The 57,671-nt window shown below is 32.0% G+C and carries 54 protein-coding genes (2 of these 54 only partly in view); 16 read left to right on the plus strand and 38 right to left on the minus strand.

What is annotated here, in order from left to right; all coding sequences use genetic code 11:
• From L3X39_RS06640 to L3X39_RS06740, 21 genes are all read right to left on the minus strand, one after another.
• On the minus strand, nucleotides 1-14 hold the 5' end (the start) of the coding sequence (locus tag L3X39_RS06640) for a polysaccharide pyruvyl transferase family protein (RefSeq protein ID WP_237230992.1). 814 nt of this gene lie to the left of the window's left edge; only the first 14 of its 828 coding nucleotides appear in the window; it begins with the start codon at nucleotides 12-14; its stop codon lies beyond the left edge, outside the window.
• Nucleotides 15-16: 2 nt separating this feature from the next.
• The gene (locus tag L3X39_RS06645; protein WP_237230993.1) at nucleotides 17-892 is read right to left on the minus strand and encodes an N-acetylneuraminate synthase family protein; all 876 of its coding nucleotides are present in this window, start codon (nucleotides 890-892) and stop codon (nucleotides 17-19) included.
• Nucleotides 893-907: 15 nt separating this feature from the next.
• Nucleotides 908-2,062, minus strand: a complete 1,155-nt coding sequence (locus L3X39_RS06650; RefSeq protein WP_237230994.1) for an acylneuraminate cytidylyltransferase — start codon at nucleotides 2,060-2,062, stop codon at nucleotides 908-910.
• A gap of 88 nt (nucleotides 2,063-2,150) precedes the next feature.
• Nucleotides 2,151-3,491 carry a hypothetical protein gene (locus L3X39_RS06655; RefSeq protein WP_237230995.1) on the minus strand — a complete coding sequence of 447 codons (1,341 nt, stop codon included), beginning with the start codon at nucleotides 3,489-3,491 and terminating at the stop codon, nucleotides 2,151-2,153.
• Nucleotides 3,492-3,636: 145 nt separating this feature from the next.
• Nucleotides 3,637-4,785: a glycosyltransferase family 4 protein gene (locus tag L3X39_RS06660; RefSeq protein ID WP_237230996.1), complete on the minus strand. Its 1,149-nt coding sequence runs from the start codon at nucleotides 4,783-4,785 to the stop codon at nucleotides 3,637-3,639.
• Nucleotides 4,785-5,855, minus strand: coding sequence for a glycosyltransferase family 2 protein (locus L3X39_RS06665; RefSeq protein WP_262910966.1), 1,071 nt, complete (start codon nucleotides 5,853-5,855; stop codon nucleotides 4,785-4,787). Before L3X39_RS06665 ends, L3X39_RS06660 begins: the two co-directional genes overlap by 1 nt.
• 4 nt (nucleotides 5,856-5,859) lie before the next feature.
• Nucleotides 5,860-6,918, minus strand: coding sequence for an acyltransferase family protein (locus L3X39_RS06670; RefSeq protein ID WP_237230998.1), 1,059 nt, complete (start codon nucleotides 6,916-6,918; stop codon nucleotides 5,860-5,862).
• Nucleotides 6,919-6,936: 18 nt separating this feature from the next.
• Nucleotides 6,937-7,716: a glycosyltransferase family 2 protein gene (locus L3X39_RS06675; protein WP_237230999.1), complete on the minus strand. Its 780-nt coding sequence runs from the start codon at nucleotides 7,714-7,716 to the stop codon at nucleotides 6,937-6,939.
• A 25-nt stretch (nucleotides 7,717-7,741) separates the two neighbouring features.
• Nucleotides 7,742-8,578: a glycosyltransferase family 2 protein gene (locus L3X39_RS06680; RefSeq protein WP_237231000.1), complete on the minus strand. Its 837-nt coding sequence runs from the start codon at nucleotides 8,576-8,578 to the stop codon at nucleotides 7,742-7,744.
• Nucleotides 8,579-8,581: 3 nt separating this feature from the next.
• Entirely contained in the window at nucleotides 8,582-9,364 is a 783-nt protein-coding gene (locus tag L3X39_RS06685) for a glycosyltransferase family 2 protein (RefSeq protein ID WP_237231001.1), read from the minus strand.
• A gap of 3 nt (nucleotides 9,365-9,367) precedes the next feature.
• Nucleotides 9,368-10,915, minus strand: a complete 1,548-nt coding sequence (locus tag L3X39_RS06690) for a DapH/DapD/GlmU-related protein (protein WP_237231002.1) — start codon at nucleotides 10,913-10,915, stop codon at nucleotides 9,368-9,370.
• Nucleotides 10,916-10,924: 9 nt separating this feature from the next.
• Nucleotides 10,925-11,872, minus strand: a complete 948-nt coding sequence (locus L3X39_RS06695; RefSeq protein ID WP_237231003.1) for a glycosyltransferase family 2 protein — start codon at nucleotides 11,870-11,872, stop codon at nucleotides 10,925-10,927.
• 28 nt (nucleotides 11,873-11,900) lie between these two features.
• A complete protein-coding gene (locus L3X39_RS06700) occupies nucleotides 11,901-12,689 on the minus strand; it encodes a glycosyltransferase family 2 protein (RefSeq protein ID WP_237231004.1) in 789 nt (262 codons plus the stop codon).
• A 17-nt stretch (nucleotides 12,690-12,706) separates the two neighbouring features.
• Nucleotides 12,707-13,858, minus strand: a complete 1,152-nt coding sequence (locus tag L3X39_RS06705) for a glycosyltransferase family 4 protein (protein ID WP_237231005.1) — start codon at nucleotides 13,856-13,858, stop codon at nucleotides 12,707-12,709.
• Nucleotides 13,837-14,730, minus strand: coding sequence for an NAD-dependent epimerase/dehydratase family protein (locus L3X39_RS06710; RefSeq protein ID WP_237231006.1), 894 nt, complete (start codon nucleotides 14,728-14,730; stop codon nucleotides 13,837-13,839). Before L3X39_RS06710 ends, L3X39_RS06705 begins: the two co-directional genes overlap by 22 nt.
• Nucleotides 14,727-15,584 carry a class I SAM-dependent methyltransferase gene (locus tag L3X39_RS06715; protein WP_237231007.1) on the minus strand — a complete coding sequence of 286 codons (858 nt, stop codon included), beginning with the start codon at nucleotides 15,582-15,584 and terminating at the stop codon, nucleotides 14,727-14,729. The genes L3X39_RS06710 and L3X39_RS06715 overlap by 4 nt, the downstream gene beginning before the upstream one ends.
• Entirely contained in the window at nucleotides 15,585-16,484 is a 900-nt protein-coding gene (locus L3X39_RS06720) for a methyltransferase domain-containing protein (RefSeq protein ID WP_237231008.1), read from the minus strand.
• Nucleotides 16,466-17,734: an ABC transporter ATP-binding protein gene (locus tag L3X39_RS06725; protein ID WP_237231009.1), complete on the minus strand. Its 1,269-nt coding sequence runs from the start codon at nucleotides 17,732-17,734 to the stop codon at nucleotides 16,466-16,468. Before L3X39_RS06725 ends, L3X39_RS06720 begins: the two co-directional genes overlap by 19 nt.
• Nucleotides 17,734-18,606 (minus strand): ABC transporter permease, encoded by an 873-nt coding sequence (locus tag L3X39_RS06730; protein ID WP_237231010.1) that lies wholly within the window; start codon nucleotides 18,604-18,606, stop codon nucleotides 17,734-17,736. Before L3X39_RS06730 ends, L3X39_RS06725 begins: the two co-directional genes overlap by 1 nt.
• Before the next feature lie 23 nt (nucleotides 18,607-18,629).
• Entirely contained in the window at nucleotides 18,630-21,083 is a 2,454-nt protein-coding gene (locus tag L3X39_RS06735; protein ID WP_237231011.1) for an exopolysaccharide transport family protein, read from the minus strand.
• Nucleotides 21,084-21,092: 9 nt separating this feature from the next.
• On the minus strand, nucleotides 21,093-21,887 hold the full coding sequence (locus L3X39_RS06740; RefSeq protein ID WP_237231012.1) for a polysaccharide biosynthesis/export family protein: 795 nt from the start codon (nucleotides 21,885-21,887) through the stop codon (nucleotides 21,093-21,095).
• Nucleotides 21,888-21,991: 104 nt separating this feature from the next.
• Here L3X39_RS06740 and L3X39_RS06745 point away from each other — a divergent pair, with 104 nt between their 5' ends.
• The 12 genes from L3X39_RS06745 to L3X39_RS06800 all read left to right on the plus strand — a co-directional run bounded on the left by L3X39_RS06745 (nucleotide 21,992) and on the right by L3X39_RS06800 (nucleotide 36,902).
• Nucleotides 21,992-23,854, plus strand: coding sequence for an ABC-F family ATP-binding cassette domain-containing protein (locus L3X39_RS06745; protein WP_237231013.1), 1,863 nt, complete (start codon nucleotides 21,992-21,994; stop codon nucleotides 23,852-23,854).
• Complete coding sequence (locus L3X39_RS06750) at nucleotides 23,844-24,626, plus strand: O-methyltransferase (protein WP_237231014.1); 783 nt, start codon at nucleotides 23,844-23,846, stop codon at nucleotides 24,624-24,626. The genes L3X39_RS06745 and L3X39_RS06750 overlap by 11 nt, the downstream gene beginning before the upstream one ends.
• An 82-nt stretch (nucleotides 24,627-24,708) precedes the next feature.
• Nucleotides 24,709-25,281: a cob(I)yrinic acid a,c-diamide adenosyltransferase gene (locus L3X39_RS06755; RefSeq protein WP_237231015.1), complete on the plus strand. Its 573-nt coding sequence runs from the start codon at nucleotides 24,709-24,711 to the stop codon at nucleotides 25,279-25,281.
• Between the two features lie 349 nt (nucleotides 25,282-25,630).
• Nucleotides 25,631-25,852 carry a DUF2795 domain-containing protein gene (locus tag L3X39_RS06760; protein WP_019387375.1) on the plus strand — a complete coding sequence of 74 codons (222 nt, stop codon included), beginning with the start codon at nucleotides 25,631-25,633 and terminating at the stop codon, nucleotides 25,850-25,852.
• A 180-nt stretch (nucleotides 25,853-26,032) separates the two neighbouring features.
• The gene (secA, locus tag L3X39_RS06765; RefSeq protein WP_237231016.1) at nucleotides 26,033-29,386 is read left to right on the plus strand and encodes a preprotein translocase subunit SecA; all 3,354 of its coding nucleotides are present in this window, start codon (nucleotides 26,033-26,035) and stop codon (nucleotides 29,384-29,386) included.
• A gap of 333 nt (nucleotides 29,387-29,719) precedes the next feature.
• Nucleotides 29,720-30,205, plus strand: a complete 486-nt coding sequence (locus tag L3X39_RS06770; RefSeq protein WP_237231017.1) for a gluconokinase — start codon at nucleotides 29,720-29,722, stop codon at nucleotides 30,203-30,205.
• The gene (gnd, locus tag L3X39_RS06775; RefSeq protein WP_237231018.1) at nucleotides 30,198-31,592 is read left to right on the plus strand and encodes an NADP-dependent phosphogluconate dehydrogenase; all 1,395 of its coding nucleotides are present in this window, start codon (nucleotides 30,198-30,200) and stop codon (nucleotides 31,590-31,592) included. The genes L3X39_RS06770 and gnd overlap by 8 nt, the downstream gene beginning before the upstream one ends.
• A gap of 5 nt (nucleotides 31,593-31,597) precedes the next feature.
• Complete coding sequence (locus L3X39_RS06780) at nucleotides 31,598-32,941, plus strand: GntP family permease (protein ID WP_237231019.1); 1,344 nt, start codon at nucleotides 31,598-31,600, stop codon at nucleotides 32,939-32,941.
• A gap of 82 nt (nucleotides 32,942-33,023) precedes the next feature.
• Nucleotides 33,024-34,469, plus strand: coding sequence for a RimK family ATP-grasp domain-containing protein (locus L3X39_RS06785; RefSeq protein WP_237231020.1), 1,446 nt, complete (start codon nucleotides 33,024-33,026; stop codon nucleotides 34,467-34,469).
• Nucleotide 34,470: 1 nt separating this feature from the next.
• A complete protein-coding gene (locus L3X39_RS06790) occupies nucleotides 34,471-35,697 on the plus strand; it encodes a glutamate-cysteine ligase family protein (protein WP_237231021.1) in 1,227 nt (408 codons plus the stop codon).
• Nucleotides 35,694-36,374 carry an N-formylglutamate amidohydrolase gene (locus tag L3X39_RS06795; protein WP_237231022.1) on the plus strand — a complete coding sequence of 227 codons (681 nt, stop codon included), beginning with the start codon at nucleotides 35,694-35,696 and terminating at the stop codon, nucleotides 36,372-36,374. The genes L3X39_RS06790 and L3X39_RS06795 overlap by 4 nt, the downstream gene beginning before the upstream one ends.
• Nucleotides 36,375-36,422: 48 nt before the next feature.
• Nucleotides 36,423-36,902: a hypothetical protein gene (locus L3X39_RS06800; RefSeq protein WP_237231023.1), complete on the plus strand. Its 480-nt coding sequence runs from the start codon at nucleotides 36,423-36,425 to the stop codon at nucleotides 36,900-36,902.
• Between the two features lie 17 nt (nucleotides 36,903-36,919).
• Here the strand turns inward: L3X39_RS06800 and L3X39_RS06805 are convergent, their stop codons facing one another.
• Nucleotides 36,920-37,606: a peptidoglycan DD-metalloendopeptidase family protein gene (locus L3X39_RS06805; RefSeq protein ID WP_237231024.1), complete on the minus strand. Its 687-nt coding sequence runs from the start codon at nucleotides 37,604-37,606 to the stop codon at nucleotides 36,920-36,922.
• A 100-nt stretch (nucleotides 37,607-37,706) separates the two neighbouring features.
• On the minus strand, nucleotides 37,707-39,011 hold the full coding sequence (rimO, locus tag L3X39_RS06810) for a 30S ribosomal protein S12 methylthiotransferase RimO (protein WP_237231025.1): 1,305 nt from the start codon (nucleotides 39,009-39,011) through the stop codon (nucleotides 37,707-37,709).
• Nucleotides 39,012-39,218: 207 nt separating this feature from the next.
• Between rimO and L3X39_RS06815 the strand changes: the two genes are divergently transcribed.
• Nucleotides 39,219-40,292 carry a serine hydrolase domain-containing protein gene (locus L3X39_RS06815; protein ID WP_237231026.1) on the plus strand — a complete coding sequence of 358 codons (1,074 nt, stop codon included), beginning with the start codon at nucleotides 39,219-39,221 and terminating at the stop codon, nucleotides 40,290-40,292.
• Here the strand turns inward: L3X39_RS06815 and L3X39_RS06820 are convergent.
• The 13 genes from L3X39_RS06820 to recR all read right to left on the minus strand — a co-directional run bounded on the left by L3X39_RS06820 (nucleotide 40,289) and on the right by recR (nucleotide 50,775).
• The gene (locus L3X39_RS06820; protein WP_237231027.1) at nucleotides 40,289-41,917 is read right to left on the minus strand and encodes an amidase family protein; all 1,629 of its coding nucleotides are present in this window, start codon (nucleotides 41,915-41,917) and stop codon (nucleotides 40,289-40,291) included. The two genes, L3X39_RS06815 and L3X39_RS06820, sit on opposite strands and share 4 nt — an antisense overlap.
• A 57-nt stretch (nucleotides 41,918-41,974) precedes the next feature.
• Nucleotides 41,975-42,403: an SRPBCC family protein gene (locus L3X39_RS06825; RefSeq protein WP_237231028.1), complete on the minus strand. Its 429-nt coding sequence runs from the start codon at nucleotides 42,401-42,403 to the stop codon at nucleotides 41,975-41,977.
• A gap of 53 nt (nucleotides 42,404-42,456) precedes the next feature.
• Nucleotides 42,457-43,410: a signal recognition particle-docking protein FtsY gene (gene ftsY / locus L3X39_RS06830; RefSeq protein ID WP_237231029.1), complete on the minus strand. Its 954-nt coding sequence runs from the start codon at nucleotides 43,408-43,410 to the stop codon at nucleotides 42,457-42,459.
• A 282-nt stretch (nucleotides 43,411-43,692) separates the two neighbouring features.
• A complete protein-coding gene (locus tag L3X39_RS06835; RefSeq protein ID WP_237231030.1) occupies nucleotides 43,693-43,845 on the minus strand; it encodes a DUF4295 domain-containing protein in 153 nt (50 codons plus the stop codon).
• Between the two features lie 77 nt (nucleotides 43,846-43,922).
• Complete coding sequence (gene rpmG / locus L3X39_RS06840; RefSeq protein WP_007648529.1) at nucleotides 43,923-44,105, minus strand: 50S ribosomal protein L33; 183 nt, start codon at nucleotides 44,103-44,105, stop codon at nucleotides 43,923-43,925.
• A 23-nt stretch (nucleotides 44,106-44,128) separates the two neighbouring features.
• Nucleotides 44,129-44,365 carry a 50S ribosomal protein L28 gene (gene rpmB / locus L3X39_RS06845; RefSeq protein WP_237231031.1) on the minus strand — a complete coding sequence of 79 codons (237 nt, stop codon included), beginning with the start codon at nucleotides 44,363-44,365 and terminating at the stop codon, nucleotides 44,129-44,131.
• 81 nt (nucleotides 44,366-44,446) lie between these two features.
• Nucleotides 44,447-45,697 (minus strand): competence/damage-inducible protein A, encoded by a 1,251-nt coding sequence (locus L3X39_RS06850; protein ID WP_237231032.1) that lies wholly within the window; start codon nucleotides 45,695-45,697, stop codon nucleotides 44,447-44,449.
• Entirely contained in the window at nucleotides 45,697-46,038 is a 342-nt protein-coding gene (locus L3X39_RS06855) for an Hpt domain-containing protein (RefSeq protein WP_237231033.1), read from the minus strand. The genes L3X39_RS06850 and L3X39_RS06855 overlap by 1 nt, the downstream gene beginning before the upstream one ends.
• The gene (locus L3X39_RS06860; RefSeq protein ID WP_237231034.1) at nucleotides 46,039-46,650 is read right to left on the minus strand and encodes a fumarylacetoacetate hydrolase family protein; all 612 of its coding nucleotides are present in this window, start codon (nucleotides 46,648-46,650) and stop codon (nucleotides 46,039-46,041) included.
• Between the two features lies 1 nt (nucleotide 46,651).
• On the minus strand, nucleotides 46,652-47,428 hold the full coding sequence (locus L3X39_RS06865) for a 3'-5' exonuclease (protein ID WP_237231035.1): 777 nt from the start codon (nucleotides 47,426-47,428) through the stop codon (nucleotides 46,652-46,654).
• Between the two features lie 217 nt (nucleotides 47,429-47,645).
• A complete protein-coding gene (locus tag L3X39_RS06870) occupies nucleotides 47,646-48,962 on the minus strand; it encodes a dihydrolipoamide acetyltransferase family protein (protein WP_237231036.1) in 1,317 nt (438 codons plus the stop codon).
• Nucleotides 48,963-49,044: 82 nt separating this feature from the next.
• Entirely contained in the window at nucleotides 49,045-50,145 is a 1,101-nt protein-coding gene (locus tag L3X39_RS06875; RefSeq protein ID WP_237231037.1) for a glycosyltransferase family 2 protein, read from the minus strand.
• Between the two features lie 12 nt (nucleotides 50,146-50,157).
• The gene (gene recR, locus L3X39_RS06880) at nucleotides 50,158-50,775 is read right to left on the minus strand and encodes a recombination mediator RecR (RefSeq protein ID WP_237231038.1); all 618 of its coding nucleotides are present in this window, start codon (nucleotides 50,773-50,775) and stop codon (nucleotides 50,158-50,160) included.
• A 112-nt stretch (nucleotides 50,776-50,887) separates the two neighbouring features.
• Between recR and L3X39_RS06885 the strand changes: the two genes are divergently transcribed.
• The gene (locus L3X39_RS06885; protein WP_237231039.1) at nucleotides 50,888-52,345 is read left to right on the plus strand and encodes a sodium:solute symporter; all 1,458 of its coding nucleotides are present in this window, start codon (nucleotides 50,888-50,890) and stop codon (nucleotides 52,343-52,345) included.
• On the opposite strand, the gene L3X39_RS06890 is transcribed toward L3X39_RS06885, so the two are convergent.
• Nucleotides 52,322-52,684, minus strand: a complete 363-nt coding sequence (locus L3X39_RS06890; RefSeq protein WP_237231040.1) for a CoA-binding protein — start codon at nucleotides 52,682-52,684, stop codon at nucleotides 52,322-52,324. The genes L3X39_RS06885 and L3X39_RS06890 overlap by 24 nt on opposite strands.
• A gap of 94 nt (nucleotides 52,685-52,778) precedes the next feature.
• Here L3X39_RS06890 and L3X39_RS06895 point away from each other — a divergent pair, with 94 nt between their 5' ends.
• Nucleotides 52,779-55,271, plus strand: coding sequence for a TonB-dependent receptor (locus L3X39_RS06895; protein ID WP_237231041.1), 2,493 nt, complete (start codon nucleotides 52,779-52,781; stop codon nucleotides 55,269-55,271).
• Nucleotides 55,272-55,735: 464 nt separating this feature from the next.
• On the opposite strand, the gene L3X39_RS06900 is transcribed toward L3X39_RS06895, so the two are convergent.
• Nucleotides 55,736-56,743, minus strand: coding sequence for a 3-oxoacyl-ACP synthase III family protein (locus L3X39_RS06900; RefSeq protein WP_237231042.1), 1,008 nt, complete (start codon nucleotides 56,741-56,743; stop codon nucleotides 55,736-55,738).
• A 163-nt stretch (nucleotides 56,744-56,906) separates the two neighbouring features.
• On the opposite strand from L3X39_RS06900, the gene htpG reads away from it, so the two are divergent.
• Nucleotides 56,907-57,671, plus strand: the 5' portion of a protein-coding gene (gene htpG, locus L3X39_RS06905) for a molecular chaperone HtpG (protein WP_237231043.1). It continues 1,146 nt past the right edge of the window; 765 of the gene's 1,911 nt are visible here — the first part of the coding sequence; it begins with the start codon at nucleotides 56,907-56,909; the stop codon falls past the right edge of the window.

The following is a 57,671-nucleotide window of genomic DNA, read 5'->3' on the forward strand; positions in this document are numbered from 1 at the left end:
TTGGATGAAAACATGATTATACTTTTTGGTTTTTCAACTTATCGCGTTGCACTTGTTCTATAGGTAAAATATCCTGATTTTTGAATTGTAAAGCTTTATAGACGGCATTTACATCTCTTGATAATTTTCTTAAACCCATGGGTTCTAAAGAAGCTGCATGGTCTGTTCCTTTCCATGTTCTATCAATGGTATAATGTCTTTCAATAATATTAGCCCCTAAAGTATAAGCTGCAACATCAACAGCTATTCCTAAATGGTGCCCTGAAAAACCAATATGCTTAACCTCATTTTGATATTTTTCAATTAATAAATTGATATCTAATAAGCATACATCTTCAAAAGGAACAGGATACCCAGACGTGCAATTGTAAAGCACCAAATCTTTATTTCGATTGTGCCTTTTAAAAAGATTTACCAAGTCTTCAATCTCATCTTTGGTTGTCATTCCTGTTGAAATATGTAATTCACCATCGTAGTTATTACATAACCATTCTAACATAACAACATTATTATTGCAAGCCGAAGGAATTTTAATAAATTCTGGTTTTAATGAGGCTATTTCTTTTGCTGAAGTTAAATCCCAAACAGACGTTGAATAAGTTATACCTATTTCTTCACAATAAGCTTTTAACGCTTCGTGCTGATTAACATCAAACTCTAAATACTCCCTGTGCTCACCATATGTGTTTCCATAAGAATTTGCAGGATTAGGATGGGGTTGATTATATTGCTCTTCGGTTAAAAGTTCCTTATTATTTCTCTTTTGAAATTTTACTGCATCTACGTTGCAAAATATTTTTGCAACCTTAATGAGTTCTTTGGCTATTTCCATATCTCCTTTATGGTTGCAACCAATTTCTGCTATGATATAAGGTTTTTTATATGTATTCATTAGATTTTGGGCTTATTAAAATCTTTTGTTATAATTCATTACAAACTGGCAAGCTTCTCTTATTGCTCCTGCACCAGAATTTTTAGATAGTACGATATCAGCATGTTGCTTCACAACATCAGTTGCATTATTGGGCGTTAACGACCAGCCAACGCTGCAAATATTTGTTAAATCGTTTACATCATCACCAATATATGCGACATTAGATAAACTGATATTTTCTTTTTTTGCTACCATTTTCAATAACGAGAACTTATCTTTTACACCTAAAAAAACGTGCTTGATTTTTAATTTTTCCATGCGTTTTGCAACAAGTTCTGAGTCTTCAGAAGTCATTACCATAACCTCAACATTGTACTGCCTTAAAATTTCAAGTCCCATTCCATCACGCATATCAAAACTTTTAGTATGCTCTCCATCTTTAGTGTAAGTAATCGTACCATCCGTAAAAACGCCATCAACATCTAATACTAAATGTGTTATTTTGTCTGACTTTTTACTTCTTTTTTGTCTTTCAATTAGCAAGTTTTCTACAACAATCCAATCTGATTCCGAGTCAATTTCATGTAAAGACTCTTCTTGCATTTTAACTACAGCCACATTATTCCCAATTCGATTTTTATTTTCTTGTAATGCTTTTTTAGTGGTGGTATAAACTGCTCCATTTTCAATCAATAAGCCTTCAAAATCTTGTCGTCGTGGTCGCTCAAAAGGATTATAATTTATTGGCTTTCCATCTTTATTCCATAAAAATCGATGTGTATTAACGACTGTCAATGCAGAGTCATTATCACCACTAAGTTTTTCCAAGCAGGTATTTATATCGTTACTTTGAGTAAAAGGAGATGTTGCTTGTAATAAGCAAAACACATCAAAATTATAGTTTATAGATTCGCAAAATTCTAAAATAGCATATTCCGTTGAAGCTGTATCACTGGCACTTTCTTCGCTTCTTAGTATTGCGTTAACCTTATTTGTCCAATCATATTCCTTCTTTATAAAATCAATAATACTTTCGTCATCAGTATAAACAATAACCTCGTCTAAATTAGAAAAAATAGCCTCTCCTAAAACCCAAGTAAATAATGGTCTTCCAACCATTTTGCGCTTATTTTTATTTGGAATACCTTTTGATCCTTTTCTTAATGGGATAAAGCCTATTTTTTTCATTTAAATTAATTTTGCAATCTATCGCTAAAATACACTTTTTTTTAGGGTGTTTAGATAAAAACCTACTTGTAAACAATAATTTTAGTGACTATTTTAGTGGATTATACACACTTGTCTTTTTTGTTTTAAAACTTAATTTACTAAACGCTTCTAACTTTGATTCCGTCTTTTTTATAAAGTCTTCATCATCTTGCTCTATATAGAAAACAAGTTTATCATCAATATATTGATTAAACATTTCTTTACCGGCAATATTAATTAATATTGTGGGAACGTTTAGTAATCTAGCTTCAATTAAACATCCAGAATAATTAGTTATATGTGCCATTGAACTGTTTAAAACTTCAGGTAGCGGTGAAGAAATAGCATCTTGTACTATACACTTTTCATTTAAATTATTTTTTACCAAAAACCTATCTAACGTATCTAAATTTAAATTGTTTCTTGGGTGTAATCTTAAAATCCAATGGTAATTGTTCTCCTGTATTAACTTAACAATTTTTGGTGTTAATAAGTCTTCAATACTAAATGGTGATGTTTGTAAACTGTAAAAAACATATTGCTTTTTGTTCTCATTACTATCATTAAACTTGCTCGTCCAATACGCTACGTATGGCTGCCCAGCAACTTTTGATTTTATAGTGTTTGTATTATTTGCCCATTTATCTATACTATTTTTTGACTCATTATCCCAATTCCAAAAAGTTTTAGGCATGGTGTTAAACCCCTTTATTGGCAACTTATTCCAGTGTGCAAATGCTAAATGCACATTGGTTTGAGGACCATGTTGGAAATCAATAGTTTCAATATTAAGATTGTTTGCGACTAATAAAGCAGAATATATATCATCTAACCCATAATAACCAAGAAAAACTACTTTTTTAGGGTTAACTTTTTTGAAGAATTTTTCAAAAAAACTGCTTGTTAATTTTAACCTATTAGTCCAGTCAATAATTTCTTTTTCTGAAACCCCTAAGGCCGTTACATTAAAATTGTAATTACTTAACTCTTTATAAAAAGCATCATAATTATTTAAGTTTAAAACATTGATTTCTTTTTTAAACCTATTCAGTAATTTAGCTAATAATTTATGGTAATTTAAATATTTACTTAAGGGTATAATTGCTTTCTTATTATATGAAGCGTCATAAATTTTTTGATACTCCATCATATAAACATCATTCTGTAAATTATGATAGTCTATCATGGAATCATAAAATCGATTAAAGTATTTTCCATTATATAATACGCGATGAATATGAGATCCGAAAAAAATTATTTGCCTTTTTTTTAAGTTAAAAAAGAATGCATTAAGATTAATTAAAGCCTTAAAAACCAAAAATACCTTACTTAGCTTTTTTAATGATTTTTTGCTGAAATTTTGATTAAAAGGAGGGTTTTCAGTTTGAGGTGATTCATTTTTGTTCATTAATATCAAGGCATGTATATAAATTTTTATTCTCACATACGGCCAAATGTGGACTCCATTAACAACCCAAGTATCTACTGGAAATTTTTCTTCAAAGCTTAAAATTGTATCCTTTATGGTTTGCTGAGTAAACATTTATGATATACTATTTGATAGTAGTGTTATAGGCTTGTAAAACTTGTGATTGGACTAAACCTCTTTCGTATTTGGGCTTTATCTTATTTTGATTAAATCTAAAAGCCCTTTCTATTAAATCAGAATTATTAAGTGCTGTTTTGATATGCAATATTATTTCTTGTGAATCATTACAGTCTTGAATTATCAACCCATTTTCTCCATGAGTTATAACTTCCTCGGTTGCACCTCCAGGATTTGATTGAATAGGAAAAGTTCCTTGTGCAATGGCTTCCAGTAGGGTATTGGGCATTCCGTCAGAATTGCTATTACCAATATAAATTAATGCACTTCCCATAAATTCTAGAATACGTTTATGTGGTAGGAAGTTTTGCCTCGATAAACACTCAATATCTAATTCAATACCTATTGAATTTTTATTTATGAACAATTCAACCTCATCATCGGCACCAAAAACAACAATTTTATAAGGTTTAAGATTTGACGATATTTTTTGCAGTGCTTTTAGGACTGCTATGGCACGTCCTGATCGACCTTGATAACCTTTTACTAAAATTAATTTTCTTTCAAAAACTGGTCTTATAAACTTATTAGTATCGTTATAATTAAATCCTCCTCCGCCAGGAAAAACTCCTAGAACATCACCGCCAAAACCATACTGTTTTGCTAATTTGATGTCTCTTTGACAATCGGTAAATAAAAAATCAACTCTAGGTAATACTCTTTTAATGTCATTCAAATATGTTGTCTGATTCTGAAAAAAATATAAGTCACTTCCCCATGAAGAATACACCCACTTTTGCTTTTTATATTTAAGCATTACTGGGAAAATCGGCGTACAAGAAATATACAGCACAAAACTGTGCACAATATCTGGTTGCACTTGTAATAACACTTTTTCAAACTCAGTTTCAACCTTTCGCTCAACTAAAGGTTTGAATAACTTATACAAAAAAGGTAGTCGGTTTTTAATAAAATAGCGTCCTTTAAAATTTGGGTATTTAAGTCTCCACCCATTTATTTTTTTTACCCAAGGCAATCTTGAAGTTGTATTGCCATCAACAATGTCGAACCAATATACATCATGACCAGAATTTTCTAATTGCTCTGTCCACCTAAAAAAATGTAATGAAGGCATGGAAACTAATAATATCTTCATTAGTTAAAGTAAATTGTTAAATTAATAACCCCTTTTTTTCTATCAAAATTATAAGTGTAAGGTTTATTTCTGTAGTTTTTAATTATTTCTTCTAACAATAGGTTGTTAATAGTTTCTAATTCTAAATAATTGAAGTACTTCCTTTTTAATAGCTTTTTTATCTTTTGAACTAATCTTTGCTTAATTCCTACTGGATATATATTTGCTTTAACAACCTTATTATTTAAGTTTTTGAAACTTGCTAATAATGCAGAAAAGTGAAAGTCAATAGGCTGAATATTAATTTCTATATCTGGGTTATCGGAAAGTTTTAAATAACCTTCATTATTAGGAAGTACGCCCCAATCGTAATCATAATTTGCAACAATAACTTTGTTGCTTATGCTTGTGTACATGTAATTGTGGTTTACTCGCTCTAAGTTTGAATGAAAAGGGCTTGAACTATTCTTACTTCTATAAGCTTTTGGATGCCATTGATGCTTTAGTAATATCTCTTTATCATAAAAATTCACATCTATTCCAGAAGCTTTTAAACGCATATGAATATCAGTGTCTTCTGCACCCCAGCCATGGTAAAACTCATCATACCCGTTCACCTTTTTTAAGGCTTCAACTGGGAACAACGTTGTGCCTGTTATTTCTTTTCCTCCCTCAAAATCAATCTTATAATCATGATATGATGCATCTTTTAACGACTCTTCGTTCGATAAAAAGCTATACTTAAAATAAGTTACCTTATTAGAAGCTAGTTTACTGGCAATTTGAACAAAGTCTGGGTGAAAAATTAAATCAATATCTCCAACTAAAAAATAAGGTGTCTCACACTGCTTTAAGGCAATATTTATTGCCCTGCATTTATTCCATAACTGTCCTTGAACTGGACACTGTATTAGTTTAACAAAGGAATAATTTTTAACCAAATCCACAAGCCCATTTGAAAAACTTGTCTTACTTCCATAATCAACTAAAACAACCTTAAAATCCTTTAAATTTTGATGTTTCAATGAGTTTAAGCACTTTTTTACAATGCTTAAATCTCTATCTCGGTATGTTAAAGTAATCGTTATCAAAAAATTAGTTTTTCAATGATTTAAAAATATTATCTATTTTAAAGATTGGTTTTCTTTTATATTTTAATGCTTTTTTCTCAATTAAATGCCATGATAAATAACCAAATAAAATTGAAAGTAAAAGGGACCAAAATATTAATTGATAAACATTCAATTTAAAGAAATATACCAGCGTTTGTTGTATTGGAAAACTGTATATATAAATTCCGTAAGACATATCACCTATTTTACCAAAAGTACTAAAAAAAGGAAGTGGCATAAACCCAACCATTAAAATAATCATAGGTAGTACAATATGCTTGACGTTAGAGTAAAAATTAAAATGTATTGAAACAATAGCTAATAAAATAATCACCCATAAAACCCATTTTTTATTTACTTTTTCAAATTCAAAAGCTGCCAATAAACTTCCGCAAACAAAGAAAGTTCCTAGATCAAGTATTTCATAACCTAACATTCCAAAAACGGAAGATCCTGCAAATCTTGATAAGAAAAAATTATATATAAATAATAAAATTGCCAGACAAAACGAGAGTAACAATCTTTTCAATACCTTATTATTTCGAAAGAAATATAATAACGACAATCCTATATATAAAGAAAACTCATATCTAATGGTCCATAATGAGCCATTTATTGAATGGTAGGGGTTATTATCAAAAACACCATTTATTACAGGTTGGAAATTATATAATGAAAGGTTGTTTGGTACATATGAAAGGACTTGTGGATTTTTCCAAAATGGAATATCACCATAATAAACAAATGGCACCAAAATAATAGTTAATAAAAGGACTATAAAAAGTGCTGGAAAAAGCCTAAGAAACCTTTTTTTATAATAGTTAAGTAAACCACTACTACGTTGGAGACTTTGATAAATAAAAAATCCACTAATAATAAAGAACCCATCTAACCCTAATCTAGCCAATACTATTTGTCCATTGGTAATTTGATAAATCCATTGCGATGATTCATCGCTACCTGACAGTGGGTAAGAATGTGATATAACCACGAAAATGGCAAATAGAAATCTTAAAAAATCAAAATTATTTCTTTTAGTCATTTTTTAAGATCCGAAGCTTCAAAATTTCTTTGGTTTGTTAAATAAAAACTTGATAGTATGAAGGTATCTCAGTATAATATACCAAAAGTCAACAAAAAAAGATTTAACCAACCTTATCGATGACATTATAAACCCTTTAGAAGCACTAAAAAAATTAACATCTTCATGCCACAATTGATAGTTACCAATCAAATCATTTTTAAATCTAAAAAACAATTGTTTTTTGTTTCTGTTTATTTGATAGCAAAATATAGACTCCGCAAAATCAATATCATAGCCTGCCGTTAATACACGAGTAGTCCACTCTTTATCTTCAAAAGTAGCAACATCTTCTCTAAAAGGATGTTTCTCCCAAACTTGCTTACTAAAAGCTGACCCTGAAAAAATTAATCCAGACTTGTTAGGATCTTCTTTGGCTGATATCTTATTTATAAAATTTCTATAATCATTGGGATTATGCAAGCATCTTAGTCCTGCCAAATTTGGATTCTCATCAAACTTCAACTTAATAAGCTTAAAAAAATCGTGGCTTACAGGAAAAGAGTGTGCGCTAAACATAACAACAATTGGAAACCGAGTTTGTCGTGTAGCAAAATTGGCGCTACCACCATAACTAAAATCCTTTATCGTAACAAATTTAGCACCATAGTTAGCCGAAACTTCTTCGCTTTTATCAGATGATAAATTATCTATTACTACAATTTCACCTATATCATCAGCATATCTTTCAGTTAAGTTTTTAAGCAAAAAACCTAATGCTTTGTCTTGATTTTTATTCCTGATAACAACTGAAATCATAAATGCTTTTTGTAATTATTTTAAGTTATTTTTTAAATATTTTAAAAGGTTTACTCAGTATTTTAGTTATTTTATAGGTGCTTGAATTTTCGATTTTCAAGTTAGTATTTCTATACATATTTATTAAAAAAAATAGGTACTTGAGGGTATTATCATAGTTTTCTTTATAAAGGTCTTTATGCTTTTCAAAAACATATTCCATGTTAGAAATTCTATGATTTTCTAAAGTATCTATGAGCATTGATTTTTTGGACTTTCTGTAAAAAAACAAAAAATCTTCAACGACTTTATACTTCCAGCCAGATTTTGTAATGGCAATCCAAAATTCCCAATCTTCAAATCCATTCTTCATATTTTCATCATAACCACCAACTTCCTCCCAACATGATTTTCTATAAAGCGATGTTGCAATTAAATTATTCTCAAAAAGTAGGTTACGGAATGAATCTCCCTTGGGTTTTAACTCATGTATTACGTTTGATGTTTTTTTGCTAAAGAACTTAGTATAACAACTTACAATAGCTAAACTATTATCGTTTACTAAATGTGGAACTAATATTTCTAAAAACTTACTATCAATAATATCGTCCGAATCTAAGGGCAAAATGAATTCACCATCACAAGATTTTATCCCAGCATTTCTTGCACTTGAGAGCCCACCATTATTTTTAGATATGTATTTAAATCTTTTATCTTTTTTACACCATTCATTTGCTACTTGTTCAGTGTTATCAGGACTACCATCATTTACAATAATGCATTCCCAATTAACATAAATTTGATTTAAAACGGATTGTAGAGCATCGCTTAAAAAATGTGCTTGATTATAACAAGGAACTATTATAGAAACCAATTTGCTCATCTTTTAAAATTTGTTTAAAAACCCAAGTTTAACTAAAATCTTTATAATTCTCGATGATTTAAGATTATTCAAGGTATTCCTAAAAGCAATAACATCATCTAAATCTTGAATATAAGCTGTGTATTCTTCTTTTAAAACTATATTTTTTTCATTTTGCTTAAAAATTCTATTTTCAGGATTTGAACTCATCCCTCCAATGTAAAATGTAGAAAGTGGTTTATTAATGTGCTTGTAAGTAACATTATATTTACAGATAGCATCCATGAAAAATTTCCAATCCGAAACAATTTTAAAGTCTTCTCTGTATAAATGGGTATTTGAAAAAACTTCTTTTTTTATAAAAGTAGCTGGATGTGGAAGTGTGTCGCTTACAAAATATGAAAATGATAATGTACTAGGATATTCCTTTATGAATGTTTTTTCATTCTCTACTACTTGAAGATTAAAATAAATGATAGACGCATCAATTAATTCTCTATAATTTTCCTCTAGTACTTTATTACTTATAAAATGGTCGCCACTGTTTAAAAACAGCAAATATTCACCAGTAGCTTTTTTTAAACCTTTATTCATGGCTTGGTAAACCCCGTTATCTGGTTCACTAATCCAATAGTCAAATAACTCCTTGTTTTTTTCTAAAAACTCTGAACTACCATCGTTTGAACATCCATCAATAACAATATATTCAAAACTTTGATAGGTTTGACTTTTAACACTTTCAATAGTCTTTTTCAGACCTTCAAGGTTATTATAGTTTACTGTTATAATAGAAATTTTATGTTTCAAAAATTATAATGTTTCTTTATTTTCTTCTTCTTTAATAGCACTTATAAACTCTTCAACTTTAAAAAAATGTTTTTCAATAAGTGATAAGCTTTCATCATTAAAATTCCACCATTTGAGTTTTAATAGCTTATCTATAGTATCCTGATTAAACCTATATTTTAATATTTTTATTGGGTTTCCCACTGCTATGGCATATGGCGGGATATCTTTAGAAACTACTGCTCCCGCTCCTATTATAGCACCATCTCCAATGGTCACACCATCCAAGATAGTAACATTCATTCCTATAAAAACATCATTCCCAATGGTTATTGGTTCAAATTCTTCTATTCTATTGTTAAGGCTTAAAGTTGTACCGTTTTGTTTAGCTGTTGAATAAAACATAGGATGTGTTGAGATACCTATTGTAGGGTGTACACCTCTACCTGCCATAAAATTTGCCCCTACTGAACAAAATTTTCCAATGATAGTATTATTGATAACTGAATTTTCCGAAATGTACGTATAATTACCAATTATAGTGTTTGATAACCTTGAAGGCGGATAAATTTTGGTGTTTTTACCTAAATAGGTTTTGGTTTTTACTATTTGTTGATTGTATTTTAAGACTTTCTTTAACTCAGGAAAGACCGAAAACATCATACTTCTAACCTTATTTTTAATTATTGTTTTAAAACTGATTTTTGATTGATTTTCCTTAATCTGTTTATAAAAATCCTTTACAATCAATTGTACTTTCTCGGATTCAACTAAATTAATTGGTTCTACATTTATGGTTTTAGCTAAACTACTAATGTGAAATTCCGTTTGGATTCCGTTATGAACTCCTGAGTTATCAAACCCAATATTCTGAACCATAGATTTTCTTGGGAATAAGGTATAACCTTTCTGTAACATGACTGATGCATGCCATTTAACAAACCATGTATTCAGTTTACCTGTGATATTATGAGCTAATTGACTACTTAAATAATCACCACCAAATTTATCAAAATCTTTAAATTTCTTTTTGTGCTTTAATTCATTCCAAAGATATATTGAATCTTCAGAAAAACGCTGCCATGAATTACTCCACGTTGCCCAACCCCAGCAAAGTGGTACATTAAAAAATAAGGTTTCTGGAAGGTCTTCTTTATGTGGATACATATAGCCAGAAATGTGCATTATATTATCATTACTTTCATAGAGCTTTAAGGCATCATTCATAAACTTTAAAAATCCAGACGATACTTCAATATCATCTTCTAAAACAATAATACGACCATATTTTTCAACTACTTCTGTTACACCTTCAATTATAGATTTTGCTAAACCTTTATTTTTTTTATTTATGCGGACATAGACATTTTTAAATCTATTCTCACTCTTAGCTATGTTTACTACCTCATTAATATTATTCAAGCCATCCGAACTGATTTTCAATTTTGGTCCATCACAAAAAATATATAATTCGCTTTCTTTCGCCTCTGGGTTTATTGCCAAAGCATCTAATACTTTTTTGGTATGCATTGGTCGGTTATAAGCAAAAAGCACAATAGGCGAAAGACTCATAGAATACAGTTATTTATACAAAAATGGGAAAAGTTTCTTTCTAAGCCTAACCACTGGGAAGTATTTTATACTCAGTTTTGTCAACAATAGTCTGGGTGACTTCATATTAAGTAAAAGCCAATAGCCAACATTCTTTAAAATACTCTCGTTTCTTCGAAACTTAAAAATCCATAAAATGTTTAACAAATGGTCTATTTTATCTAAATCAACTTTACTTTTAGAAGCCCAAAATACTAGCGACTCATATACTCTAATTTTATTTTCTTCATAAAGCCCTTCGTTATTAAAAACATTAGATTGATGAACGCCTCTCATAGCGACAGGCCTATCAATAATTCCTACGTGCAATTGACATTTTAGTGCCATTTTTAGAATTAAATGAGTGTCTTCTGAAACTTTTAAAGATTCATCAAAATATCCTGTTTCATTAAAAATTGATTTTTTTACAGTTAATCCATCAATTGAAAAATGGCCTTTTTTATAGTAAAGCAAAGTCTCAAAAAGATCTTCTGGTCTTATTTTGCTTGTGACAGTAGTTAGTTTCAATTTTTCAATTTCCAAAGGTTCGGCATCTCTGTAAAAATGAGCTCCGATAGCATTGTACACGCCATCCGTATTGGGGTATTCTTTAAAAATTTTCTTATCGTTTTCAAACCTATTTTCTAGGTAAAAATCATCAGCATCTAAAAACGCAATAAAGTTATTCGTTGCCTTTTTTAATCCTAAGTTTCTGCTAGCAGGTCGACCTTTATTTTGGTTGTTATTATGATGGAAAATTTGAACTCTTTGTTCTTGAATTCTAAGTTTTTCAACAACTTGTAATGTGTTATCTGTACTACCATCGTTTACAACAATAACCTCACTTACTTCAGGCTGTTCCAATGCAGTAACAACAGCCTTTTCAATAAAATGCTCACCATTATAAACCGGAATAATTACAGATACAAAAAACTCCATTTTTTGTTATAATAATGGGACTTATTACTTAAAATTTATTTATTAATCCCAATCTAATTAATAGTTTTATTTTTCTAGATTTTCTTAATGTTCTTAACGTTCTTTGTAGTTTAAGATTTTCATTTAAATCGTTTAAAATAACTGAAAACTCTTGCTTTAAAACCTGCTCGCGTTCCTTATTTACCAGAACTTTATTTGCTTCCAAAGAACTTATTCCTCCTCTGTAAAAATTTGTAAAAACTGCATCAATGTGTTTGTAAGTTGCATTATGTTTTATTAGTGCCAGGATTAAAAATTTCCAATCTGATACGATTTTTAAATTTTCATCATAATTTCCCACGTGTTTAAACAAACTCTTTTTTATAAAAATGGATTGATGCGGGATGGTATCGTTATGTAAAAATGAAAAACTCATTGTACTGGGACACTTTTTTACATAACTATTATTTCCATCTTTAACATTGATATTAAAATATATAAAATCATATGTTTTCAAGTGAGTACTTATGTTCTCTAAGGAATCAGTTCCTAAAAAATCATCGCCACTATTAAGAAAAAATAAATAATCGCCCTTAGCCGCTTTTATTCCTTTATTCATTGCATTGTAAATACCTTTATCCGGCTCACTAACCCAATAGGTGAAATACTGTTTGTTTGATTCAATTATTTCTTTGCTTCCATCAGTAGATTCGCCATCAACTACGATATGCTCAAAATTGGTATAGGTTTGACTCTGAACACTTTTTAAGGTTCTTTCCAAACCTAATTTGTTATTATAATTAACAGTGATAATTGATATTAAATGGTCATCTAGCATTTTTTGATATACCTATATTATTTTGATGTTAAATCCATAAACTTTTCAGCAAACTTATATATGCTTTCTTTATAATTAAACTCTGAAGTTTCTGGATACTCTTTATTGTATTTATCCAAAATCTGTCCTAACTCTTCATGATTATTTGGACTAAAAAAATGAACGTTTTTATTAATTTGTTCCAAATGAACAGCTAAGTTAGAAAGAATAATAAACTTATTTAATGCTTTCGCATCTTCTACTACCGTACTCCACCCTTCAAACAAAGAAGGTTGAATAATTGCAATGGCTTTACTCATTAAGCAAAGTTGTTCTTCTCTATCAATAAAACCCAAAAGTTTTACATAATTTTCAAGCTGATTTTCAGCAATATAGCTTTTTATAAGGTTGAAATTTTCTGAATTTCTAAAATCGCTTTCCTTCCCTGAAAATAAAACCAATATATTACGGTTATTGTCTTTTATTTTTTTAATCGCTTTCAATATAACCATATGGTTTTTATGTGCCCAGAACTGATTTGGCGAAAAGAAAAAGGGATCATTGAGATTATACTTATTAAGCAACTTTTTAGAATCTATATGGTTGAAATTAGGGTGTGTAACTGCAAAATTAAGCACAAAAGTTTTTGCTTTTGACCTTGGGTATAATCTTTTAAAATCTTTTTCAGCATCCAGACTACTCAGTACAACAATATCTCCATTACAATAAATTTCCTTTTGAATATGTTTACGTCTTTCTATTTCTTTTTTTGAGAAAAATTGTGGTAAATGCTCTTCTTGAAAATCTGGAACCCAATTAACCTTTTTTAACTTAGGAACATTAATGGCATCAATATGATTAGGATATAAAAAATCTATATTGGGTTGCTTGTGTAGTTTAGTAATGAGGTTTTTTCTAAAAACAACTCTGCTTAATTTATTAATTGCTCTCTGTAATAAATTATATTTTAATTTAGGAAATGGAAATATAAAATACTCTAAAAATGGATAGTTAGTTTCATTTTTTACTATGTTAAAATTTTCAATAGTTTCAGAAAGTATAACGACTTTAGGTTTTTTTTCGTCCTCTAGAGTATTTAATGCGTGAATAATATTAAGAATATAGTAGCTTCCAGCAATCCAATTTTCGTTATATGAAAATCTAAATCCTATGCGCTTTCGTTCAGCCATTTTACATATCCTTTTAGTCCTTCATAAATATCAACTTTTGGTTTAAATCCATAGCTTTCAATTTTTGAAATATCGGCTTTCCAATTAGAGGGATCTCCTAAACGTTCTTTTCCTAAAAATTTGTAGTTAATTTCTTTGTCTAAAAAAGCATAAAATATTTTTACAACATCATTTATAAAAAGTTCCTTTCCAGAAGCTATATTTATAACATCAGCTTTAAAATCAGACTTTAAAATAACACAATCTATAGCTTGTAAGACATCTGCTATATGAATAAAATCTCTTGATTCTTTACCGGTACCAAATAATTCTACTTTATTAGTTTTTAAAGTTTTTTGATTTAAATCCCAGAATAGCTGCTTCTGTAATCCTACACCATATGCCGAAAAAACCCTCAGAGAACAACTTAATACTCCATAATTTGAATAAAATGCATGACAAATATCCTCTGCCATTTTTTTATGATAGCCGTAGGGAGAAATAGGATTAGTTTTAGCAATTTCGTGTATAGGTAAACTCTCTGGGTTGCCATAAACAGCAGCACTAGAAAAATTAAGGTATCTACAATTTGGGTTATACTTTCTTATGGCATCTAACTGCTTATATACGTTTATAACATTTAAAGTAAAATCTCTTTGGGGATTCTTTATAGAATTTGGTACACTAGCTGCTCCTGAGCAATTAATACAGATGTCAAATTTATTGCTTTCAAAAATCCAATTAAAGTCAGCGTTAGTAGCATCAACTAAATAATAATTATTCGAAACATAATCCGTTACCACATCGCACTGCCAAACCTCATGTTCTTTTTTAAAATGGTCGTAACAATGTGATCCAATAAACCCTTTTGAACCTATAATTAATATCTTCATTGTTTTTTAGCTAAATAAGAATACATTCTACCCGGAACTTCTTTTTCATTTAAAGGATTGTAACCTTTTATCAATTTATATAAACTCCATACTAATGGAAAATTTGAAATGATTCCCACTTTGCTTTTTAATCGTTTTTTTTGTTTCAAAATATTTTCTTTTTCCATCATTTCAATTTCTTCAACACTTTTTGGAAAATAGTTTATTATACTATCATAATATTTGTATTGCTTCAAAATTGTTGCTCCAGCTTTATTAATAGCATTTCTATATTCGCTCGCTTTATAGGCATTTTCGCCACCGTAAAATTTATGCAAAGGGTGCGATTTTAAAAACCATTCTTTGTCATTCGAATCATAAATTACATGGTCTCTAACTGTTATAAATAGCCCATTTGGTTTTAAAACTCTTATACATTCTAGAACAAATTTTTCCAAATTATTGGCATGATGCATGGCTTGTCTTACATACACAACATCAAAAGTATTGGATTTTAAGTTAAGGTCTTCTGCGTAAGCTTCAAAAACTTCAATATTATCCAGTTTATAAATAGCCTTAAGTGCTTTTATTGCTCCCGCTCCAACTGTATTACTCGAATCTGGCTCAACAGCTGTTACTTGATATTTGTTTAATGCAAAATTTATAGCGCTTATTCCATTACCACAGCCAACATCCAAAATAGATTTAGCATTAGGAGCATAAGATTTTACTATTTTTAGTGTCTCCTCAAATTCTTCGCTCTTTGAGAATCGTTCTACGTTTAGTTTCAAATTTTCATCAAAATAAGCTTGCTCGACTAATTGGCTATAATCTTCATCTTGTCTTATTTTAATTATAGTTTCTTCCCAAGTCATTTAATTTTTAATAAAATGTAAACAAACAATACTTCTGCAATGAGCTGCTCCATCATCTAGCTTTCCTTTTCCTGTATGTGGATTATGCGATACAACATCTTTTAAATCTTCTTTATTTGAAAAATTCCAACTATCATTTTTATATTGAAAAAATGTTTCATCATAAGTCCCAAAAGGTTCCAATAACTTTATAATTCTTTCCAACATTTGACTATCAAATTGCTGAAAAAAACCATGATTTTCAAACTTCCCAAAAGGAAAGGTAAGTAATAAATTTCCGTTACTTTTTAATACTCTAATCATTTCTTGTACAGCCTTTAAATATTCATAAGACTTTCTACTACTGTCTTTGTTATGTGTTATATCATAACCATAAATTGAATTATCCATATCAATATGCTCAATTGTAGACTGCGATACTACAACATCAAATAATTCATCTTTAAATGGTAATATTCTTAAATCACCGTATACATAAGAAACCTTTTTGTCACAAAAGTTATTTGCTTCAGGTGCGAATGTAAAAATGGTTAGATCTTTACTTTTTATACTTAGATGATTAATAATAAAATTGAAATTGAAAGTAGAACCTGCATCTAGAATCTTTTGATTCTCCGTATTTATTTTTGAAAATATCCAAGGATATTCAATAACCCTTTCGTCTAATCTATAACCATAATCATTTAACGAACTTTTACTTTTAATTTGTTCAAGTAATTCGTGATTATTTATTGCCGCAGTAATAAACTCTTCTTTGTACTGATGATATCCTTTTGACCAAGGAATCCTGCCATTTTTCAAATATTTCTTAATACTATCTGATTTTTTAATATTCGGATTTTTTAAAAAATTGCGTTTAATTATATTTTTAAATGTTTTAATCATTTCTTCAAACTCCATTTATTATCTAAAACCACACATCCATAATCCTTACCAGAATACTTGTGGAAACCAGAGCCCGTCTCCTCTATATTAAAACCCACAATATTTTCTAAATTCCTTATAATTTCCTGATTTGGTATATGAAATGCAACATGAACTTTATAATCATTAGGCACCAATGTTTTAAAAGGTAACTCAATATTAAAACTATATTCACCCTCAAATTTTATAAAGTCTTTAAGTTGAATTTCTGAAGTAAAAATGGCTCTTTCTAATTGGTCTATAACTCTAAAACCTAGTACACCAACTGATAAATGCTTTTTATTAGTTCTAATTTTTACATTCAAACTTATTTGATTATCAAAACCAAAAATGCCGCTTACACTATTATTCTTATCTCTAACTGACACCTCTAAAATATCCGATTGTTCGCTATAGAGTTTATTAATATAATGTGCAGACTCGTTTGCGACATCGCTCTTCAAATAAAAATCGACCGCTTTATTAGTTTCGCCTTCAAAAACTGTTTCACCATGCTGTAAAACAATAGCTCTTGAGCATAAGCTTTTTACTGCTGCCATGTTATGACTCACAAATAAAACGGTTCTTCCATCAGCATTACTAATGTCTTGCATTTTACCTATAGCCTTTTTTTGAAACTCGGCATCTCCTACGGCTAGTACTTCATCAATAACCAAAATATCAGGATCTAAATGAGCGGCAACTGCAAAAGCCAAACGAACAGTCATACCAGAAGAATAACGCTTAACGGGTGTGTCAATATAACGCTCACAACCAGAAAATTCTACAATTTCATTTAATTTAGACTGAATTTCCTTTTTGGTCATCCCTAATATAGCACCATTTAAAAAAATATTTTCCCTTCCAGTCATTTCAGGATGAAACCCCGTTCCAACTTCCAATAATGATGCTATCCTTCCTTTTGTTTTTATTTCACCTGTTGTAGGAGCTGTTACTCTAGAAAGTATTTTTAATAACGTAGATTTACCTGCGCCATTTTTACCAATTATACCTAAGACCTCACCACGATTAACTTCAAAGTTTATATCTTTTAATGCCCATACATAATCAGAATCTCCTTTAGTGCTTCTATCATTACTTTCTCCAATTTTCAAATAAGGGTCTTCTTTTCCTCTCACTTTACTCCACCATCTATTTAAATCATGTCCAATACTACCTGTACCAACTAGACCTAATCTATATTGCTTAGATAAGTTTTCTACTTTTAAAATGATATCCTTTTTCATTAAATAGTATCTATAAAACTTTTTTCCGTTTTATTGAAAATAATAAGTCCAAATAAAAAAACTACAAGGCTTACTAAGCTTGCATAAATTATTTTATTAATTGAATAGTCTCCAACTCCTAAAGTTATAAACCTAAAGGCTTCAATTATCGTTGTCATGGGGTTATACTCTACAATCCACGATATATTTGGTAGTTTTTCTTTAAAATATGACAACGGGTACATAACAGCAGATCCATACATTAATAATTGTACTCCAAAAGTTATCAAAAATTTTAAATCTCTATATTTTGTTGTCATTGATGTAATAACCATTCCCATTCCCAAACCTAAAACACCCATTAATACCACTAATATTGGTAAAAAGATTATATCTTTTTGAGGGGTTACATTAAAAGCTACGTCAGTAAAAAAAACATAATAAATATAAAACCCTATAAAGACTAAAAGTTGTATACCATATTTAACTAAATTTGTAATAACTATTGATATAGGTACAATAACTCTAGGAAAGTACACTTTTCCAAAAATGCCTTGATTTTGTTTGAATGTGTCACTCGTTCCTGTTAAACATTCTCTAAAGTAATTCCATGCTGTAATTCCTGCTAAATTAAACAAGAATGCTGGCACACCTTTCCCCGTTGGAATATTAGCCATATTATTAAAAATCAACGTAAAAATTACCGAAGTAAAAAGAGGTTGTATAAAATACCAAAGAGGACCTAGTATTGTTTGCTTGTAAACAGTAATAACATTACGCTTAACAAACAGCAAAAGCAAATCTTTATACCTCCATATCTCCTTAAGATTTAGGTCTATTATCTTTTGGTTCGGTGAAATTGTGTATAACCAATGCTCTTTATTACTATCCAAAATAATTATGCAATTGTTTTAAGTTATTTAAAAAGAGATTTTATTTTATTGAGAAATGACTTTTTAACAGAATCGTTATCATGGTAACCATTTGCATATGCTCCATAGCCATATCCGTAACCGTAACCATATCCGTAGCCGTAACCATATCTTCCCTTTTGGTTATACCCGTTATAAATAAAGCTTAAGTTTTTTATTTCTCCTTTGTTATATTTATCATTAACAAGGCTAATCATCCCCTTTTTGGTATAATCTTGTCTTACTACATAAATAGATGCATCTACATGTTTTGTTAGCTCTAATGCATCTGCAACTAATCCTATAGGAGGGGTATCTAAAACTATAAAATCATACGTTTTTTTAAGGTTCTCAATCAGTCCATCCATGTACTCACTCATTAATAGCTCGGAGGGATTGGGAGGTATAGGACCGGATGTAATCACATCTAAATTCTCAACTTTCGTTTTTTGAACAACTTCTTCAAACGATTTTTGTCCAATCAAATAATTAACGACACCTATATCGTTTTCAATTTCAAAATCACCAAATATTTTTGGCTTTCGTAAATCTAAACCTACTAATATCGTTTTCTTACCACTCATGGCAAAAACGGTGGCAATATTTATAGAACAAAACGTTTTACCTTCACCACTTACAGAAGACGTAACCATAACTGTTTTAGTTCCTTCCTGAATGTTTTTTTTATAAAAATACTGCAAGCTAGACCTGACAGATCTAAATGCCTCAGCTATTGTAGATTTTGGTTTTAAATGAACCGCTAAATTATTGTCTAAACTGTTTTTACCAATAACGCCTAAAAGCGGAATATTAGATAAGCCCTCTAATACTTGAGGATTATGTAGTTTATTATCAAAGAAGGTCAACAAAAATGCTAACAATAATGGAGGTAAAATACCACCAATGATGGCAAATAAGTATCTTGAACTCAATTTCAAATCTATAGGCGTTGCTCCTGTATCTTTAGCTTTATCAATTATTAAGATATCAGATACGCTAGCAGATTTAATGATGTCTGCTTCTCCTCTTTTTGCTAAAAATACATTATAAGTTTGTTCACTTAAAGAGTATTGTCTTTGTATATCAAACAATTTTTGTTGTGCCCTTGGTAGCTTTCTTATTTTTGCCTCTTCAATAGCTATTTTAGAGTTAGTAGACTGCAAAATTCTTCTTAACTCATTACTAGCAGAACTAATATTTTCTAAAAGAACCTCTTTTAATCCATCAATTTGTCTATTTAAATCTGCAAAAATAGTAGCATCTTTTCTTACCGTAGAACCATACTTAGACTTTTGTACAGATAATTCGTTAATCTTACTGATGTTGGCAAGTATATTAGAATCTTCTATCCCTGCTACCGCTGGTGCCGGTAATTCAGTAAACGTATCACTCATTTCTAAATATGTTTTTAAACTTGAGTAATAAGCTAGTTTTCTATTTGTGTCGTCTTTTTCTAATTCTAATGAGACAAGTTTTGTATTTATTGCAGAACTCTCTTCATTCAAATTAAATATTTTATTTTTTTGCTTATAATTATTTAAAGAATCTGCATTTAAAGTTAGTTGAGATTTAACTCGATCTAATTGCTCATCAATAAACTTAATGGTGTTTGTAACAAATTGATTTTTTCTGTTGAGTTGGTCTTCACTTAAAACAGTAACTGTTTCATTTAAATAGTCTACTATTTTGGCTTTATTAACATCCACCATACTTAAATTTAATATGGCTGAATTTCTAGGATTGTCAATATTCAGCTTACTTCTATAATTAGCAACTACAGCATCGAAATCGTTAAACTCTATATAGTATTCTTCATTTGGGTTAACCTTCCTTCCTTCCTTAACATATAAAACGCCATTTAAATAAGGTGTTTGTATGGTTTCATCTAAATTGTATACGCTCTTAAACTCACCTAACGGAACATCTAAATTTGATTTACTTTTATCTGTAAAATTTTGGGTTTTAACTACGCTATTTTCAAAATTAATATATATTTCATACTTATTATTTTCTAAAAAAGTTACTCTTATTGGTACGTCGAGTAGTTGTTTCGTATCTGGTACTATTTCTATTGCAAATGGCGCATATGTATATATGTCGTCCTTTCTAAATCTTGATTGCTTCAAATAGGTTATATAAAACTGTAAGTTGTCCACAACTTTTTCATGAATAGAACGAGACTTTAAAGAATTAATAATTGTTTGTACTTTACCAGAAACTCCACCCCAATTAAATGTTAAACTTGTTGTTGAAGTAAACAATGGATTCGACTCTTCTTCTATAGAAATTTGAGTGCCTAATCTATAAGATTGTTGTTTTCGAATATTTTGCTGATAAACAATAAAAACACCTACACCAATAAACAAGACAAATAATTTCCAATAACTTAAAACCCTAATTATAAAAGCCTTAATATCAAATGTTGATTTTGATTCTGAAACATCAAATTCTTCTTCCATATCGCAACATTATAGGTTTTTAGTTAAGAAATATGTCGACACCAAAACTGACAAAATAGATGCTATTGTAGTTAAGTTTTGAAATGCTGTTTGTCCAGCTCCAATAGATTTACGTTTTAATGGTTTCACCAAAATAATATCATTAGGTTGTATATAATAGAACGGGGATTTCATAGCTTTAATATCTGTCAAATCTATATGATGAATTTTTTGTCCATCAGGATATTGTCTAATTACTAAAACATCCTTTCTATCACCAGTTAAGGCTATATCACCAGCATTTGCAAGTGCTTCTATAATATTTACACGATCTTGAAATAATGTATAAACTCCTGTACCTCCAACTTCTCCAGTAACTGTATAGCGTAAACCAGACAATTTAACAGTAACAAAAATCTCGGCTGTTTCTTTAAAATATTGTTTTAAAAGTTCGCTTTCAACTTTATCTTCTATTTCATCAATGGTAAACCCCAAAACATTTATTTTTCCTAATACAGGAAACTCAATATTACCGTGCAAATCCACGGTAAAACCATTAAAATATAATCCCGCTTGATTACCCGAAGAAGCATTTGTAGTTTCAACTGGATTAAATATACCAACTAGCTCTTCATCAAGGGCTTTCACAGTTATACTCAATATATCGTTTACTTGAACTTTATAAGGTTTAGGCTGTTCTGTTAAATTAAAAGTCTCAATATCAGCACCATCTTTATTTTGTAAATAAACAAGATCTTTATTAGTTAGGCATGAAGAAAATAAAATACAGACAGTTAAGCAAATAAAAATGAGATACCTGTTCATTTGGAGTCAATTGATTTATCACAAATATAAGTTTTCACTTTGAACAATAAAACATATATCGGAATTTTTGGTTTTTTATCCGTTATTTGCATAAAATTTTTGCTTTGAACTATTTAACTGTTGAAAATATATCAAAATCCTACGGAGAACTAACCCTCTTTGAAGGTGTTTCTTTTAGTATTCATAAAGACCAAAAAATCGCTTTTGTCGCAAAAAACGGCACGGGTAAAACGTCTATTTTAAATATCCTTTCAGGAGATGACGAACCAGATTCTGGCAGCGTAACATATCGTAATGATATAAAGGTTTCTTTTCTTTCACAAGACCCAAAGTTTGATGCTAATTTAACAGTTGAAGAAGCTATTTTTGTGAGCGATAATCCTATTTTAAAAGTTATTTCAAATTATGAAAAAGCACTTTTAAACCCTGACGATTCAGAAGCTTACCAAAAAGCATTTGAAGCTATGGAACGTCACCAAGCATGGGATTTCGAGACGCTTTACAAACAAATACTTTACAAACTAAAACTTGATAATTTAAGTCAAAAAATAAGCACGCTTTCTGGTGGACAAAAAAAGCGATTAGCTTTAGCCAATGCGCTGATTAATAAACCCGATTTATTAATTCTTGATGAGCCAACAAACCATTTAGATTTAGAAATGATTGAATGGTTAGAAGCCTTTTTTGCCAAAGAAAACATCACCCTTTTTATGGTAACACACGACCGTTATTTTTTAGAGCGTGTTTGTAATGAAATTATAGAACTTGATGAAGGGCAATTGTATAGTTACAAAGGAAACTACTCTTATTATCTCGAAAAACGCGAAGCCAGAATTGAGCAAGAATCTGTAGAAGTTGGGAAAGCAAAGCAATTATTTAAGAAGGAATTAGATTGGATGCGTCGCCAACCTAAAGCGAGAACTACCAAATCTAAATCTAGAATTGATGATTTTGCCGATATAAAACATCGTGCACACCAGCGTAGAAACGACCATCAAGTACAACTAGAACTCAATATGGAGCGACTTGGAAGCAAAATCCTCGAGTTTCATAATGTATCAAAGGCATTTAAAGATAAAACCATTTTAAAGGGATTTGATTACACATTTAAGAAAGGTGAACGTGTTGGTATTATTGGAAAAAATGGCACTGGAAAAACCACCTTTTTAAACATTTTAACGCAAACCGATAAACCTAATTCTGGCAAAGTAGTAAAAGGCGATACTGTTAAATTTGGTTATTACACACAAAACGGAATTACGATTAAACCAGAGCAAAAAGTTATTGATGTAATTCGAGAATTTGGTGATTATATTCCTTTGAAAAAGGGACGACAAATTAGTGCACAACAACTATTAGAACGTTTTCTATTTAGTAGAAAAAAACAATACGATTTTGTTGAAAAACTAAGTGGTGGCGAACGCAAACGCTTGTATCTGTGTACCGTTTTAATTCAAAACCCAAACTTTTTAATTCTTGATGAGCCTACAAACGATTTAGATATTGTTACTTTAAACGTTTTGGAAGAATTTCTTTTAGATTTTCCAGGATGTATCATTGTGGTATCTCACGACCGCTATTTTATGGATAAAGTAGTTGACCACCTGTTTATTTTTAAAGGCGATGGGAATGTGGAGGATTTTCCAGGAAATTATACCGATTACCGAGTATATGAAGATAGCCAACCCGCCATTCAAAATAATACAGAAGATAAAAAAGAAAAGAAATCTTGGAAACAAAACGAAGCCAATAAGCTATCGTATAATGAGGAGAAAGAGCTTAAAAATATTGAAAGCAAACTGAACTCCTTAGCTTTTGATAAAAAAGAATTAGAAAGCAAATTTGATAATCCAGAGTTATCGCAGGACGACATTAACAAGTTATCTGTTCAATTACAAGAAATTATTGATATTATTGAAGCTAAAGAAGCGCGTTGGTTTGAACTCTCATCAAAACTTGAAGATTAATTTGTATCAAATTATTCAATACATAAAATTCCTTTTAAAATCTACCAACCAACATGGAGTACACTCTCCTTTTGTTTATAATTTGATAACAAATTGTTTTTATGACAAAACAATTTATGCGGATTATAAAGCCATAATTGATTACAAAAAGAGCCTCTTAAAAAATTATTCTAAAATACAAGTAACCGATTTAGGAGCAGGTTCGCAAGTAATGAAACAGCAAGTACGAAGAGTTTCGAAAATGGCCAAAAATGCTGGAAGTACAATTAAAAGAGCTAAACTTTTGTATCGGCTTTCCAATTATTTTAAGCCTAAAACTATACTAGAGCTTGGAACTTCTTTAGGGATTGCTACACAAGCCTTAAGTATAGGAAATCCTAAAGCAAATATTACCACTGTTGAAGGTTGTCCGAATATTTCAAAATTCTCAAAAGACTATTTTAAAAAATATAGTTTAAAAAACATCAATCTTATAACTGGTGACTTTAATAATGAAATTGAAAAACTAAATACTAATACTTACGACTTAATTTTCATTGATGGGAACCACCAAAAAGAAGCTACTTTACACTATTTTGAAACGCTTTTGAAGACAGTACATAATGATTCTGTTTTTATTTTTGATGATATTTATTGGAGTAAAGGCATGACAGAAGCTTGGGAAACCATAAAACAACACCCAAAAGTAAGCGTGACTATTGATACCTTTTTTTGGGGATTTTTATTTTTTAGAAAAGAACAATTAAAAGAGCATTTTGTAATAAGAGTTTAGGCGTTTAGTTGTTAAGTCGTTTAGTTTCCATTAAATTTGAATAAACTTGGCGCATTTTGCGCCTTTGCGAGACAATTAAAAAATGAAAATCTACACCAAAACAGGAGACAAAGGAACCACAGCATTATTTGGTGGAACACGTGTGCCTAAACACCATATCCGTATTGAAAGTTACGGAACGGTTGACGAATTAAATTCGCATCTGGGTTTAATACGCGATCAAAATATTAACGCACATTACAAAAATTTAATAATTACTATTCAAAACAAGCTTTTTACTGTTGGAGCTATTTTGGCTACTGACCCTGAAAAAGCCGTTTTAAAAAGTGGTAAAGAACGTTTAAATATTGAAAAAATTTCGGCAGCAGATATTGAACTCCTAGAAAAAGAAATGGACACGATGAATGAGGCTTTACCTCCTATGACTCATTTTGTACTTCCTGGTGGACATCAAACGGTGTCATTCTGTCACATTGCCCGATGTGTATGCCGTAGAGCAGAACGGTTAGCCTCTGCCCTTAACGATTTAGAACCTTTTGAAGCCAATGCTTTAACCTATTTAAACCGTCTTTCTGACTACCTTTTTGTATTGGCACGAAAGTTGTCTTACGACTTGCAAGCAAATGAAATTAAGTGGATTCCAGAGAAATTTTAAGCCATTAGTTAAAAGTTAAACTTATTTCTAGTGGTAGTAAATGGAAACGGTTTGCGTTAGGGATTGCAGTGAAAATCCTTTTTTATGTTAGTTCGAGTGTTTTGTGAAGCATAAACAAAACGTATCGAGAACAAATAAGAAAGATTGTAACAAAAAGCCCGACCCTTTAGGGGTAACGCCCAAACAAGATTCGCTGAAAAGGCTTGTATTTATTAAAAAAGCACGAATAAATTTCAACTGTTTAAAATACAATGGCATACGTTCTTAAAATTATTGACTAAATAATTCATTTTTTTCTTGTCTGTTTAAACTAAAAATTTATTTTTGCAAAAAATTAAACGCATAAAAAATGTATTGGACTTTAGAATTAGCATCATATTTAAGTGATGCACCATGGCCAGCAACCAAAGACGAATTGATAGATTACGCTATTAGAACTGGCGCTCCGTTAGAAGTTGTTGAAAATTTACAGTCGATTGAAGACGAAGGTGATTCGTATGATTCGATTGAAGAAATCTGGTCCGACTATCCAACGGATGAAGATTATCTTTGGAATGAAGATGAATATTAAAATAAAAGCATAAAGAATAGTTAAAAAGTCTCGATTTGAGGCTTTTTTTTATCTCTAAACTTTATAAAACTGATTACAAAATGTATCTTTGATTGCTTTTTATAAAGCATGAAAAAACTACCTAAAAATAACGTTAAATTATACCTGTTGTAGTTTAACCTAACATATAAATTAATACCTATGAATTTTTTAAATTCTGTACTAAAGGTTTTTGTTGGCGACAAATCGAAACAAGATGTTAAAGCCATAATGCCTATAGTTGAAAAAATTAAAACTTTTGAAAAAGCATTAGAAGCCTTATCTCATGATGAGTTAAGAGCCAAAACTGCTGAGTTTAAGGCTAAAATTGCCGAAGCTAATAAACCTATAGATGAACAAATAGCAAATCTTGCTCAAGATGCTGAAAATACTGATGATATTGACTTACGAGAAGATATTTACGAGCAAATAGATAGGCTTAAGGACGACGCTTATAAAATTACCGAAGATGTTTTAAACGATATTTTACCTGAAGCTTTTGCGGTGGTAAAAGAAACTGCAAAACGTTTTGTAAACAACACTACCATTGAAGTTAAAGCCAATGAATTTGATCGCACATTATCGGGAGACAAAAGCTACGTTGTTTTAAATGATGATAAAGCCGTTTGGTCAAACTCATGGGATGCTGCCGGAAAACCAATAACTTGGGACATGGTACACTACGATGTACAACTTATAGGTGGTGTAGCAATGCACCAAGGTAAAATAGCCGAAATGCAAACGGGTGAAGGTAAAACCCTTGTAGCAACATTGCCAGTATATTTAAATGCATTAGCTGGAAAAGGCGTGCATTTAGTAACCGTAAACGATTATTTGGCAAAACGTGATAGCGCGTGGATGGCTCCTATTTTTGAGTTTCATGGTTTGAGTGTTGATTGTATTGATTACCACCAACCTAATTCAGCTGCTCGAATAAAAGCTTATAATGCAGATATTACCTATGGAACCAATAACGAATTTGGTTTTGATTATTTGCGTGATAACATGTCGCATTCTCCAGACGATTTGGTTCAACGACCTCATCATTATGCCATTGTGGATGAGGTAGACTCCGTTTTAATTGACGATGCGCGTACGCCTTTAATTATTTCTGGACCTATTCCAAAAGGTGACCGCCATGAGTTTAACGAATTAAAACCTAAAGTAGAGGATATTGTAAGCGTACAACGTAAGTATTTAACGGGTGTGTTAGCCGAAGCTAAAAAACTCATTGCTGAAGGTGATACTAAAGAAGGTGGTTTTAAACTACTTCAAGTATATCGTGGTATTCCTAAAAATAAAGCACTTATTAAGTTTTTAAGTGAAGAAGGTGTAAAACAATTGCTTCAAAAAACTGAGAACTTTTACATGCAGGATAACAACCGCGAAATGCCAAAGGTGGATGCAGACTTGTACTACGTAATTGAAGAGAAAAATAATCAAATTGAACTATCCGATAAGGGTATCGAATATATATCTGGAAAAGACAATCCTGATTTTTTCATCTTACCGGAAATAGGTGTTGAAATTGCTAAAATTGAGGAACAAAACCTTTCTCCAGAAGAAGAAGCAAATCTTAAAGAAGATTTATTTAAAGAGTTTGGAGTAAAATCGGAACGTATTCACACCTTAAATCAACTTTTAAAAGCTTATGCTTTATTTGAAAAAGATACCCAATATGTGGTAATGGATAATAAAGTAATGATTGTTGATGAGCAAACGGGTCGTATTATGGATGGTCGTCGTTATTCTGACGGATTACACCAAGCGATTGAAGCAAAAGAAAATGTAAAAATTGAAGATGCTACCCAAACTTTTGCTACCGTTACACTGCAAAACTATTTTAGAATGTACCGCAAACTATCAGGTATGACAGGTACTGCAGTTACAGAAGCTGGCGAGTTCTGGGAAATATACAAATTGGATGTAGTTGAAATTCCAACAAATAAGCCAATTGCTCGTGATGATAGAGAAGATTTAGTATATAAAACCAAACGCGAAAAATACAACGCGGTTATTGATGATGTAACACAGTTATCAGAGGCCGGAAGACCTGTCCTTATTGGTACAACATCTGTAGAGATTTCAGAATTACTTGGTAAAATGCTTAGCATTCGAAAAATACCTCATAATGTATTAAACGCGAAACAGCATAAAAAAGAGGCTGAAATTGTTGATCAAGCCGGTAAATCTGGACAAGTAACTATCGCCACTAACATGGCGGGTCGTGGTACGGATATTAAGTTAAGCGAAGAAGTTAAAAAAGCTGGAGGTTTAGCTATTGTCGGTACAGAGCGACATGATTCACGTCGTGTAGACAGACAGTTACGTGGTCGTGCTGGTCGTCAGGGTGACGTTGGTAGTTCTCAGTTTTATGTATCGTTGGAAGATAATTTAATGCGCTTGTTTGGTAGCGAGCGAATTGCAAAAATGATGGACAGAATGGGATTAAAAGAAGGCGAAGTTATTCAGCATTCTATGATTTCAAAATCTATTGAGCGTGCACAGAAAAAAGTGGAAGAAAACAACTTTGGGGTTCGTAAGCGATTATTAGAGTATGATGATGTTATGAACGCGCAACGTGAAGTGGTTTACAAACGTCGTCGTCACGCATTACATGGTGAGCGTTTACGAGTAGATTTAGCAAATATGATTTTTGACACCTCAGAAGGTATTGCCGAAACTAATAAAGGTGCTAACGATTATAAGAATTTTGAATTTGAATTAATTCGATACTTTTCTATGAGTTCGCCTATTTCTCAAGATGAATTCGGGAAGTTATCAGCACAAGAAATTACTTCAAAAATTTACAAAACAGCTTTTGAACATTACCGTGAAAAAATGACACGTAATGCTGATATAGCTTTTCCAGTAATTAAAAATGTATATGAAACACAACGTGATAAATTTAAGCGTATTGTGGTACCATTCACCGATGGCGTAAAGACTTTAAATGTGGTTACCGACCTTGAAAAAGCTTATGAAACCAATGGTAAACAATTAATTACAGACTTTGAGAAGAACATCACTTTAGCGATTATTGATGATGCTTGGAAAACGCATTTACGCAAAATGGATGAATTAAAACAATCGGTGCAGTTAGCGGTTCATGAGCAAAAAGACCCACTTTTAATTTACAAATTTGAAGCTTTTGAATTGTTTAAAGCCATGATTGACCAAGTGAATAAAGATGTTATTTCATTCTTATTTAAAGGTGAATTACCTCAAGAAACACAAGATACCATACAAGAAGCGAGAGCTAGAAAGCAGGAAAAATTAAACGTTCAAAAAGACGAAATTCCTAATTTGGATGAGCGTTCTGCTCAAAATAGGGCTGCAGGAAATACCCAACGCCAGCAAGAAGTTGTAGAAACCATTGTTCGAGACCGACCAAAAATTGGTCGTAACGACCGTGTAACAATTAAACATGTTATAAACGGTGAGAACAAAACTTTAAAATATAAACAAGCAGAACCTTTATTAGCCAAAGGCGATTGGGTTTTGGTTGAAGATTAATCACATTCCTGCCAACGCAGAAACGATAGAATTAAAAATCCTGAAATAAACTTCAGGATTTTTTTGTGTTTTTTTTGAACAATATGCGCTATCTAACGAGCAACTAATTATTTTTGACTTATATTTATTTTCATAAATTATACCCATTGCGTATTTTGAGTTAAAAATAATTTTCGTGATGTCAGTTCGAGTGATTTTTTGATAAAAAAATCGTATCGAGAACTAATTTGTATGCTAAATTCTTATTCTCGATACAATCCCGATAAAAAATCGGGACCACTCGAATTGACAGAATTTATCTAAATGCAAGACGGGTAAATTAAATAATTAAGAATGATTATTATAATGGGGGTTTCTGGATGCGGAAAAACCACGATTGGGGAATTATTATCTAAAAAGAGTAATCTTCCATTTTACGATGCTGATGATTTTCATCCGAGTTCTAACATCGAAAAAATGAAAAATAATATCGCATTAACCGATGGCGATAGAAAGCCTTGGTTAGAATTACTTTCTGAAAATATAGAACAATGGGAGTTAAATGGTGGTGCTATTTTAGCTTGCTCCGCTTTAAAAGAAAGCTACCGACAAATTTTAAGCTCTAAAATTAAAAATATAAATTGGGTATATTTATCAGGTACTTTCGATGAAATTAATGCGCGTTTGGAAAAAAGAAACAATCATTATATGAAATCAACTTTGCTAAAATCGCAATTTGATACTTTAGAAGTACCATCCTATGGGATTCATATTTCAATTACTAATTCAAAAGAAAATATCGTTTCAATAATCACCTCAAAATTAAACTTAAATGAGTAAATCACAATTTGGAGTTATAGGCCTCGGTGTTATGGGAAAAAGTTTAAGCCTAAATATTGCTGAAAAGGGCTTTAAACTATCTGTATATAATAGAAGCGAAGGCGAAGAAGCTAACGTTGTTAAAGATTTTTTAAATCAGAATACTGCCTTCAATAATATTTCTGGACATACGAGTATCGACTCCTTCATTGCTTCACTAGAAACCCCTAGAAAAATTTTAATGATGATAAAAGCAGGATCGGTTGTAGATGCTGTTATCAAACAACTAGAACCCTATTTGAATGCCGATGATATTCTTATTGACGGAGGAAATTCACATTATTTAGATACTAAAAATAGGTATGAAGCACTTCAAAAAAAAGGCATACATTTTATAGGTTGTGGTATTTCTGGTGGTGAGGAAGGCGCACGAAAAGGACCTTCTATGATGCCCGGTGGTAACATCCATAGTTATAGCTTAGTAGCACCTATCCTTGAAAAAATCTCTGCCCGGGACAAAAACAATAAGGCTTGTTGTTGCTTTATAGCTAACAATGGTGCTGGTCATTTTGTAAAGATGATTCATAATGGTGTGGAGTATTCAGAAATGCAATTGCTTGCAGAACTTTATGCCATCATGTCGCTAACAATGAGTAATGAAGATATTTCGAAAGTATTTTCTAATTGGAATAAAGGAGACCTATCAAGTTATTTATTAGAAATTACTGCGAACATTTTAACCAAAAAAGAAGGTAATACCTATATTGTTGATACCATTTTAGATAAAGCTGGAAATAAAGGAACAGGAAGTTGGTCGAGTAAAACAGCGCTAGAAATTGGCATTCCTACCACTATGATGACATCGGCTGTTTTTGCGCGTTATTTATCTTCATTTAAAGAAAAAAGAGTTCAACTTTCACAACATTTTACAAAAGAAAATAGAACTCCTGATATTCCAAATATTAAAGACCTTGAAAATGCCTATAGATTTGCAAGAATTATAAATCATCAGCAAGGATTTGACGTTATAAACGAAGCTGCAAAAGCTTATAATTGGACGATTAATTTATCTGAACTAGCTAGAATATGGACTAACGGTTGTATTATTAGGTCGGAGCTTATGCAACAAGTTTCTGAATTATTTAAAAATCAAACTAATCTATTTGATAATATTGATATTATAAACCAGTTAAAGTCGTTAGAGCCTTACATAGAAGAGGTTATCAAATCTGCTATTTCAAACAGAGTGCCGTTAGATACGTTTTGGTCTTCTTATAATTATTGGGTTTCTATGACCAGTGCAAAATTACCTGCGAATATAATACAGGCACAGCGTGATTATTTTGGCGCACATACTTATCAAAAGATTGATGCACCATTATCTCAATTTTTTCACACCAACTGGTAAAATTCATGATTGACTATACCCTTATTACCGCCGTATTTGTTGGAATAGCCGTATTACTTGTTTTAATACTTCGATTAAAAATTCAGGCCTTTATAGCATTACTCATAGCTAGTATTGTTGTTGGTGTCATTGCTGGTATGTCGCCAGAAACCATCATAAAAACCATGCAAGAAGGTATGGGAAACACCTTAGGTTTTGTTGCCTTGGTAGTTGGTTTAGGTGCTATGTTTGGTGCTATTTTAGAACATTCAGGTGGTGCCGAAGCTTTAGCAAATTATCTGCTTCAAAAATTTGGTGAAAAACGAGCGTCTTGGGCTTTAATGTTAACAGGCTTTTTTGTGGCAATTCCGGTGTTTTTTGATGTCGCTTTCATCATTTTAGTGCCTTTAATTTACTCATTACAACGTAAAACCAAAAAGTCTCTATTGCTATATGGTATGCCACTTTTGGCTGGATTAGCCATTACTCATGCTTTTATTCCTCCTACTCCCGGACCCGTTGCAGTTGCCGATATTTTAAAGGCAGATTTAGGTTGGGTTATTTTATTCGGTTTTATAGTTGGTATCCCAACAGCCATAGCCAGTGGACCCGTATTTGCAAAATATATTTCTGAAAAAATATATGTGGAAGCTCCAAAATTAACCAATACTAGAGATGATAATAATGATTTTCCAGGAGTTGGTGTCATACTATCCATTATAGGAATTCCAATTGTATTAATTGTTGGAAATACATTACTCAACAGTCCTTTATTAGAAAGTTTTAATATTTCAGAAAACGTAAAATCGTGGTTAAAAATGATTGGTCATCCTTTTACCGCCTTAATCATAGCTAATATTATTGCTTGGTATGTTTTAGGAATACGAAGAAAAACCACGAAGACCATTTTATTAAAAATAACAACTGCATCGATGGCTCCTGCTGGTATAATCATTCTACTAACTGGTGCCGGTGGTGTTTTTAAACAAATGTTGGTAAACACTAAAACAGGCGAAATGTTAGCCAATTATTTTGCCGATAAGGGAGTAAGTATTCTATTGTTCGCTTTTTTAGCGGCTGTTTTGGTTCGTATTTTACAAGGGTCTGCTACCGTTGCAATGATTACTGCTGCTGGTTTAACTGCGCCTTTGTTATTAGATGGGGTAACCGAAATTAACAAAGCACTTTTAGTAATTGCCATAGCATCAGGTGCCTCAATTATGTCTCATGTAAACGATAGCGGCTTTTGGTTGGTGAGTAAATATTTAGGGCTTACTGAAAAACAAACTTTTAAAAGTTGGACCGTTATGACCACGATTCTGGCATGTGTTGGTTTTTGTACGGTTTGTTTATTATGGACCCTATTTTAATTAATATTTTTCTTTAAAATATTTCGGATTGTAAAAAACACTAATTTTGTGTAAAATTTAATACGCTATAAGCGCCACTTTAATGCAGAAATATATTGTTGTCAATCAACCAGATAAATGGAATTTTACGATTGAGAATATTACCGTGATTTCGTCACAAGACTATCTAACAAATCCTAAATTTTCATTAGTACAAAAGGCTCGTATATTCAACCTTTGTAGAGAATATCATTACCAGTCAAAAGGATACTACGTTTCGCTTTTAGCCGAAGCCCGTGGGCATTTAGCGATTCCAACTGTAAAAAACATTGTCGATTTAAAAACCCTAAAACTAGTTAGAATTGTATCCGATGAGTTTGATGATATTATTCAGCAAAGTCTAAAAAATATAAAATCTAGAGAGTTTACTTTAAGTATTTATTTCGGACAAAACGTAGCTCAAAAATATAAAGAGTTGAGTGCTTTATTTTACAAGCATTTTCAAGTTCCATTGTTTCGTGTAAAGTTTAGTTTCAACACAAAGTGGAACATACAAAGCGTCAAGGTTATTTCAGAATCTGAAATACCAAACGACCACTTCGAAAGTGTTCAAGAATTTGCAAATCAGTATTTCTCTAAAAAAAGATACGATACACCTAAATTAACCAAAAGCGATTTCGATTTAGCCATTTTAGCAAACCCAAACGATCCTGCACCACCAAGCAACCCAAAAGGTTTGAAAAAGTTTATGGAGATTGCTGAAAAAATGAATATTTATGCTGAAATCATTGAACCCAAAGATTTATCGCAACTATCATCATTTGATGCCTTACTTATAAGACAAAGCACCGAAGTAAACAACGAAGCTTATGCCTTTGCCCGAAAAGCACAACAAGAAGGTATTGCTATAATAGATTACCCCGATGCTATTTTAAAATGCTGTAATAAAGTGTATATGGCGGAGGCGCTGCAAAATGCCAATATCAACACACCAAAAACCATTATTGTTCACAAAGACAACTTAAACGATGTTTTACACCACACAGGATTGCCTTGTGTACTTAAAGCACCAGATTCTACATTTTCATTTGGGGTGAAAAAAGCCAAATCGAAAGAAGAGTTTAACCATTTAGCAAATACCATGTTAAAGGAATCTGATTTGATAATTGCTCAAGAATTTTGTCCTTCAGACTACGATTGGCGTATCGGTATTATAGATGGCGAACCCTTTTTTGCTTGTAAATACTATATGGCGAAAGGCCACTGGCAAATTTATAACTGGAAAGCTAAAAAGAAAGACGACCAAGATGGAGATGCAGATTGTTTACCTATTGAAGACGTACCAAAAAAAGTGCTAAAAATGGCTGTTAAGTCGGCGAAATTAATTGGTGATGGCTTATTAGGTATTGATATTAAAGTTGTTAACGAAAAGCCCATGGTTATTGAAATTAACGACAACCCGAATATCGATTTTGGTGTTGAAGATGGGTATTACGGCGATTTGGTTTATACCAAAATTTTAACCGCTCTAAAAAACAGACTGGATTAATATGGGCAAAAAATATCACTTATTTGAAGTTTTTGGTATTGAGTTGGAATATATGCTCGTTTATAATTCCGATTTTAAGGTTGCTCCTATTGTTGATGAATTATTAAGGCTAAAAAATAATGGCGTTATTGACGATATAGACAACGGCGCTATCGCTTGGAGCAACGAACTCGTGGCACATGTGGTGGAATTAAAAACCAACGGCCCCACTAAAGATTTGAACACGCTAGCCGATGCATTTCATAATAATATACAGGAAATCAACAGCATTTTAAGTTCAATACATGCGCAATTGTTACCTACGGCAGCACATCCTTTAATGAATCCTGCAACGGATATGGAGCTTTGGAAACACAGTTATAGCGAGGTTTACGCACTTTACAATCGTATTTTTAATTGTAGAGGTCATGGTTGGAGCAACGTACAAAGCACACATATTAATTTACCATTTTTTGATGATGATGAATTTGAAAAACTGCATGCCGCCATTCGCATAATTTTACCTTTAATTCCCGGTTTGTGTGCCAGTTCACCTATTTTAGAAGGAAAAAACACAGGATTTAAAGACACCCGATTGGAGTATTATAAAACCAATCAAAAGGAAATTCCTGAAATGACCGGGTTGGTAATTCCAGAGCAAGTATTTTCTAAAAAAGCGTATCAAGAATCTATTTTCAACCCTATAAATAAGGCGATAAAACCCCATGATACCGAAGATATTTTAGACCATTATTTTCTTAACTCGCGTGGTGCCATTGCGCGTTTTGATAGAAATGCTATTGAAATTAGATTGGTAGATATACAAGAATGTCCGCAAGCTGATATCGCCATTTGTGTTTTTATTATTGAAGTGGTTAAGCTTTTAGTAAGCGAGCAAACTTCTACATTAAGCACGCAAAAATCGTGGACTAAAGAAGCCCTTTTTGCTATTTTAAACCCAACTATTAAAGCGGGCGAAAATTATATAGTTTCAGATTTAAAGTACCTTAATTTGTTTCAAATAGAGCAAGCCTGTACCGTTCAAGATATATGGAAACAACTTTACAATCTGGTAAAACCTGATATTGATACAAGCCATCATTTTGCTATTGAAACCATATTATCAAAAGGCACATTGGCCACACGTATTTTAAAGGCTATGGCGCACGATTTTTCAGAAACCCATATCAAATCAGTTTACAAAAAGTTAGCGCATTGTTTGCAAGAAAATAAACTGTTTGTCCCGTGAAACTGATTCTAACTTGTGAACATGGAGGAAACGACATTCCTAAACCGTATCAACCATACTTTAAAGGGTCGCAATTAGTTTTAAACTCGCATCGGGGTTTCGATTTAGGTGCTTTAGATTTGTTTAAAACCTTAGAACCGCTTGCTGATTATACTTTACATTCTGAAATTAGCCGATTGCTTATAGAACTTAATCGGTCGTTGCACCACCCAAAGTTGTTTTCAGAATTCACCAAAACACTTTCAAAAGCTGACAAATCAGCCCTGATACAATCGCATTATTTGGTATATAGAAACCAAGTTGAAACTACCATATGCCAATGGATTGAATCGGGCGAACCCGTTTTACATATTTCGGTGCATTCGTTTACACCGATTTTAAACAATACAGAAAGACATGCCGATATAGGGTTGCTTTACGACTCTAAAAACATAGTTGAAAAAGCGTTTTGTAAAACATTTAAAAACGCGCTTAAAACGGTAAACCCTAACCTCAACGTACGTTTTAATTACCCCTATTTAGGAAAAGCTGATGGGTTTACCACTTATTTACGCAAACAGTTTACATCAAATTATATAGGGATTGAAATAGAAGTCAACCAAAAATATGTTGCAAACACCCAGTTACAAACAGAATTAAAAACTTCTATATTTTCGGCTTTAAAAAATTTCAACTAACTTCGTTCTTATCTGGTATAAACCAAATTTTACAATAAAAAACTGATTTTGAAAATTTTAAATATTATTGGCATAGGTATTTTTACATTTCTTTCGATTTATGAGTTCTCTGGACTTATGGAATACCTATCCGAGCAACTACTTTTTATTAATTTACCTTATTCACTATCAATACTCTGGCTACCCGAACTGATTGGTTTGCTAGCTTATTTAATTTTATTGATATGGGCAATTAATAAAATAAAGAATTTAATTCCGATAAGTTCTAGTAAGACTTTTGCGATTTCAATAATGATTTTCTTTATTTTATTATTAGTGAAATTTATATACTCTTTTTATGGAACAGGATTATTATTCGAGAGATTTCCAGTTGAGTTTGATGCTTTTCATAAGTTGAGAGATGAGAACCAGCAATTACAACGAATTATGGGATTTTTTCCTATATTAAAGTATTTAATTCTTGCATTAATATTATACTTTAATAAAAAACTAGATTTTAACGACGTGAATAATTTACAGCTTAGCTAGTCTAAACTATGAATTATTCACAATTTCAACAGTAAATTCGGGTCAGGACAATTCGTTTTAAAAAATGCCAAATCTTGTTTACTACAAACACCTGGGTAGTCGCCTACAAATCCCTGTAAATCTTTTATTATTTGAAAATGCAAATGTGGCGGGTAATCGCCATTTACCGTAGCATCTCCTAAAGTAGCTATTTGCTCCCCTCGTTTAAAAACGTTTCCAACTTCTAAATTGTCTATCGATGACACGCTCAAATGGCCATAAAGTGTATAAAATTCAATGGCTTTAATATGGTGTTTTAAAATTATGGTGGGTCCATAATCGCCATAATTGATATTGTTTTTAAAGCTATGTACGGTGGCATCTAAAGGTGCAAAAATAGGTGTATTGGCTTCGCTCCATAAATCGATACCCAAATGGATGTTGCGCTCTTCGGCTTCGGTATTGTTAAAATGCTTACTGCGTTTATAAATAGTTCTTACTTCTAAATAACCACCAAAAGCAACTTTAGCATTCTGTTTTTTAATGTGGTTATGAATATACGTTTCTAGTTTTGACGACGACGAAACATCAACAGTATCTAACTCCGTATTGGCTTCGGACAAATCTAAAAGTGTGTATTGTGCTTTTGAGATGGATGCATCCAACACATGGCAGGATTTTAGACTTATGTTTTTTAAAAAATCTGTAAAACTTTTAGATTTCATTAATCAAAATTAAGAAACTTTATAAGTTCTCGATACATCCCGATGAAAAATCGGGACACTCGAACTAACAAAACTTTGTACTAATATACCAAGTCAATTTCTAATTTACAACTTCACCGTAAAGGTCGAAATCTTCGGCTTCAATAATTTTAACCTTCGCAAATTCGCCCGTTTTCAAGTAGGTTTTGGTGGCATCAATCAACACCTCATTATCCACATCTGGGGAATCAAACTCCGTTCTACCAACAAAGTAATTACCTTCTTTACGGTCAATAACCACTTTAAACTCCTGCCCTATTTTTTGTTGATTGAGTTCCCAAGATATTTGCGATTGAATTTCCATAATTTGGTTGGCTCTTTCAATTTTCACGTCTTCAGGAACGTCATCTTCCAAATTATAAGCATGTGTATTTTCTTCATGCGAATAGGTAAAACAACCCAAACGCTCAAAACGCATATCGGTAACCCATTGTTTTAATTCTTGAAAATGCGCTTCGGTTTCACCAGGATACCCAACAATAAGCGTGGTTCTAATAGTCATTTCTGGTACTTTGGCTCTAAATTCTTGTAATAACTGTGTTGTTTTTTCTTTAGTCGTTCCGCGACGCATACTTTTTAAAATGCTATCGGAAATGTGTTGTAACGGAATATCTAAATAATTGCAAATTTTAGGTTCGCGCTTCATCACATCCAAAACATCCATTGGAAACCCAGTTGGGAATGCGTAATGCAAGCGAATCCACTCCACGCCATCAACTTTTACGAGTGCTTCCAATAACTCCGCAAGATTTCGCTTTTTATATAAATCAAGACCATAATAGGTTAAATCTTGAGCTATCAAAATCAATTCTTTAACTCCTTTTGTAGCTAGTTTTTCAGCTTCAATAACAATTTCTTCAATGGGCGTGCTTCGGTGTTTTCCACGCATAATAGGAATCGCACAAAAACTACATGGTCTGTCGCAACCTTCGGCTATTTTTAAATAAGCATAATTTTTTGGTGTGGTCGTTAAACGCTCACCAATAAGCTCGTGTTTGTAGTCAGCCCCTAAAGCTTTTAGCAATAATGGGAGTTCTGTAGTACCGAAATACTCATCTACATTAGGAATTTCCTTTTGCAAATCAGGTTTATAACGCTCACTCAAACAACCTGTAACAAAAACTTTATCAACATCGCCATCTTCCTTTTTTTGCATAAACTCTAAAATGGTGTTCACACTCTCTTCTTTGGCATTATTGATAAAACCACAAGTGTTAATAACCACAATATTACCCTCTTCTTCATGAACCACATCCTTTCCGCTGGCCTTTAATTGACCCATAAGTACCTCGCTGTCGTAAACATTTTTACTACAACCGAGCGTTACTACATTTATCTTGTTCTTTTTTAGAGTTTTGGTGCGCATACTTTCTATAAATCAGGGCGCAAAGATACGGAATGATTAACGATTTATTTATCATTTTTTTGCTTTGGTAAATCATATCATTAAAAGCGAGATTCCTGCCTTAGTAGGAATGACAATTAAGGCTGATACTCGATTAAACCTAATGTGCAGTTTTTTTTCAATTAAACCTTTTATATATTTGAGAGTCCAAATTTGAAAGCCTACATTATGAAATCTATCGTTTACCTAAGTTTTTTCATTTCCGTATTCGCATTAAGTTGTTCTTCTGATAATCCTACAGAAACACCTAATCCCATAAACACCGAACTGTATTTTCCGCCTTTAAATTCTGATACTTGGGACACATTATCTGTTACCGATTTAGGATGGAATGAAAGCGAAAAACAACCCCTTTTAGATTATCTGGAAGCAAAAAATACCAAAGGTTTTATAATACTTTATAACGGAAGAATTATATTGGAAGAATACTTTAACGGTCATGACGATACTAAGCTTTGGTATTGGGCGAGTGCTGGAAAAACATTAACAACCACGGTTTCAGGAATAGCGCAAGACGAGGGATTGATTACTATTGACAATAAGGTTTCAGATTATTTAGGAACGGGTTGGACAAGTGCATCTTTAGAAAAAGAAAACTTGATTACCTGCAAAAACTTATTATCAATGAACTCAGGTTTGGATGATAGTTTAGGTGATGATGTTTCACCTGGGAATTTGCAATATGTTGCTGATGCAGGAACGCGATGGGCCTATCATAATGTGTATGTAAAAATGCAAGATGTAATTGCTGAAGCAAGTAATGATACCTGGGATAATTATTTTAATGCCAAACTAAAGGATAGAATTGGAATGAATGGCGGGTGGTTTTCGTTAGGAGATTTAAGTGTATATGCGAGCAACACCTTAAGTATGGCGCGCTTTGGCTTATTGATTTATGCGAATGGAAATTGGAATGGCGAGCAAATAGTTTCTGAAAGCTTTATAAATGCAGCTACAAACACCTCGCAAAATATAAATGAAGCCTATGGGTATTTATGGTGGCTTAATGGGAAAAGCAGCTATCGTTTACCACAAAGTCAATTAGAATTTAATGGTGAATTAATACCAAATGCTCCTGATGATATGTTTGTTGCATTAGGAAAAAATGATCAAAAAATATATGTGGTTCCTAGCAAAAAGCTCGTGATTGTTCGACTAGGCGACGCAGCCGATGGCGAAAATTTTGCCTTATCGACCTTTGATAATGATTTATGGGGAATGATTAACAACTTAATAAACTAATTATAGTTTTTAGGGATTTTACGTTTTTTTGAAGCTTGTTCATACACATACGCCCACCCAAGCAATTGTTTTTCGGTAAGCGGTTTTCCAATAAACGTTAAGCCTTTTGGGGCGCCTTTTTCAGTGTAACCCATAGGTACTGTTATTGCTGGATATTCAGCCACAGCCGCAAAACCTGCATGATAATTATTTATTGATAAAAACCCGTCTAAATTATGGTCTTTCATAGGTATTTCAAAATACTGCCTTCCATTGGTTTTTAATGTGTCCTTAATCTTCAAAAACTCATTTTCTGCAGCAACATCGGCAACAATACCTTCAAATAATCGTTGTCCGTAAGGCATAATTTTTAACGAATCACTTTTATTGAAATCAATCACATCTTGAACCGATTTAACTGTAACGGTGCTATTAGCGTGATTGGAAAGATATTCTGGCAAATCTTTTTTCATATCTAAATTCAATAACCTCAAAAAGTTAGGTAAACCAATATCTTCTTCGTCAATTTCAACAATTGTGGCGCCTTTGGATTTTAAATCGGAAAGCGCTTGAACATATAGTGAATCCTCCAAAAGCCTTTTAAATGCGCCAAAACGTTTGCCTTCTAATGACATCGATTCCAAGCCTTTGTACATTCTTTCCTTTAAATCCGTTTTAATAGACTTAAAATCAGAAGCATCAAAACCTAACATCGCATCTAATAAAATACTATTATCAGTTACATTTTTAGTCATCGGCCCTGGTGTATCAAGTGTTGATGAAATAGGCACAATACCACTTCTGCTTAACAAACCAATGGTAGGTTTTAGCCCTACAATGGAGTTTTGACTTGAAGGTGATAAAATAGACCCTGAGGTTTCGCTTCCTACGGCAGCAACACAAAAATTAGCCGCTACTGCTACGCCACTTCCAGAACTAGAACCTCCTGTATCTATAATTCTGCGCCCATACGGGTTTAAGGTTTGACCACCGATGGCACTATAGCCACTTGGACAATCGCCACAGAAAAAATAAGCCCATTCGCTTAAGTTTGCCTTCCCTAAAATAATAGCGCCTTGTTGCTTTAATTGTTTGGTGATAAAGGCATCATTGGTGTTATTATTTTTAAGTGCTACGGCTCCGGCAGTTGTAGGCATACCTGTGGCATTAATATTATCTTTTAACAGAATGGGCATCCCGAAAATTGGGTGCTTTAGTTTTCTATTTAAAAGTTCCCTGTCTTTTTGTTTTGCCTCGTTAATGGCGTTTGGATTGATTGAAATAACAGCATTTAACGATAATTCATTTTCTCTGTCAAATTTTCGAATACGATATAAATAGAATTTTGTAAGCGTTTCATAGGATAACTTACCTTCAAGAATGTGCTTTTGTATCGTTGGAATATCTTGTTCTAAAACAAGCGGTTTTAAGCTGTTATAGCTGTCTTCAGAGAAGTCTTCTAGCGCTTTATTTACTTGCTCCCAAAGTTCAGAAGTGTTAATATATTTAGAATCTAAGACCTTTAACTCTCTAAAATCTTTAACCGCAGTGGTATCTGTAGTTTCCGTTAATACTGGTGTTCCTTCAGTTGGATTTTTACAAGAAATAATGGCAATTGTAATCAGGAATAAAACTATTCGATTCATGGTTAGTATTTTTTATAAAAATACTAAAATCATATCATTAATAATTAAAACCAGAACCTAATTACGTTCTTTGAAAGGTATGACTATTCCTTTTTCAAGATAATTTTTTAGTCCATTTAAGAGGATTGCCCAACAAAAAGATGAGTGTTTAAAATGATCATCAGCATTTTGCCAATTAACATGACTAAACTTTAACATGGTTCCGTTTTCATTCGATTCTAAATCAAAACCAAAAGTTGTTGGATTCCAATCTTTATCGGCATCTGTCATTTTAAAATGAAACGATTTGTTAGGTGTAACCTTGGAGACTTTACAAAACCAATTATAAGTATCGGTAAAATTTAAGTTGTATTCTGAATGCAATTCGGGGTTTCCAGAAGATTTTAAAGTCCACCAATTATCAAGATGCACAGGTTGAGAAACAGCATCAAACACCATTTTTGCAGGTGTTTTTATTTGAAGGTTATGATAAATATTGTAACTCATTGTATAAAGTTACAAAAAAATCAGGTTGAGGTTTCTGCCTTCCCAAGAATTATTTACTTAAAAAACGAATCTACAAACTCATATTTATTAAAAACCTGTAAATCTTCAACGCCTTCGCCTACGCCAATATACTTTACTGGAATTTTAAACTGGTCGGAAATACCAATCACAACACCTCCTTTAGCAGTTCCATCCAGTTTTGTAACAGCTAGTGAGGTAACCTCAGTTGCTGCTGTAAACTGTTTTGCTTGCTCAAATGCGTTTTGACCTGTGCTACCATCTAATACTAACAATACATCATTTGGAGTGTTATCAACCACCTTTTGCATCACACGTTTTACTTTAGTCAGCTCATTCATTAAGTTTACTTTGTTATGTAAACGACCTGCTGTATCGATAATAACCACATCGGCATTTTGGGTTACAGCACTTTGCAGCGTATCGAACGCCACAGAAGCAGGATCGGAGCCCATAGATTGTTTAACCAATGGTACATCTACTCTATCTGCCCACACCTGAAGTTGGTCTATGGCTGCAGCTCTAAAGGTGTCAGCAGCTCCTAAAACCACTTTTAACCCTTGCTTTTTAAATTGATATGCTAGTTTTCCAATCGTTGTTGTTTTACCAACACCATTTACGCCCACTACCATAATAACGTATGGTTTTTTGTCTTGTGGAATAGAAAATTCGGTTTCTTCACCCGTGTTTGTTTCGCTTAATAAACCTGCAATTTCTTCACGAAGAATGGTATTTAGTTCATCGGTTCCCAAGTATTTATCTTTTGATACGCGCTCTTCAATACGCTCAATAATTTTAAGGGTAGTATTTACACCAACATCGCTGGATACTAATACCTCTTCAAGGTTATCTAAGACCTCATCATCAACTTTAGATTTTCCGGCTACAGCTTTACTTAGCTTACCAAAAAAACTAGATTTTGTTTTTTCTAATCCTTTATCGAGGGTTTCTTTTTTTTCTGAGGAAAATATTTTTTTAAAAAAGCTCATTTACTTGTTCTTCGTTAATTCATTGATTTGTTTAGCCTAAACTAAACTGCACTAGCGTTAAGGATTGAGGCATTTGTTAGAGCTCCTCAAAGAGAGCGACTGCCGAAAGCCTGACCTGTTTACCCTGAACTTGTTTCAGGAAACTGGTAACGCCAAAATTATTGTTGTCAATTATCTTACCAAATATGGTATTATGCAATTGTGTCAGTTACTGTCCAAATATAAAATAAAAAAGCTGCTTTCGTATAAAGAAAGCAGCTTATAATATTATGCGACGATGTTTTAGTTTTTGCTTAAAAAATCGTTTACGTGTTCTGGACTCATGATAGACTCAACAAACATGTAAGCACCTGTTTTTGGAGACTTAACCATTTTTATTGCTTTTGTTAATCTTTTAGATCCTGTTTGTAGTGATGCTACTGATTTCTTTGCCATGACTTATACTTTATTTGAAGTTTTTAATGAAAACTCCCTATTTATGTTATTTGAAATTTTCTTAAAAAAATTTCTAATTATTTAATTTCTTTATGAACTGTCATACGTTTTAGAATTGGATTAAATTTTTTAATTTCCATTCTATCTGGCGTATTCTTCTTGTTTTTTGTAGTAATGTAACGTGAAGTTCCTGGTTGCCCAGACTCTTTATGCTCTGTACATTCTAATATTACTTGTATTCTGTTACCTTTCTTTGCCATGTCTTTATACTAATTAACAGCTATTATTTTAAAAATCCTTTAGATTTTGCTTCCTTAATTGCTGCAGATATACCTATTTTGTTGATAGTTTTTAGAGCAGATGTAGAAACTTTTAAAGTTACCCAGTTGTCTTCTTCTGGAACATAAAAACGTTTCTTTACTAAATTCGCATTAAACTTGCGTTTAGTTTTGTTCATTGCATGAGACACGTTGTTCCCAACCATTGCCTTCTTTCCTGTAAGTTCACAAACTCTTGACATTATTTATAACTTTAAATTCTTGTTGCTTAAAATCGAGGTGCAAATATATAAAATCTTTGTATTATGACAATTTAAATTTTATCAATTTTTAAAAATTTCTTTTTGAAGTATTTCGATAGCTTTATTTACCGCCTTATTTATAACTCTTGCACGGTGATTTCCAAAGTTATACTCTTCTGAATATACGCCATTTTTTGTAGCTATACCTATAAAAACAGTGCCTACTTCAGCATCTGAATCGCCTTTTGTTGGACCTGCGTTTCCTGTTGTAGAAATAGCATAATCTGATTTATAAAGTTTTAAAACATTTTGTGCCATGGCTTCGGCAACTTGAGCGCTTACAACGGAATACTTTTTAATAATATCTTCAGAAACCTTTAAAACATCCATTTTTGATTGTGTGGAATAGGTAACGACTCCACCCATTAAGTATTTTGAAGCTCCGGAGTTAGCTGTAAACAACTCTGCTAATTTACCACCCGTACAGCTTTCGGCTATAGCAAGCGTTTTTCCTAATTTAGTAAGTTGGTTTCCTATAATAGCTTCTTCATTGCCATCTTCATCTTCATATCCAAAAAACTCATTTTTAATTAATGGTAATACCTTATTGATTTGTGCTTGAACTTCGCTTTCAATTTGTTGCTTATCAAATCCTTTAACTGATAAGCGCAATCTCATCTTACCTAAACTTGGTAAGTAGGCTAATTTTATATGCTTTGGAAGCGCATCTTCCCAGGCTTCAATTCTTGCTGCTAAAGTGCTTTCTCCTAAACCATAAACTAATAAGGTTTTATGTAAAATAAATGGGCAGTCGTACTTTTCCTTTAGCTTAGGAATAACATTATTAGTTATTAAAGACTTCATTTCAAAAGGGACTCCTGGTAACGAAATAAATGTTTTTTTGTCTTTTTCAAGCCACATCCCAGGTGCAGTACCATTGGAATTCATTAAAACTGTAGCTTTTGATGGCACCAACGCTTGGTCTTTATTAACTTGAAGAAGTGTTTGCCTTACATATTTTTTCCAGATAGATTCGATGTTTTCTAAAACCGAGTTGTCTAACACCAATTCATCATTAAAATATTCAGCTATTGTTTTTTTGGTGATATCGTCTTTTGTAGGTCCTAATCCTCCGGTTAGAATAATAATATCCACATTATCTTCAGCATCTTTTAGTGCTTTGAGAATATGTGGCTTGTCATCTTGCACTGAGGTGATTTGATAAACAGATACCCCAATTTTATTAAGTTGTTTCGCTATAAATGCAGAATTGGTATCGATTACTTGACCAATAAGAAGCTCGTCACCAATAGTTATTATTTCCGCAAACATTATAAATTAAAGTCTGATCGTATTTCTTCAACAGCTTGCTCAACAGCAGAAATGACAATAGCTAATTGTGGTTTAATATCTTCACCTCTTTTTTCAAATTTTCCCCAATCTTGGACTTCAATTAAGGTGTCTAAAACACCTAACTCAAATAAATCTATGGTTGGCTTCATTTTATGAGCAGCTTGATATGCATTGTGATAATCTTCTTCGGCAACTGCTTTTTTTAATCGCTCAGCATCCACTGGGACTTCTTCTAAAAAAGCTTCCGCTAAAGTTGCAATAAAATCTTCATCATTATCGGCCAATTCACGTACTCGAAATAATTTGTAATGTTTTTCCATTTATTTAACTGTAATTGAAAACATTTCTTTGTTTTCTATATATCCTTTTAATGAATCGTTAGCAATAACTTTGCCAACTCCTGCTGGCGTACCCGTAAATATAATATCTCCAATCTTTAAAGTAAAATATTTTGATACATATTCTATAATTTCATCAATTTTCCAAAGCATATGGCTTGTATTTCCTTTTTGAACAATTTTATCGTTCTTTTTTAAAGAAAACTCAACATCATTAATATCTTTTATTGTTTTTGATGGCATCCAATTGCCTATTACCGCAGCACCATCAAAGGCTTTTGCTTTTTCCCATGGCAATCCTTTCTCCTTTAATTGAGCTTGTAAATCGCGTGCGGTAAAGTCTATTCCTAGACCAATTTCGTTATAATATTTATGAGCAAATTTTCTATCTATATGCTTACCAACTCTATTAATTTTTACTAATATTTCTACTTCGTGATGCACATCATTGGAGAAATCTGGAATAAAAAATGGTTGTTTTTTAAGCAATATAGCCGTATCTGGTTTAAGAAAAACAACAGGATCTGTTGGTTTTTCGTTTTCCAGTTCTTTTATATGTTCAGTATAATTACGTCCGATGCAAATAAGCTTCATATTAACCTAACTTATTATTGAAGTTTCTTAATTTTATTGCTGTTAGTACTTTTTTTGTATACAAGGGAAAATCAGCATTTAACAGCCAACCAAAATAACCAGGTTCGTTTTCTAATACTTCTGTCACCAATTTCCCTTTGTGTTTACCAAAAGCAAAACACTCTTCTCCTTTTTTATTGTAAGCTATAAACCCTGCAAAATCAGCAAACTTTTTTCGTGAGCTAAACTCTGCTAAAAACTTAGTATCATTCTCTATTTCATCATACTTTGCTATTTGAGCTTTTAACACCTCGAAAGTAGCATTTGTATCTGCTTCCGCACTATGTGCATCGTCTAAAGTTTTGTCACAATAAAATTTATAGGCTGCACTTAAGGTGCGCTGTTCCATTTTATGAAAAATAGTTTGAACATCTACCGCTAAGCGATTCTTCATATCAAAATCCACTTCTGCACGTAACATTTCTTCTGCCAATAAAGGAATATCAAACCTATTAGAGTTAAATCCGCCTAAATCTGAATCTTTAATCATGTTATGAACCTCTTTAGCTATTTCTTTAAAAGTAGGTTCGTTAGCCACTTTTTCATTTGTAATACCATGAATTTCGGTAACCTCTTTAGGAATAGGCATTTCTGGATTTACCAACCATGTTTTGCTTTCTTCTTTCCCATTGGGGTGTACTTTCAAAATAGAAATCTCAACGATTCTATCAGTTGTTATATTAACACCTGTGGTTTCTAAATCGAAAAAACAAATGGGCTTAGTTAGATTTAATTGCATTTTAAAATTTTGTGTTTGTAAAAATAAAAAAATCAATCTTTATTACGATTGATTTAATATTTAGAATTAACATGTGCTATTTATTAAATAATCATCATTACTACTAAATAAATTATATAGAAAAACAAGAAAATTGCACATATACCTACAAGATAATAGGTTAGTATAATCCCAAATTCTTTAAAAAAAGAGTAGATTTTTTCCAAAACATTTTCTATTAAATCTCTCGGTTAATATCCCAAGCTTCTAAATAATTCTTTACGGCTTGAACAAATTGCCCACCAAGTGCACCATTTACAACACGATGGTCATATGAATGAGATAAGAACATACGGTAACGAATACCTATAAAATCACCCTCACTAGTTTCAATAACTGCAGGCACTTTACGTATAGCACCAAGAGCTAAAATACCAACTTGCGGCTGATTGATTATAGGTGTTCCCATAATACTTCCAAAGGTCCCAACATTTGTAACCGTGTATGTGCCTCCTTGGGTATCATCTGGTTTCAGCTTACCAATTCTAGCACGATTAGCTAAATCATTTACCTGCTTAGTCATACCAACTAAATTTAACTGGTCGGCATTTTTAATAACAGGCACAATTAAATTACCATCTGGTAAAGCTGCAGCCATACCTAAATTAATACTTTTCTTTTTTATAATAGAATTACCTTGAACTGAAATATTCATCATCGGGAAATCTCGAAGCGCTTTGGCAATAGCTTCCATAAAAATAGGTGTAAACGTTAAATTTTCGCCCTCACGTTTTGCAAAAGCATCTTTAACCTTATTTCTCCAATTCCAAATTTTAGTAACATCAGCTTCAATAAAACTTTGTACATGGGCTGATGTTTGTACAGATTCAACCATATGATGCGCAACCAATTTGCCCATCCTTGTCATTTCAATAATTTCATCTTCACCTGAAGCAATTACGGGTGCTTTTTCCTCTTTTACACTTTCAACAGTTTTAGTTTGTATAAGCGGAGTCTCCACACTTTGAGTTACTGGTTTTTTCGTACTGCTTCTATTTTCCACATACGCTAGGATATCATTTTTTGTAACCCTACCTTCTTTACCAGTACCAACAATTGCATCTAACTCATTTTGAGAAACACCTTCTTCTTTAGCAATATTTTTTACTAAAGGCGAATAAAATCTATTTTCACTGGATACAACAGGCGCAACCGTTTCTCTAGCTAAACTAATATTTTGAGTGATTTCTTTAACAGCATCGTCTTGTTTTGTTTCAACCACAGGTTCTTCTTGAGCAGATTCAATATCATCTCCATCAGTTTCAATGATAGCTAAAACTTGACCAACTTGTACCACATCATCAACATTAAAGAAACGCTCTACTAAAACGCCATCAACCTCACTAGGAACTTCGCTGTCTACTTTATCAGTAGCAATTTCTAATATTGGTTCGTCTAGCTCTATGGTATCACCAACTTCTTTTAACCAAGAGGTTATGGTTGCTTCCGCAACACTTTCGCCCATTTTTGGTAATTTAAGTTCAAACTTTGCCATATTGATAATTAAATGCTTGTATTTTATTTTTCGTTTGCAAAATTAATAAAAAAACATTGCTTTCGCTGATTTTTTTGCAAAACTAATTAAATTTAATGACCTCACCTCTTGTAATAGCATTGTCGCTTCCTAGTACAAATTTAGCCTTTTTAGGTAATATTTTATAGGTAACTGATTTACCTTTTTTATTATTCTCCATTAAATTAATAATGGTTTTATATGATAAAAAATTATTATCGAAAATGACTTCTGAGTTATTCTCAACAGTATTTAAATCTGAAGTCCATACTATATCCTTTTGCAAAACAGATTTTAAGTTTTCATTCATTTTATCAGAAATAAAATAATACTTGTTAATGCGTTTAACATCATTTGATGGCGTTTTACTAAACAAATAAACCACCCTAAGGCCTAGCCAAACAAGTATATCAAAAAGTACATTTTTCTTAAAATGCTTCTTATAAAATATTTGCATTGCACCATAAAAACGACGCGCATAATTTTTGTCTCTTAAAGTACTTTCTCCCTTAAAATGAATTACACTTGTATTTCCAAAGTAATAATTTGTATATCCAAGTTTTAGTGCTTTATACGAAATATCAATATCTTCGCCATACATAAAATAATCTTCATCAAACCCTCCTATTTTATGGTAAACCTCACGTTTTAAAAGCATAAATGCTCCTACTAAAATATCAACTTTACCAGTTTCATTTTCACTTAAGTGTTTTGCATAATATTCGTTAGAGTTCCCAAACAACTTTTTAAATGCCGCTTCTATATATGGTATATTACGCTTGCTTTCTGGTAAAAAATCGCCTACTCCGTTAATCAGTTTACATCCAACAATTCCTAAGTTATCAATAGTTTTTACAAACTCAAAAACTTTCATAAAGGTATCTTCGGCAACTACCGTGTCTGGATTCAAAATGCACAAATACTCACCTTTTGCTTGTGCAACTCCTATATTATTCCCTTTTGAAAAGCCAAAATTCTCTTTGTTTTCTATAATTTTTACGTCAGGAAATAATTCTTTAACCATTATACAACTATCGTCTTCAGAATTATTATCAACCACAATGATTTCGGCATCTATATTGGTGATAGCTTCTTGCACACTTTTTAAGCAGAGTTCTAAAAAGTAGCGTACATTATAATTTAGTATAACAATTGAGAGTTTCAAATACCTAAATAGTTATAGTTTTAAGGAGGACTCAAAGGGAACTCTATTAACAATGCTTCTCCCGAGCGTTATTTCATCAGCATATTCTAATTCATCTCCAACGGAAATCCCTCGAGCTATAGTTGATGTGTAAACGTTGTAATCTTGAATCTGTTTGTAAATATAGAAATTAGTTGTATCGCCTTCCATAGTGGAGCTTAATGCAAAAATAAGCTCTTTTACTTTTCCTTCTTTTACTTTATTTACTAGCGGCTCTATATTTAGTTCGTGTGGTCCTATACCATCCATAGGTGAAATTTTACCTCCTAAAACATGATACAATCCTTTATAAGAACTTGTATTTTCAATAGCCATAACATCCCTAATATCTTCAACTACACAAATAATTTCTTCATTCCTATTCGGGTTGGAGCAAATTTCACAAAGTTCAACATCGCTAATATTATTGCAAGATTTACAGAATTTCACATCATTCCGCATAAACTGTAAAGCTTCAGATAATGCTTTAGTTTGTTCCATAGGTTGTCTCAACAAATGCAACACTAAACGCAATGCGGTTCGCTTACCTATACCAGGCAATTGCGACATTTCATTTACGGCGCGCTCTAATAATTTTGAAGAAAAATCCATAGCTGCGAAATTACTATTTAGACATCAATTTCACTAATTTTAACCAACTCTTTTAAATTTCGTATGCGTTACAATTTAATATTTGTAATTTAAAACCCTAAAATATTTCTATATGACTGCCACTCAAATCATACTTCTTATTGCAGCCTACTTTGGTGTATTAATTATAATATCTTATTTCACTGGAAAAAATGACAGCAATGTTGATTTTTTTAAGGCTGGAAAAACATCTCCTTGGTATGTAGTAGCTTTTGGGATGGTAGGAGCTTCACTCTCTGGAGTGACCTTTATATCAGTCCCTGGCTGGGTTGATAGCTCTCAATTTAGCTATTTTCAAGTAGTACTTGGTTATATGTTTGGTTACTTTATTGTGGCCTATGTATTAATGCCTATTTATTACAAATTAAATCTAACCTCAATTTACGAGTATTTATTACAACGGTTTGGTGTGGTTAGCCATAAAACTGGTGCATTTTTCTTTTTTGTATCTCGTGTTTTAGGTGCTTCTTTCAGACTCTTCCTAGTTGCAATTGTTTTACAACAATTTGTTTTTGATGCTTGGAATGTGCCTTTTGAAATTACTGTTGTTATTTCTATTTTATTAATATGGCTTTACACAAATAAAGGCGGAATAAAAACTATTGTTTGGACTGACACTTTACAAACGCTATTCATGCTGGTAGCAGTTATACTATCCATTTACTTTATAAACCAAAGTTTGGGATGGAGTTTTAGTGAGTTTTTAGGTTCATCAGAATTAAAAGAATACAGTAAGATATTAGTAACAGATAGTTTTTTAGAGCGAAGTCATTTTATAAAATCATTTGTTGGCGGTATTTTTATTACGATATGTATGACAGGATTAGATCAAGATATGATGCAGAAAAATTTAACATGCAAATCTCTTAAAGATGCTCAAAAAAATATGGTGTCCTTTAGTATTGTTTTGGTGCTAGTTACCTTTTTATTCATGTTACTTGGTGCATTATTATTTATTTACGCCAAAAAACATGGTATCTCTACACCGTTAATGGATGGTAACCCTAGAACCGACTTACTTTTTCCAGAAATTGCATTAAACAGTGGTTTAGGAATTACTTTGGCAATTACATTTATGTTAGGCTTAATTGCCGCAGCTTATAGTAGTGCAGATAGTGCCTTAACATCGCTTACCACATCGTTTTGTGTGGACTTTTTAGGTATTGAAAAAAAGTCTCCAGCGAAGCAAAAAAGTATTCGCAAAAAAACTCATATTGTAATGAGTTTGGTTCTTATTGTTGTTATAATTGTTTTCAAATATGTACTTAGTAGCAATGTTATAGACAGCTTATTAACCGTAGCAGGCTACACTTATGGTCCGCTTTTAGGGCTATTTGCTTTCGGAATCTTTACTAACTACCAAATAAAAGATAAGTATGTTTGGATTGTTGGTGTTCTGTCGGTTGTATTAACAGCAATAATTGGCAATATCCCTGCCGAAAGTTTAGGTGGATATGTTGTTGGTTATGAGTTATTACCTATTAATGGACTTTTAACCTTTATAGGTTTAATATTGATTCGTAGAAAGTAACACTAATGTACAGGCGGCTTCAAAAGGAATATTATTCTCTTTTAAAATATTATAAAACTCAGGGTTTTCGGTTCCTGGATTAAAAATAACACGTTTAGGTTTTAACGAAACAACATAATTATAATATGCTTCCTGCCTTTTAGGATTTAAGTATAATGTAATTGTATGAATATCTTCAAAAGGCACTAATTCAGTACTGATTTCCACACCCGAAATTATTCCTTTTTTTAATCCGAAAGCCACCGTTTCAAAATTATTTGCTACTAGTCTCTGTATAGCATAGTTAGAGTATCTATTAGATTTTACCGAAGCTCCGAGCACTAAAGTCTTTTTATTCATTTGTTAAAATAGTGTTAATAATCAATAAATATAGTAACAGAAAGTCAAATTTTGCGTCTACAAAGAAACATCAATCAAAAAACAAACTAATCAAATGAAAAAATTACTTTTCTTATGCTTTGTAATTATATCAATTTCTGCAAAAGCATTTACCACAGATCCTGAAAAAAATATAGACAAAACCGGAAGCATTTCTGGTGTTGTATTAGACGCTACCCTTAAGCAACCCTTACCTTATGTAAATATTATTATAAAAAATGCAAAAGGTGAAACCATTACGGGTGGTATTACTTTGGACGATGGCTCTTTTGAAATTGAAAAAATTGAAGAAGGCGATCTTATTGTAAGTATTCAATATATAGGCTACAAAACGATATCAAGAAATATAACTATAGGTAGAGGAAGTTATAAAGTAGATTTAGGAAATATCCTATTAGAAGAAGAAGCCGAAGGCTTAGACGAAGTTACCGTAGTTGCCGAAGTATCAACCATTCAACAAAAAGTAGATAGAAAGGTTATTACTATAGGTAAAGATTTAGCTGCAACTGGAACTGCTTCAGAATTAATGGTTGGTATTCCATCTGTTAATGTAGATGCTCAAACTGGTGATATAAGTTTACGTGGAAACTCTAACGTTCGTGTTATGGTTGACGGTAAATTATCTAACATCCCTACGGCTCAACTATTAAAACAAATTCCTTCTACCGCCATAAAATCTATAGAATTAATAACCAACCCTTCTGCAAAATATAATCCTGAGGGAATGAGTGGTATTATCAACATTGTGTTACACAAAAACACCATGGTTGGATTTAATGGAAGTGCAAACGTTGGGTTAAGTTATGAAGTAGAACCAAAGTTTAATAGTTCTATAAATATGAATTATAGAAACGGAAAGTTCAACTTTTTTGGTAACTACAGTACTAATATTTCAAAAAATAGAAATTTAGGAAACATTGTAAGACCTGAAAATAATTCAGAACAACTGTTCAGGTTTTTAGATAAAAGAAACAACCAACAATATAAAGTAGGTGTTGATTTTTATTTAAATGACAAAAACACCATCTCTATTTTCACTAATCAAAATGACTCTGAAAATAGTACCGTTGGAAGAACAACGGCAGTTTTTTATGATGATATGTCCTTTAATCAAGACCAAATTTTTTCTAACGAGGGCAGCAATAACTCATCACAATATAATTTCGATTATAAATTAGATTTTTCAAAAGAAGGTGAAAATATTGAGTTAGAAATAGACCATAATATTTTTGATGGTACTAACCCTGTATTTTTTGACCAAATTGCTGGTCCGTTAAGCGACTATACGGATTTTAACGATACTGAAAATGAAAGTACTACAATTAACCTTGATTATGTTAACCCATTATCTGAAACCACAAAACTAGAATTAGGTTTACAAGCATGGCTGTTTAACACTAATATTATGTACTCCTCTACTGGTCAATCGTATAACGACATGGGAAATTTAGTGCCAACCCCTAGCGTAGATTTTGATTATACCAGAGATATCTATTCAGCCTATGCTACTTTTAGTAAAAGTTTGGATAAATGGACTTACCAGGTAGGTGCGAGATTGGAAAATGTAAAAGAGGATGCTAATGCTTTACAAACCGATGTAGTTACAGATGACGTAACTGAAATTCCTTTTACAAATGATTATTTTCAAGTATATCCATCACTTTTTATTACATATAGTCCTTCAGAGAAAAACTCTTATCAATTAAGTTATAGCCGACGTGTTGATCGCCCAGGTATTGGTCAAGTAAATCCAATAAAAGAGTGGAGTACACCTTTAATTTCTTCTTTTGGAAAGCAAGATTTACAACCTCAATTTACCAATTCTTTAGAATTAAATTATACCAGAAATTTAAACGATAGAAAAGGAAGTGTAACAGCTGGTGTTTTTTACCGTGCTATTTCGGATGAAATTAACAGAGCGTTATTTATTGACAGAAGTGACGTAACCTCTGGACGTATTATTTTAACTCATGACAATTTTGATAATACTTCAGCGTATGGTGTAGAAGTAACAACCAACTACAGACCAACAAAATGGTGGAGCATAAATGGAAGTTTTGATTTCTATTCTCAAACTCAGAAAGGTATTGCTGAAAACATCAGAGATGGTGTTCTTATAGAAAATGCAACCGTTGCGGATATTGAAACTAACGTAACAGAAGTAGATAATGCTGCTTTTAACTTTAGAATGTTCAATAATTTTAGCGTTAGCAAAAAGTTAGCATTTACGGCATTTGGTTTTTACAGAGGAAAAAATAAAACGCTTCAGTTCGATATGAAACCTATGTATTTCGTAAATCTAGGAATGCGCTATAGTTTCCTTGAAGAAAATAGAGCTACGTTCTCTTTTAATTACAATGATGTGTTTGACACCATGAGATTCGGTTTTGAAGGTTCCAGACCTTTTGTACAAAACGGAGAATTCAACTGGGAAAGTAACACTTGGAACGTTAGCTTAAACTACAGATTTGGTGGTGGAAAATTCCGTGCTAAATCCCGTAAAAATAGAGATGACAATGTAAAAGATGGTAGCGGAGGCTTCCTATAAAATTAAATTTAATTCTTCTCTGCAAAATAATTGATGGTTAGTGTATTGTAGGGAAATTAAATAAGAAACCCCAAAATAATTCTGTTTTGGGGTTTTGTTTTTATTAAAAAGTTAAATAAAATGTTAAAATTTTATTTTTTATACAATATGCACAATAAAATTACGTTTAACGTAGTATACAATCAAACCAATCACGAATTTTAGTAATTATTTTAGAGTTAGTCGTCTACACAAAATACTTCGTAATTAAAAGATTAGTATAATTAAAAACTCGAATATTAATTCGAGTTTTTTTACATCTGTTAAAATCAAGTTAAATATATAATCTTGTGCAATTTTTTTAGACTTTTTACGTCTATTACTTTAAGATTCTTCACATTAGTGTTAGTTGAAGTTGATTAATAGCTAGAAAAACCCGAAACTTTACAGTTTCGGGTTTTTTGTTTTATCCATTTAATTTAAAATTAACACCACTTAATTATAGCGCTTCCCCATGTAAATCCACTTCCAAAAGCAGCTAAAACAACATTGTCACCAGGTTTTATTTTACCTTCTTCATGTGCTTCTGTTAAAGCAATAATTACCGACGCCGCTGTAGTATTTCCATATTTCATAATGTTATTAAATACTTGGTCGTCTCTAAGTCCAAATTTCTTTTGAATAAATTGAGCAATTCGCAAATTCGCCTGATGTGGAATTAACATATCTATGTCGGTTTTCTTCAATCCATTTTTTTGTAATCCTGCAACTATAGCTTCGCTAAACCTAACTACCGCATGTTTAAATACAAAAGTACCATCCATATACGGGAAATATGATAAGTCTTCATCTTTAGCTTCGATTATTTGTGGCACCCAATGTTTAATACTTGGTGATTCAACAATCAATTTATCAGCATACTTTCCTTCACTAAATAAATGTGTAGATAAAATACCTTTAGTAGTATCCTCTTCTCTAGATAATACACAAGCTCCTGCACCATCACCAAAAATTACAGTTACTCCTCGTCCTCTAGTGGTTTTATCCAATCCGTTAGAATGATATTCGGCTCCTACTACCAAAATATTTTTATACATACCAGTTTTTATAAACTGGTCTGCAACCGATATAGCATATACAAACCCAGAGCACTGATTTCTAATATCAATGGCACCAACGGTTTTCATATCAAGCAAATCTTGTATCTGTACACCACAACCCGGAAAATAGTAATCTGGTGTCATGGTAGCAAATACTATAAAGTCTATATCATCTTTAGTTAAACCAGAACGTTCTATTGCTATTTTTGCTGCTTTAGCACCCATGATAGCAGAAGAATCATCGGTACCTGGTTTAATCCATCTACGTTCTTTTATACCGGTTCGTTCCTGTATCCAAGCATCATTAGTATCCATCATTTTCGATAAATCGTCATTAGTAACCACATTATCAGGTAGATACTTGCCTAAGCCTATTATTTTAGAGTTGTACATGTTTTTATTCAGTTTAGATTAAGCAAAATACAAAATTTAATCTTCAATTTGCAAAATAGTAATTCCCAAAATATTAATGCCAGTTTGTCATATTTAAGTAATTGGCATTTTTGTTGACTATGGATATGAGAAGTAATAAAAACAATAACAAAATTCATAAATCATGACAAAAGGAAATATTAATGTATCGGTAGAAAATATCTTCCCACTCATTAAAAAATTCTTGTATAGCGACCACGAAATCTTTTTACGTGAGTTAATTAGTAATGCTACTGATGCCACTTTAAAATTAAAACACCTAACCAGTATAGGTGAAGCAAAAGTTGAATACGGAACCCCTAAAATTGAAGTTAAAATTGATAAAAAAGGTAAAAAACTTCATATTATAGACCAAGGTATCGGTATGACTGCCGAAGAAGTTGAAAAATACATTAACGAGGTTGCATTTTCTGGAGCTGAAGAATTTTTAGATAAGTATAAAGATTCTGCGAAAGATTCTGGTATAATTGGACATTTTGGTTTAGGTTTCTATTCGGCATTTATGGTAGCTGAAAAAGTTGAAATTATTACCAAATCATATAAAGATGAACCTGCAGCCCATTGGATTTGCGATGGTTCTCCTGAATTTTCATTAGAAACTTCTGATAAAACAGAAAGAGGTACGGAGATTATCCTACACATTGCTGATGATGAAAAGGAGTTTTTGGAAGAAGCTCGTATTCGCGAGTTATTGACTAAATACAACAAGTTTATGCCTATTCCTATTAAGTTTGGAACTAAAGAAATAAACGACCCGGATTTTACACCTCAAACCACTAAAGATAAAGACGGTAAAGAAACTACAGAACCGCACAAAAAAATTACCGTTGATAACATAGTAAACAACCCTAATCCCGCTTGGACAAAACAACCTACAGATTTAAAAGAT

Source organism: Flaviramulus multivorans (assembly GCF_021728415.1).
GTDB lineage: Bacteria > Bacteroidota > Bacteroidia > Flavobacteriales > Flavobacteriaceae > Sabulilitoribacter > Sabulilitoribacter multivorans.

Excerpts from the sequence above, each read along its gene's own strand:
- L3X39_RS06720 (WP_237231008.1), bottom strand. The coding sequence starts at position 16,484 with ATGGAGTTTGAAGAAATGATTAAAACATTTAAAAATATAATTAAACGC.
- L3X39_RS06870 (WP_237231036.1), bottom strand. The coding sequence starts at position 48,962 with ATGGCAAAGTTTGAACTTAAATTACCAAAAATGGGCGAAAGTGTTGCG.
- L3X39_RS06855 (WP_237231033.1), bottom strand. The coding sequence starts at position 46,038 with ATGGAAAAACATTACAAATTATTTCGAGTACGTGAATTGGCCGATAAT.
- L3X39_RS06780 (WP_237231019.1), top strand. The coding sequence starts at position 31,598 with ATGATTGACTATACCCTTATTACCGCCGTATTTGTTGGAATAGCCGTA.
- rpmG (WP_007648529.1), bottom strand. The coding sequence starts at position 44,105 with ATGGCAAAGAAAGGTAACAGAATACAAGTAATATTAGAATGTACAGAG.
- recR (WP_237231038.1), bottom strand. The coding sequence starts at position 50,775 with ATGGATTTTTCTTCAAAATTATTAGAGCGCGCCGTAAATGAAATGTCG.
- L3X39_RS06825 (WP_237231028.1), bottom strand. The coding sequence starts at position 42,403 with ATGAGTTACAATATTTATCATAACCTTCAAATAAAAACACCTGCAAAA.
- L3X39_RS06755 (WP_237231015.1), top strand. The coding sequence starts at position 24,709 with ATGAAAATCTACACCAAAACAGGAGACAAAGGAACCACAGCATTATTT.
- L3X39_RS06655 (WP_237230995.1), bottom strand. The coding sequence starts at position 3,491 with ATGAACAAAAATGAATCACCTCAAACTGAAAACCCTCCTTTTAATCAA.
- L3X39_RS06705 (WP_237231005.1), bottom strand. The coding sequence starts at position 13,858 with ATGGCTGAACGAAAGCGCATAGGATTTAGATTTTCATATAACGAAAAT.
- gnd (WP_237231018.1), top strand. The coding sequence starts at position 30,198 with ATGAGTAAATCACAATTTGGAGTTATAGGCCTCGGTGTTATGGGAAAA.
- L3X39_RS06725 (WP_237231009.1), bottom strand. The coding sequence starts at position 17,734 with ATGAAAAAGGATATCATTTTAAAAGTAGAAAACTTATCTAAGCAATAT.
- L3X39_RS06885 (WP_237231039.1), top strand. The coding sequence starts at position 50,888 with ATGACTGCCACTCAAATCATACTTCTTATTGCAGCCTACTTTGGTGTA.
- L3X39_RS06735 (WP_237231011.1), bottom strand. The coding sequence starts at position 21,083 with ATGGAAGAAGAATTTGATGTTTCAGAATCAAAATCAACATTTGATATT.
- L3X39_RS06865 (WP_237231035.1), bottom strand. The coding sequence starts at position 47,428 with ATGCAATTAAATCTAACTAAGCCCATTTGTTTTTTCGATTTAGAAACC.
- L3X39_RS06645 (WP_237230993.1), bottom strand. The coding sequence starts at position 892 with ATGAATACATATAAAAAACCTTATATCATAGCAGAAATTGGTTGCAAC.
- L3X39_RS06670 (WP_237230998.1), bottom strand. The coding sequence starts at position 6,918 with ATGACTAAAAGAAATAATTTTGATTTTTTAAGATTTCTATTTGCCATT.
- L3X39_RS06805 (WP_237231024.1), bottom strand. The coding sequence starts at position 37,606 with ATGAAATCTAAAAGTTTTACAGATTTTTTAAAAAACATAAGTCTAAAA.
- L3X39_RS06770 (WP_237231017.1), top strand. The coding sequence starts at position 29,720 with ATGATTATTATAATGGGGGTTTCTGGATGCGGAAAAACCACGATTGGG.
- L3X39_RS06675 (WP_237230999.1), bottom strand. The coding sequence starts at position 7,716 with ATGATTTCAGTTGTTATCAGGAATAAAAATCAAGACAAAGCATTAGGT.
- L3X39_RS06890 (WP_237231040.1), bottom strand. The coding sequence starts at position 52,684 with ATGAATAAAAAGACTTTAGTGCTCGGAGCTTCGGTAAAATCTAATAGA.
- L3X39_RS06785 (WP_237231020.1), top strand. The coding sequence starts at position 33,024 with ATGCAGAAATATATTGTTGTCAATCAACCAGATAAATGGAATTTTACG.
- secA (WP_237231016.1), top strand. The coding sequence starts at position 26,033 with ATGAATTTTTTAAATTCTGTACTAAAGGTTTTTGTTGGCGACAAATCG.
- L3X39_RS06690 (WP_237231002.1), bottom strand. The coding sequence starts at position 10,915 with ATGAGTCTTTCGCCTATTGTGCTTTTTGCTTATAACCGACCAATGCAT.
- rimO (WP_237231025.1), bottom strand. The coding sequence starts at position 39,011 with ATGCGCACCAAAACTCTAAAAAAGAACAAGATAAATGTAGTAACGCTC.
- L3X39_RS06760 (WP_019387375.1), top strand. The coding sequence starts at position 25,631 with ATGTATTGGACTTTAGAATTAGCATCATATTTAAGTGATGCACCATGG.
- L3X39_RS06820 (WP_237231027.1), bottom strand. The coding sequence starts at position 41,917 with ATGAATCGAATAGTTTTATTCCTGATTACAATTGCCATTATTTCTTGT.
- L3X39_RS06680 (WP_237231000.1), bottom strand. The coding sequence starts at position 8,578 with ATGAGCAAATTGGTTTCTATAATAGTTCCTTGTTATAATCAAGCACAT.
- L3X39_RS06835 (WP_237231030.1), bottom strand. The coding sequence starts at position 43,845 with ATGGCAAAGAAATCAGTAGCATCACTACAAACAGGATCTAAAAGATTA.
- L3X39_RS06715 (WP_237231007.1), bottom strand. The coding sequence starts at position 15,584 with ATGACTTGGGAAGAAACTATAATTAAAATAAGACAAGATGAAGATTAT.
- L3X39_RS06740 (WP_237231012.1), bottom strand. The coding sequence starts at position 21,887 with ATGAACAGGTATCTCATTTTTATTTGCTTAACTGTCTGTATTTTATTT.
- L3X39_RS06900 (WP_237231042.1), bottom strand. The coding sequence starts at position 56,743 with ATGTACAACTCTAAAATAATAGGCTTAGGCAAGTATCTACCTGATAAT.
- L3X39_RS06850 (WP_237231032.1), bottom strand. The coding sequence starts at position 45,697 with ATGTTTGCGGAAATAATAACTATTGGTGACGAGCTTCTTATTGGTCAA.
- L3X39_RS06695 (WP_237231003.1), bottom strand. The coding sequence starts at position 11,872 with ATGGAGTTTTTTGTATCTGTAATTATTCCGGTTTATAATGGTGAGCAT.
- L3X39_RS06660 (WP_237230996.1), bottom strand. The coding sequence starts at position 4,785 with ATGAAGATATTATTAGTTTCCATGCCTTCATTACATTTTTTTAGGTGG.
- ftsY (WP_237231029.1), bottom strand. The coding sequence starts at position 43,410 with ATGAGCTTTTTTAAAAAAATATTTTCCTCAGAAAAAAAAGAAACCCTC.
- L3X39_RS06700 (WP_237231004.1), bottom strand. The coding sequence starts at position 12,689 with ATGCTAGATGACCATTTAATATCAATTATCACTGTTAATTATAATAAC.
- L3X39_RS06815 (WP_237231026.1), top strand. The coding sequence starts at position 39,219 with ATGAAATCTATCGTTTACCTAAGTTTTTTCATTTCCGTATTCGCATTA.
- L3X39_RS06710 (WP_237231006.1), bottom strand. The coding sequence starts at position 14,730 with ATGAAGATATTAATTATAGGTTCAAAAGGGTTTATTGGATCACATTGT.
- L3X39_RS06895 (WP_237231041.1), top strand. The coding sequence starts at position 52,779 with ATGAAAAAATTACTTTTCTTATGCTTTGTAATTATATCAATTTCTGCA.
- rpmB (WP_237231031.1), bottom strand. The coding sequence starts at position 44,365 with ATGTCAAGAGTTTGTGAACTTACAGGAAAGAAGGCAATGGTTGGGAAC.
- L3X39_RS06790 (WP_237231021.1), top strand. The coding sequence starts at position 34,471 with ATGGGCAAAAAATATCACTTATTTGAAGTTTTTGGTATTGAGTTGGAA.
- L3X39_RS06860 (WP_237231034.1), bottom strand. The coding sequence starts at position 46,650 with ATGAAGCTTATTTGCATCGGACGTAATTATACTGAACATATAAAAGAA.
- L3X39_RS06650 (WP_237230994.1), bottom strand. The coding sequence starts at position 2,062 with ATGAAAAAAATAGGCTTTATCCCATTAAGAAAAGGATCAAAAGGTATT.